General features: G+C 67.7%; 44 protein-coding genes. 10 read left to right on the forward strand and 34 right to left on the reverse strand.

Features of this window, described 5'->3' with window-relative positions; translation table 11 throughout:
• The first annotated feature begins 126 nt into the window (after window positions 1-126).
• Window positions 127-2,547, forward strand: coding sequence for a TonB-dependent receptor (locus E6J58_20380; protein ID TMB33512.1), 2,421 nt, complete (start codon window positions 127-129; stop codon window positions 2,545-2,547).
• Window positions 2,547-4,943, forward strand: coding sequence for a HAMP domain-containing protein (locus E6J58_20385; GenBank protein TMB33513.1), 2,397 nt, complete (start codon window positions 2,547-2,549; stop codon window positions 4,941-4,943). Before E6J58_20380 ends, E6J58_20385 begins: the two co-directional genes overlap by 1 nt.
• Window positions 4,944-4,949: 6 nt before the next feature.
• Here the strand turns inward: E6J58_20385 and mltG are convergent, their stop codons facing one another.
• From mltG to E6J58_20410, 5 genes are all read right to left on the reverse strand, one after another.
• Entirely contained in the window at window positions 4,950-5,984 is a 1,035-nt protein-coding gene (mltG, locus tag E6J58_20390) for an endolytic transglycosylase MltG (GenBank protein TMB33514.1), read from the reverse strand.
• A 109-nt stretch (window positions 5,985-6,093) separates the two neighbouring features.
• A complete protein-coding gene (locus E6J58_20395; protein TMB33515.1) occupies window positions 6,094-8,037 on the reverse strand; it encodes an ABC-F family ATP-binding cassette domain-containing protein in 1,944 nt (647 codons plus the stop codon).
• A gap of 31 nt (window positions 8,038-8,068) precedes the next feature.
• A complete protein-coding gene (locus E6J58_20400) occupies window positions 8,069-8,476 on the reverse strand; it encodes a YjbQ family protein (GenBank protein TMB33516.1) in 408 nt (135 codons plus the stop codon).
• Entirely contained in the window at window positions 8,473-9,600 is a 1,128-nt protein-coding gene (locus E6J58_20405) for an ArsA family ATPase (protein TMB33517.1), read from the reverse strand. Before E6J58_20405 ends, E6J58_20400 begins: the two co-directional genes overlap by 4 nt.
• Window positions 9,597-10,508: an ArsA family ATPase gene (locus E6J58_20410; protein ID TMB33518.1), complete on the reverse strand. Its 912-nt coding sequence runs from the start codon at window positions 10,506-10,508 to the stop codon at window positions 9,597-9,599. The genes E6J58_20405 and E6J58_20410 overlap by 4 nt, the downstream gene beginning before the upstream one ends.
• Before the next feature lie 95 nt (window positions 10,509-10,603).
• On the opposite strand from E6J58_20410, the gene E6J58_20415 reads away from it, so the two are divergent.
• Entirely contained in the window at window positions 10,604-10,924 is a 321-nt protein-coding gene (locus E6J58_20415; GenBank protein TMB33519.1) for a hypothetical protein, read from the forward strand.
• 398 nt (window positions 10,925-11,322) lie between these two features.
• Here E6J58_20415 and E6J58_20420 read toward each other — a convergent pair whose 3' ends face one another.
• From E6J58_20420 to E6J58_20435, 4 genes are all read right to left on the reverse strand, one after another.
• Window positions 11,323-11,961, reverse strand: coding sequence for a hypothetical protein (locus E6J58_20420; protein TMB33520.1), 639 nt, complete (start codon window positions 11,959-11,961; stop codon window positions 11,323-11,325).
• 201 nt (window positions 11,962-12,162) lie between these two features.
• Entirely contained in the window at window positions 12,163-16,161 is a 3,999-nt protein-coding gene (locus E6J58_20425) for a DEAD/DEAH box helicase (protein ID TMB33521.1), read from the reverse strand.
• A gap of 34 nt (window positions 16,162-16,195) precedes the next feature.
• A complete protein-coding gene (locus E6J58_20430) occupies window positions 16,196-16,816 on the reverse strand; it encodes a hypothetical protein (protein ID TMB33522.1) in 621 nt (206 codons plus the stop codon).
• Window positions 16,813-17,439 carry a transcriptional regulator gene (locus tag E6J58_20435; GenBank protein ID TMB33523.1) on the reverse strand — a complete coding sequence of 209 codons (627 nt, stop codon included), beginning with the start codon at window positions 17,437-17,439 and terminating at the stop codon, window positions 16,813-16,815. The genes E6J58_20430 and E6J58_20435 overlap by 4 nt, the downstream gene beginning before the upstream one ends.
• A 163-nt stretch (window positions 17,440-17,602) precedes the next feature.
• Here E6J58_20435 and E6J58_20440 point away from each other — a divergent pair, with 163 nt between their 5' ends.
• Entirely contained in the window at window positions 17,603-19,066 is a 1,464-nt protein-coding gene (locus E6J58_20440; GenBank protein ID TMB33524.1) for a hypothetical protein, read from the forward strand.
• The gene (locus tag E6J58_20445) at window positions 19,066-19,794 is read left to right on the forward strand and encodes a hypothetical protein (protein TMB33525.1); all 729 of its coding nucleotides are present in this window, start codon (window positions 19,066-19,068) and stop codon (window positions 19,792-19,794) included. Before E6J58_20440 ends, E6J58_20445 begins: the two co-directional genes overlap by 1 nt.
• 2 nt (window positions 19,795-19,796) lie before the next feature.
• Here the strand turns inward: E6J58_20445 and tatA are convergent, their stop codons facing one another.
• Window positions 19,797-20,027, reverse strand: coding sequence for a twin-arginine translocase TatA/TatE family subunit (gene tatA, locus E6J58_20450; protein TMB33526.1), 231 nt, complete (start codon window positions 20,025-20,027; stop codon window positions 19,797-19,799).
• Between the two features lie 38 nt (window positions 20,028-20,065).
• Here tatA and E6J58_20455 point away from each other — a divergent pair, with 38 nt between their 5' ends.
• A complete protein-coding gene (locus E6J58_20455) occupies window positions 20,066-20,824 on the forward strand; it encodes a glycerophosphodiester phosphodiesterase (protein ID TMB33527.1) in 759 nt (252 codons plus the stop codon).
• A gap of 3 nt (window positions 20,825-20,827) precedes the next feature.
• Here E6J58_20455 and E6J58_20460 read toward each other — a convergent pair whose 3' ends face one another.
• The 13 genes from E6J58_20460 to E6J58_20520 all read right to left on the reverse strand — a co-directional run bounded on the left by E6J58_20460 (window position 20,828) and on the right by E6J58_20520 (window position 37,659).
• Entirely contained in the window at window positions 20,828-21,745 is a 918-nt protein-coding gene (locus E6J58_20460; GenBank protein ID TMB33528.1) for a hypothetical protein, read from the reverse strand.
• A 95-nt stretch (window positions 21,746-21,840) separates the two neighbouring features.
• The gene (locus E6J58_20465; GenBank protein ID TMB33529.1) at window positions 21,841-22,521 is read right to left on the reverse strand and encodes a phage tail protein; all 681 of its coding nucleotides are present in this window, start codon (window positions 22,519-22,521) and stop codon (window positions 21,841-21,843) included.
• Window positions 22,522-22,534: 13 nt separating this feature from the next.
• Complete coding sequence (locus E6J58_20470) at window positions 22,535-23,161, reverse strand: LysM peptidoglycan-binding domain-containing protein (GenBank protein ID TMB33530.1); 627 nt, start codon at window positions 23,159-23,161, stop codon at window positions 22,535-22,537.
• Between the two features lie 14 nt (window positions 23,162-23,175).
• The gene (locus E6J58_20475; protein TMB33531.1) at window positions 23,176-26,799 is read right to left on the reverse strand and encodes a hypothetical protein; all 3,624 of its coding nucleotides are present in this window, start codon (window positions 26,797-26,799) and stop codon (window positions 23,176-23,178) included.
• A 28-nt stretch (window positions 26,800-26,827) separates the two neighbouring features.
• A complete protein-coding gene (locus E6J58_20480) occupies window positions 26,828-27,271 on the reverse strand; it encodes a phage tail protein (GenBank protein TMB33532.1) in 444 nt (147 codons plus the stop codon).
• Between the two features lie 112 nt (window positions 27,272-27,383).
• Entirely contained in the window at window positions 27,384-28,589 is a 1,206-nt protein-coding gene (locus E6J58_20485) for a phage tail sheath family protein (protein ID TMB33533.1), read from the reverse strand.
• A gap of 44 nt (window positions 28,590-28,633) precedes the next feature.
• Window positions 28,634-28,828, reverse strand: coding sequence for a hypothetical protein (locus E6J58_20490; GenBank protein ID TMB33555.1), 195 nt, complete (start codon window positions 28,826-28,828; stop codon window positions 28,634-28,636).
• Window positions 28,822-29,208, reverse strand: coding sequence for a phage tail assembly protein (locus tag E6J58_20495; GenBank protein ID TMB33534.1), 387 nt, complete (start codon window positions 29,206-29,208; stop codon window positions 28,822-28,824). The genes E6J58_20490 and E6J58_20495 overlap by 7 nt, the downstream gene beginning before the upstream one ends.
• Before the next feature lie 118 nt (window positions 29,209-29,326).
• Window positions 29,327-29,791, reverse strand: a complete 465-nt coding sequence (locus tag E6J58_20500) for a hypothetical protein (protein ID TMB33535.1) — start codon at window positions 29,789-29,791, stop codon at window positions 29,327-29,329.
• A gap of 36 nt (window positions 29,792-29,827) precedes the next feature.
• Window positions 29,828-30,295, reverse strand: a complete 468-nt coding sequence (locus E6J58_20505) for a phage tail protein (protein ID TMB33536.1) — start codon at window positions 30,293-30,295, stop codon at window positions 29,828-29,830.
• A gap of 181 nt (window positions 30,296-30,476) precedes the next feature.
• Complete coding sequence (locus tag E6J58_20510) at window positions 30,477-31,724, reverse strand: phage tail sheath family protein (protein ID TMB33537.1); 1,248 nt, start codon at window positions 31,722-31,724, stop codon at window positions 30,477-30,479.
• Window positions 31,725-31,846: 122 nt separating this feature from the next.
• Window positions 31,847-32,527, reverse strand: coding sequence for a DUF4255 domain-containing protein (locus E6J58_20515; protein TMB33538.1), 681 nt, complete (start codon window positions 32,525-32,527; stop codon window positions 31,847-31,849).
• Between the two features lie 185 nt (window positions 32,528-32,712).
• Window positions 32,713-37,659, reverse strand: coding sequence for a hypothetical protein (locus E6J58_20520; GenBank protein ID TMB33539.1), 4,947 nt, complete (start codon window positions 37,657-37,659; stop codon window positions 32,713-32,715).
• 129 nt (window positions 37,660-37,788) lie between these two features.
• Here E6J58_20520 and E6J58_20525 point away from each other — a divergent pair, with 129 nt between their 5' ends.
• Both E6J58_20525 and E6J58_20530 read left to right on the forward strand, forming a co-directional pair.
• Window positions 37,789-38,016, forward strand: a complete 228-nt coding sequence (locus tag E6J58_20525) for a hypothetical protein (GenBank protein ID TMB33540.1) — start codon at window positions 37,789-37,791, stop codon at window positions 38,014-38,016.
• On the forward strand, window positions 38,017-38,919 hold the full coding sequence (locus E6J58_20530; protein TMB33541.1) for a hypothetical protein: 903 nt from the start codon (window positions 38,017-38,019) through the stop codon (window positions 38,917-38,919).
• Window positions 38,920-38,928: 9 nt separating this feature from the next.
• On the opposite strand, the gene E6J58_20535 is transcribed toward E6J58_20530, so the two are convergent.
• The 11 genes from E6J58_20535 to E6J58_20585 all read right to left on the reverse strand — a co-directional run bounded on the left by E6J58_20535 (window position 38,929) and on the right by E6J58_20585 (window position 52,685).
• A complete protein-coding gene (locus E6J58_20535; GenBank protein TMB33542.1) occupies window positions 38,929-39,390 on the reverse strand; it encodes a carboxymuconolactone decarboxylase family protein in 462 nt (153 codons plus the stop codon).
• 60 nt (window positions 39,391-39,450) lie between these two features.
• Window positions 39,451-40,731 (reverse strand): hypothetical protein, encoded by a 1,281-nt coding sequence (locus E6J58_20540; GenBank protein TMB33543.1) that lies wholly within the window; start codon window positions 40,729-40,731, stop codon window positions 39,451-39,453.
• Window positions 40,732-40,734: 3 nt separating this feature from the next.
• Window positions 40,735-42,480: a hypothetical protein gene (locus E6J58_20545; protein ID TMB33544.1), complete on the reverse strand. Its 1,746-nt coding sequence runs from the start codon at window positions 42,478-42,480 to the stop codon at window positions 40,735-40,737.
• An 85-nt stretch (window positions 42,481-42,565) separates the two neighbouring features.
• Window positions 42,566-44,005 carry a VWA domain-containing protein gene (locus E6J58_20550; GenBank protein ID TMB33545.1) on the reverse strand — a complete coding sequence of 480 codons (1,440 nt, stop codon included), beginning with the start codon at window positions 44,003-44,005 and terminating at the stop codon, window positions 42,566-42,568.
• A gap of 8 nt (window positions 44,006-44,013) precedes the next feature.
• Window positions 44,014-44,589 carry an FHA domain-containing protein gene (locus E6J58_20555; GenBank protein TMB33546.1) on the reverse strand — a complete coding sequence of 192 codons (576 nt, stop codon included), beginning with the start codon at window positions 44,587-44,589 and terminating at the stop codon, window positions 44,014-44,016.
• A 12-nt stretch (window positions 44,590-44,601) separates the two neighbouring features.
• Window positions 44,602-46,119 carry a hypothetical protein gene (locus E6J58_20560; protein ID TMB33547.1) on the reverse strand — a complete coding sequence of 506 codons (1,518 nt, stop codon included), beginning with the start codon at window positions 46,117-46,119 and terminating at the stop codon, window positions 44,602-44,604.
• 124 nt (window positions 46,120-46,243) lie between these two features.
• Complete coding sequence (locus tag E6J58_20565; GenBank protein ID TMB33548.1) at window positions 46,244-47,158, reverse strand: hypothetical protein; 915 nt, start codon at window positions 47,156-47,158, stop codon at window positions 46,244-46,246.
• Complete coding sequence (locus E6J58_20570; GenBank protein ID TMB33549.1) at window positions 47,159-50,137, reverse strand: putative baseplate assembly protein; 2,979 nt, start codon at window positions 50,135-50,137, stop codon at window positions 47,159-47,161.
• Between the two features lie 25 nt (window positions 50,138-50,162).
• Window positions 50,163-50,552, reverse strand: coding sequence for a GPW/gp25 family protein (locus E6J58_20575; protein ID TMB33550.1), 390 nt, complete (start codon window positions 50,550-50,552; stop codon window positions 50,163-50,165).
• A gap of 23 nt (window positions 50,553-50,575) precedes the next feature.
• Window positions 50,576-50,785, reverse strand: coding sequence for a hypothetical protein (locus tag E6J58_20580; protein ID TMB33551.1), 210 nt, complete (start codon window positions 50,783-50,785; stop codon window positions 50,576-50,578).
• A gap of 172 nt (window positions 50,786-50,957) precedes the next feature.
• A complete protein-coding gene (locus E6J58_20585) occupies window positions 50,958-52,685 on the reverse strand; it encodes a hypothetical protein (GenBank protein ID TMB33552.1) in 1,728 nt (575 codons plus the stop codon).
• Here E6J58_20585 and E6J58_20590 point away from each other — a divergent pair.
• Both E6J58_20590 and E6J58_20595 read left to right on the forward strand, forming a co-directional pair.
• Window positions 52,684-55,248 (forward strand): FHA domain-containing protein, encoded by a 2,565-nt coding sequence (locus tag E6J58_20590; GenBank protein ID TMB33553.1) that lies wholly within the window; start codon window positions 52,684-52,686, stop codon window positions 55,246-55,248. The genes E6J58_20585 and E6J58_20590 overlap by 2 nt on opposite strands.
• Before the next feature lie 2 nt (window positions 55,249-55,250).
• On the forward strand, window positions 55,251-55,624 hold a 374-nt coding region (locus E6J58_20595), incomplete at its 3' end, for a hypothetical protein (GenBank protein ID TMB33554.1).

A 55,624-nucleotide genomic window follows, 5' to 3' on the forward strand; every position in this document is an offset into this window, starting at 1 on the left:
CGTCTTCGCTCACGAGGCGCTGGCGCGGCTGCGCCGTCCCGCGCGTGCCCTCGCCGTGGCGGCTGCGGCGGCCACTCCCCTCGCCCTCGCTTTGATGTGCTGGAACCGGACGGGCGCGATCGCGGAATGGGCGCGTCCCATTGCGCCCATCGGGTCGCTGCCCCCCGGCATCGTCGAGGCGGCGCGGTGGGTAAAGGCGAACGCGCGCAGCGACGACGCGATTCTGCTCGACGGCAGCACCTACTACCTCGACATCCCGCTCGCCTTCGTCTCCGGCATTCCCGAAGAGCAATGGATCCGTTCCGCCTGGAAGGGCGACTTCGAGCAGCGTCTCGCGCGGAAGACGCCGACGCTTGCCGTCCTGGTCATGCGCGGATCCCTCGGCGACTTCACCCGCGAGCGCTTCGATTTCCGTGGGCTCCTCTTCTGCGCCGCGCAGCGTTTCACCTATGCGACGGTCTACCGAAGCTGCGCACCCGGCCACACTACGCGCTGAGGCCAAATAGTTGCCGGTGGCGAGCTTCCGCTGCTCTGCTGAAATCGCTCGCGGAGAAGGGGGACCGCATGCATCGCGATCTGTTTGCGCGGCTCGGCGCGGCTGCGCTCTTGCTGCTTGGCGTGGCCGCACGGGGACAGTCCGAGCTGGACCTCTTCGAAGCCGACGCCCGCTTGAAACAGGAGACCAGCGTCGCGTCGGTGCGGCCGGCCACCGTTCGCGACAGCCCCGGCGTGCTCACCCTGCTGTCCCGCGACGAGATCCTCGCCTCCGGCGCGCGCGACCTGCTCGACGTGCTCCAGCTCGTGCCCGGCTTCTCTCCGGGTGTAGACGTCGAAGGCGTCACCGACGTCGGCTTCCGCGGCGTCTGGGGACACGAAGGGAAGATCCTGCTGCTTCTCGACGGGCAGGAGATGAACGAGACCCTCTACTCCACTCTCCAGCTCGGTCACGAGCTCCCCGCGGATCAGATCCAGAGCATCGAGATCGTTCGTGGTCCGGGCTCTGCGCGGTATGGCGGCAACGCCGAGCTGGCAGTCATCAACGTGAAGACCCGCAATGCGCAGGACCTCAACGGAGTCTCTGCCAGTGTCGTCTACGGGCAGACCGCGCACGGGTACGGTCACCGCGGCATCTCCCTCACCGCGGGAAAGTCGTTCGACTCCGGGGTGTCGGCGAGCGTCTCCGGGTACTTCGGACAGGGAAACCGCAGCGACCGCAGCTACGACGACCTGTACGGCAACCAGGCCGCGACGACCGGCGGCAACTCGCGCGTGGTGCCGGCCTACCTGAATGTCGCCGGGGAATACAAAGGGCTGCGCGCGCGCCTCATCTACCACCATCTGGGGGTCAACAACGTCGACGGCTTCGGCGACGCTTCCGCGCCGCAGAGCCTCGAATTCATTTCCCTCCTCGGAGAGCTGGCTTACGACTGGAAGCTCTCGGATTCGCTGCGCGTCACCCCCGAGGTCCACTACAAGCGCCAGCTTCCCTGGCGCGACTCGGACAAGTCCTCGTGGCTCTACTACGACAAGACGGCGGAACGGATCACCGGGCGGATCACCGCGGCATGGGACGCAACCCAGGACCTCAACCTGGCGACCGGAGTCGACGCATACGTCGATCGCGCCTGGCTCAACGACATGGATCTGGTGGGTGCCCAGACGCTCTTCGGAACGAGCGACCACGTTGCGTACGAGAACGTCGCCGCGTTTTCCGAAGCGACCTGGCGCACGCCGATCGGCAACATCCTCGCCGGCGCGCGATTCGAGCACCACAGCCTGGTCGGGAACTCCTTCGTTCCCCGCCTCGCTCTCACCAAGCTCCTCGACCCCGTCCATTTCAAGCTGCTCTACAGCCAGGCCTTTCGCGCGCCCGGCATCGAGAACATCTCGCTCGCGAGCGGGACGCTGACGCCCGAGAGGACCACGGTGCTCGAGGCAGAGGTCGGCATGCGCTTCGCCGATGGCATCTTCGCGACCGTCAACGCCTACGATCTCACCATTCGCGATCCCATCGTCTACACGGTAGACCCTTCGACCGGCGACGAGGCGTACCTGAACGCCGGACGGACAGGCTCTCGCGGCGTCGAGGCCGAGGTGCGCGTCGACGGGCGGCATGGATTCGCCGCCGCCAGCTACGCGATGTACACGACGGCGGGCAAGAACCAGGTCGACCTGTTGCGCGGTCCCAGCCCGTCGCGCGTGCTCGGTCTGCCCACCCACAAGGTATCGGCTCGGGCTACCCTGCAGCTGAACCCGCGTTTGAGCCTCAATGGCGCCGTGGCGTGGTTCAGCCGGCGCGACGCGGCGCTCACGGTGGATACCGACGGGAACCCGGTGATCGGCGCGCTTGCGGCCGCCGCCTTGGTCGACGTGTTGGTGCGCGTACACGATCTCGGCGTGAAGGGACTCGATCTCTCGGCGGGAGTGCGGAACCTGCTCGATACGGACTTCCGTTACCCCCAGCCGTACAACGCCGGACATGCGCCCCTGCCGGGCCCCTCCCGGGAGTTCGTCGTGCGGCTGGCGTACGACGCCGCCGTCCCCTGATGAGGCAGTGGTGGACATCGCTGGTCGCGCGAGCGATTGCCCTGCTCGTCGTCGGACTGGCGGTGACCTCCGTGCTCGTCGGCAGCCTGTTCGCGCGCCTGCAGGCGAACCGGTTCCGCTCGGAGGTGGAGCGTCGGGGAACATCGATGCTGCAGATCCTCGATCGGCACCAGGATCTCCGCCTGGCGCTGTCGCTCCATGACGCGGAGGCGGCGCGCGGCGTCCTCGGGCAGGTGCTGGCGTCGAACAGCGACATCGCCTACCTCGGCGCCGTCGACGGCGACGGCAGGCTCGCAGCCTTCATCTCCCGGGGCGCGACGGAACGGGAGCTGTCCAACCACGATCTGCAGCAGGAGTCCTCGCGGTCCGACGATGGGACCAGCCGCTTCACGCGGCGCGTGAGCTCTGGCCAGGACAACGGCATGGGCTTGCCGGGAGAAAAGGCGGCGGCGCTGGGCACGCTGCTGATGGGCATCCGCACCGACCAGGTCTCAGCGGCAGTGGCGCGGCAGACGTTCGCGATGGTCGCCTCGAGCGGCGTCGTCCTGGTGGCGACGTTCGCTGCCTTCTTCGTGATTCTCTCGCGGAGGCTGCGGCGAATGGTCCGCTTCGCCGAGGAGCTCGCTGCGGGAGATCTCGCTGCCGTCCTCCGCGATGATGGCGAGGACGAAGTGGGCCGGCTGGCCCGCGCCCTCCTGGAGCTTCGCAACAATACGCGCGCCGTCGTCGCCGAGATGCGCGATGCCGCGGTCGCCCTGGAGACGACCTCCGAGGAGGTGTTCGACGGAGCGACGCGCCAGCTCGAGCACTCCCGTGCGCAGGCGGCCAGCGCAGCGGACACGGAGCGGACGGTCGACGCCTTGCGCGAGCGGTTTGCCAGGGCGCAGAGCAACGCGCAGGCAGTGCTCGATGTCGCCGCTTCCAGCGCGACCAGCTCTCGCGAGGGCGAGGAATCGATCGCGCAGGCGGTTCGCGCGGTCAGCGACCTGGGCGAACAGATCGACGCCAACACGCGGACGCTGCAGGACCTGGTGGAACGGACCCGGCACGTCGGGCGGATCATCGATGCCGTCCGCGATCTCTCCGCCGAGTCGAAGATGCTGGCGCTCAACGCGGCCATCGTGTCGAGCAAGTCGGGCACCGCCGGGACAGGCTTCACCGTCATCGCGCACGAGGTGCGGGCGCTCGCCGATCGCTCCCAGCACTCCACCGCCCAGGTGCAGGAAATCCTCGCGGAGATCGTCCGGGGCATCGAGCGGGCCACCTCCGTCGTCGAGGAGGGCCGCCGCAGGGCAGAATCCGGTCGCGCAGTCGCGGGGCACGCGGGCGAGGCCATTCGCCGGCTCGCGGACGCCATCACGCGCTCATCGCGTGCCGCCACGGAGATCGCGAGCGGAACGCGCGAACAGGCGGACGGCGTGAACAGGATCAGCGGCGCGGTGCAGCGGATCGCCCGCAGCGCCGAGGAAGGGGCGGCCGGGATTGGCCGCCTGGAGGGCGCCTCCCGCTCGATCCGCGAGCACAGCGCGCGGATGCGGGCGCTGGTGCAGCGGTACCGCATCGCGGTGCTGGGTGCCGTCGCGCTGGCGTTCCTGCCGGCAACGGCGCGCGCCGACCTGATTCTGCTCACGCAGCGGGACGTACCGCAGTACGCGCAGGTGGCGAGCGCGTTCCAGCGGGCGCACCCCAACGTGCGCACCATGGAAGTCGAGTCCGGAGCGCCCGCGGCACGCGATGGCGACGTCGTGGTGGCGATCGGATCGAAGGCGTTCGATCTCGCGCGCACCGCTCCGGGAACGTTCACCGTGGTTCTCGCCGCCGTTCTCAATCCGGAGGTCTCCGGGCATCATGCGATCGGCGGCGTGCCGATGGAGGCGCGGCCGGCGGATGCGCTCGCCGCGTTGAAGGCGCTCGCCCCCTCGGCGCGGCGGGTGCTGGTCCTCCATCCACCGGGAACCCCGCCGGTTCTGGCGGAAGCGCAGGCCGCTGCCGCGCGCCATGGCCTGACGCTGGAAGCGCGAGCGATGGCGGACCTGACGGGCCTCGACAGGACGTTTCCGGAGCTGGCGGCGTCTGTCGACGCAGTCTGGCTGCTGGCGGACGCCCGCTTCGCTCGTCCCGACGTAGCGAAGTATCTGATCGGCGCCTGCCTGGAGCGGAAGATCCCGCTGATCGGGTTTCTCGAGGGAATGGCGAAGGTGGGGGCCGCTCTCGCGGTAGCGGCGGATTTCGACGCCATCGGCCGGGAGGCGGCGAAGGTGGCCGGGGAGGCGCTGGCGAGGCATGGAGCGGTGCCGCTGCGGTTCGCGCCGGGGAAGCTCTACGTCAACGCACGCACCGTCGAAGAGCTCAACCTGACGGGAAAGATTCCAGCGGGTGCCGAAGTCATCCGCTGAGGGCGCTTATCCTCGCCGCCTTCGGAAGTACTCGACCTGGAACTTCCGCACGTTCGCCTCGTGGCATTTGAGATCCGGGCAGAACACGTGCGAGTGGTCGTTCCGCGAGACGAAGAAGAGGTCGTCGCAGGCCATCGGGTGCAGCGCCGCTTCCAGCGACGCCTGTCCGGGATTGGCGATGGGACCCGGAGGAAGGCCCTTGATGACGTACGTATTGTACGGATGCGCCACCGTGAGATCGGTCTTGTGGATGTTGTGGTCCCACTTGTAGTCGTGCGAGAGCAGCAGCGCGTAGACCACCGTCGGGTCGGTCTGCAGCCGCATCCCCTTCTTCAGGCGGTTGTGGAAGACGCAGGAGATCCGCGGGCGCTCGTCGGGCCTGCCGGTCTCCTTCTCGATGATGCTGGCGAGCGTTACCGACTGAAGCTCGTCGAGGCGGACGGTGGGCAGGCGCTGCGTCTCCGCGTGCTGCAACGCCTTGTAGAACCGTGAAACCATCGCCTGCACGATACCGGCGCACCCCGTGGTCCGCGGCAGCGAATAGGTATCCGGGAAGAGGTAGCCCTCGAGCGAAGGGCCGGGCACGCCATACCTCTTCGGCGAAGCGGGATCGCGCGCGATCTTCAGGAAGTCGGCGGCCGCGCAGAGGCCCGTCCCGCCCACGATGGTGGCGATCTCGTCGGCCCTGAGCCCTTCCGCGGCGGTGAAGCGATACATCTTCACCTCGCCGCGAATGAGCTTGCCGATGACCTCGTCCGGGAGCAGCGCGCCGTCGAACTGGTACTCGCCAGCCTTGGCGTGCGCGTCGCGCCGGAACCAGCGCAGATGGGTGAAAAAGCGGTTCCCGTCGGAGACCACCTTCGCCTCCGCGAGCAGCTTCGCCAGCGCTCTCGGCCCTGTCCCCCCTGGGATGTTGACCGTGCGCGAACCTTCGCCGAATCGGGTCGCCACGAAGCGGCGCTCCTCGAGCAGCCGCCAGCCGGCGAAGCCCGCCGCCGCCAGGAACGCGAGCGCAAACAGCCAGAGGATGGCCCGCTTCATCGGCACGACAGTATAGGGTGCCGCAGGGGGCCGCGGAATTTCCCGCTGCGGCTCGAGTCCGATCCCGGTAAGGGTTGGTGCGCCGCGGTGCGCAGGCGAGCCGCGGATGTCATCCGAACTGTGATTCCGCGGTGACAAGCTCCTCGCTGCGGTGTTCCCAGCGGGCGTAGAGCTCGTCGAGCTTGCGGGAGGCGTCGCGATAGGCGGTGACCAGGGGCGTGCTCCGCGCCGGGTCGGCGAAGAGCGCCGGGTCCGCGAGCTGCGCTTCCACCTGCTTCTTCTCCTGCTCCAGCTGGGCGATCCGCTGCTCGAGCTCGGCGATGGCGCGCTTGATCGGGCCCAGCACCTTCTCGCGCTGCTCCCGTTGCCAGGCACGCTCCCGCCGCGCCTGCACTCCCTGCCCACCGCCGGAAGCGCGTGAGGACGGCGGCACAGCCTCGGCCATGGCAGCGGCGCGCCGGCGCGACCAGTCGTCGAGGTCGCCGGGCTGGGCATCGATCCGTCCGTCGCGGACCTCCCAGACCTGCGTGGCGAGCCCGTTCACGAAGCTGCGGTTGTGGGAGACGAACAGGAGCGTCCCCTCGTATCGTGTGAGAGCGTCGATCAGCGCCTCGGAGGAGTCGAGATCGAGATGGTTGGTGGGCTCGTCCATCAACAGGAAGTTCGAGGGAACGACCAGGAGCCGCGCCAGCGCGACGCGCGCACGTTCTCCGCCGGACAGCACCCCGATGCGTTTGTCGACGTCGTCGCCGGAGAAGAGGAAGGCGCCGAGCACGCCGCGCACCCAGCTCTGCGGCTCGGAAGGCACAAGCCCGTGGACCTCCTGAAGCACCGTGCGCGTGGGGTCGAGCCGCTCGGCGTGGTGCTGGGCGAAGTATCCCGGGACCACGTTGTGTCCGAGAACGAGCGTCCCGGCGTCCGGAGCAATCTCCCGCGCGAGCAGCTTGAGGAGCGTGGTCTTTCCCGCGCCGTTGAGGCCGATGACCGCGATGCGATCGCCCCGCAGCACCTGTGCGGACAGATCGCGATAGACCGATTTCTCGCCGTACGACTTGGACAGGTTCTCGAGCCGGGCGACCTCGCGCCCGCTGCGCGGCGCCTCGGGAAAGCGGAAGCGGACGGTGGCGCGCTCCTCGCGGATCTGCACGATCTCTTCCTTCTCCAGCAACTTGATGCGGCTCTGCACCTGACGCGCCTTCGTCGCCTTGGCGCGGAAGCGCTCGATGAAGGCCTGCATCTGCGCCCGCCTGCGCGTTTGCTTCTCCGCCTGCGCCGCGAGGCGCTCCTCCTCCGCCGCGCGCAGCTCGAGGTAGCGTTCGTAGTTGCCGGCATAACCGCGCAGGCCCTCGGCCTCGAAGGAGACGACGCGGTCGATCTGGCGGTCGAGGAATTCGCGGTCGTGCGAAACGAGGAGCAGCGCCTTGCGCGACCGGCGCAGGAAGGCGTCGAACCACTCCAGGGTGGGAACGTCGAGGTGGTTGGTGGGCTCGTCGAGAAGGAGCAATTCCGGATCCTGCAGGAGGAGCCCCGCAAGCGCGGCCCTCATCTTCCAGCCGCCGGAGAGCGCGGACGCGGGGCTGTTGAGCGCGGACTCCGCAAAGCCGAGACCACAGAGGATCTCCTCGGCGTGGTGGCGCCCGTAGAGCTCCTCGTGGTGGGCCAGCTCCTCGTGCAACTCGGCGAGCTCGCCACCGAGCTCGATCTGATCTTCCTCGGTCGCCGCCTGCGCGAGCGCGGCCTCGGTGGCAGACAGCCGCGACTGCAGCCATGCGCGTCCGGGAACGCTGGCGAGCACTCCCTCGACGATGGAACCCGGCGGCAATTCCGACAGCTCCTGCGGCAGGTATCCCGCGCGCGCCTTGCGGACGAGCTGCACGGCGCCGGAATCCGGTTCCACGCTTCCGGCGACGATCTTCATCAGCGTGCTCTTGCCGCTGCCGTTGGGGCCGATGAGGCCGACGCGATCGCGGTGGCCGAGCGTAAAGCTGGCGCCGTCCAGCAGCACCTTGGCGCCATACCGCAGCGAGAGCCCGCGGGCGTGCAGCAGGGACATGCTCAGGTCCGCCCGCCGCGCACCCGCGCGTTCACCCCATCACCGTCACGACCAGCTTCCGGTTCCGCGGCCCGTCGAATTCGCAGAAATAGATGGCCTGCCACGTCCCGAGCGCGAGCTTGCCGCCCTGGACCGGAATGGTTTCCGAGAAGCCGAGCACCGCCGCCTTGGCGTGCGCGTGCGCGTTCCCTTCCTCGTGCTTGTAGTACTTCTCGTTGCGCGGCACCGCGCGCTCGAGCGCGTTGAGGATGTCCGTCTGCACGTCGGGATCGGTGTTCTCGTTCAGGGTGATGGCTCCGGTGGTATGGCCGCAATAGATGGAGCACAGCCCGGACTGGACGTTGCTCGCCGCCACCACCGCGCGGACGCGCTTGGTGACGTCGATCATCTCCTGCTTCTTCGTGGTGGGCAGCTCGATGGTCGCGGTGTGGAACATCATTCGCCTCCCAGATACTCGTCGATCTGCCACAGCCCGGCGAGATCGTGCACGTCCTTGCGCAAGCGGGGCACGGTGTAGAGCGGAACGCCACGGAGCGTGTCGCGCAGGCGATCGATCTCCCGTCGATCGAGGTCGGCGAGGATCGCCTGCTCGGTCAGCGTCTCGCAGAGGCGTTCCGCCAGCCCTTTCTCGTCCTTGATCTGCGCGAGCTGCAGCGCTTCCTTCAGCGCGGCCACGTTGTCGGGACCGCCGTGGCGCCGCGGATCGCGCTGCACGCGGTTCACCACCACGGCGGCGGTGCGGATGCCGTCCTTCTCCAGGGCGCGGTGGAAGAAGAGCGCCTCCTGGGTGGTCAGCGGGTTCGGACTGGTGACGAGCACGAACCCCGTGCGCGAGGACGAGAGCAGCGCCTTCACCTTGCCGGCGCGGTCCTTGAAGCCCTCGTACATTCCCTCGAAGGCCATCATGAAGGCGGCGAGATCGCGCAGGAAGCCGCTGCCGGTGAACCGCGCCAACGTCCGGAGCACGAGGCTGGACGGAGCGGCGAGGAGGCGGAATCCGACCCTTCCCGCCTTGAGCATCGGACCGAGGACGACGCGCATCGCGTTGTTGTCGAGCACGCCGAGAATGCGGTCGGGAGCGTGGAGGAAGTCGAGCGCGTTGCTGGTCGGTGGCGTGTCCAGCACAATCACGTCGAAGCGGCTGCTGGTGTAGAGCTCGTATACCTTCTCCATCGCCATGTACTCGAGGCTGCCGGCCATGGCCGTGGAGAGCGTCTGGTAGATCTTGTTGCCGAGGATGTCCTCCGCCTGCCGGGGATTGCGGGCATCGCGGCGGACGAGCTCGTCCCAGGTCCGCTTCAGGTCGAGCATCATCGCCCACATCTCGCCGCGCGGAGAGAGCTTCGCCTCGGCGAAATGGCCGGGCTCGATCCGCGTCGCCTCGTTGCCGAGGTTCTTGAGCCCCAGGCTGTTGGCCAGACGGCGCGCCGGATCGATGGTGAGCACCAGCGCACGGCGGCCTTCCATCGCCGCGCCCAGCGCGAGTGCCGCGGCGGTGGTGGTCTTTCCCACCCCACCGGATCCGACGCAACAGATGATCTTGCGTCCTTCGACCGCGATCACAGCGCTTCCCCGATGGAGCGCGCCACCTTCTCGATCGCCTGCGCACCGAAGCTGCGCTCGAAGAGAAAAGGCACCTTCACCAGCTCGCGCGGAACCGTGTCGCGCAGGAAAGCCTCGTACTGACGGCAGAGCGCGGCCCTCGATTCATGGTTGTCCGCTGCTTCGCCTGCGGCGGTGAGCAGGGGACCGCCGCGCGTCACCGAGGCTACCTCTTGTGCCGAGAAGCGGGAGGCGAACGCGGCGTTGAGGAAGAGGGGGCCGGCGGGGAACTCGTGTTGCCGCAAGGCACGATCGAGCTCCACGGCCTCGTTCGCCGGCATCTCCTCGGGCAGGGTGACGACACAGATGCTGCACTTCGCGGGGTCGGCGAGCAGGGACTGCATCGAGCGCATGTCGCGCGCGAGAGGACCTTCCGAGACCAGGCGGAGGAACACCTCCGGAACGGTGAGGAAGGTCAGCCCGTGACCCGTCGCGGGGGCGTCGAGGACCACCATGTCCCAGCGCAGGCGGCCGCGCTCCATTTCCTGCGATGCATGCCACCAGACCTTGCCCAGCATCACGATCTCGGCCAGCGATGGCGCCGCGGCGAGGAAATAGCGCGCGGCGGCATTTTCGAAGGCGATGCGGTACAGCGTCTCGTACTTGAGGATCATCAAAGCGTACTCGCGCATCGCCTCGCGAGGGCGCACGTGGATGCTGTACAGGTTGGGCACCAGTTCACGGATCTGCGTTCCGGAAGATGGCCGTCCGAAGAAGTCGGCGACCCGCTCCTTCGCCACCACTTCGCAGACCAGGACCTTCTTGCCCCGCCGCGCCGCAGCCAGCGCCACCGCCGCCGAGATCGTGCTCTTACCGGTGCCGCCCTTGCCTGTCACCACGACGAGGCGGCGATCGAGGAGGGCCGGCATGGGGCGCGCGACTGTAGTGTCGGCCCCCGAGTGCGTCAACCTTGCTTGACATGGTGCGGCACGCCGATAGATTCCGCGTACAGGCCGGGGGCCGCATGCTGCGCGACAACGAAGTGCTGAAGAAGATGATCGCCACGGGCGAGGAGCGGATGAGCAAGATCGCTTCCCAGCTCCTGCAGAACGAGACGTTCATGGGCGCGCTGCAGAAGACCATGAGCGCGGCGCTGGACGTGAAGGCCACGGCGGAGCGGGCAGCGCAGTCGGCGCTGTCGGCGATGAACATTCCCACCTCCGGCGACGTGAAGAAGCTGGAGGGGAAGATCGACGAGCTGGAACGCGTGTTCGAGGGGTTGTCGGCGAAGATTGCGGAGCTGCAGAAGAAGGAAGCGGCGGCGCAGGCACCGCAGACGCACTGAGGCCGAAGCCGCCGCGGTTCGTTCCACACCCCGGCGCAGTCCCGAAACCGATGTCCGCCCTTTCAAGTTGAGGCTCTTGCTTCGCGCGCTCCGCGCAGGAGTACACTCATTGATTCCGATCGGAGGGCTCCGTGGACCTCGGCGTCTGGTTCCAGGAGCTGCGGTCGCCGGCGATCCCGAAGAGGCGGAGCGACTTCTTCGCGAACATCCGATCGACCCGCTGGGCTTGTGGGGGGTCCACGGCCGCGCGGCAGCCCAGGCGGTCGTCTCGGCGCTGCATGCCCGAAAGCGCGGAAATGCTGCGGCGGCGCGCCGGATCCTCGAGTCCGCCAAGCCGAACGTGTTGTTCAGGGACGTGCGTGTCCTCGACTATTTCATCGGCGAGACGTGTGCCGTAGTCACTGCGACGCGGTCGAGGCTCGCACCTCGCGTTCGCGCGGTGGGCCGCGCCAGACCCCCACGCACAGCATCCAGAACCGCGGTGAGCAGGTTGCGGCCGGGTCGCATCCAGCGGAGGAGAACGGATCGTTTCCGCGCGGAAGAGGGCGCCCGTCGCGTTGCGCGTGGACGCGCCAGTTCGAGAGCACGTAGTTGCGCGCGTGGCGCGCCTCGGTCGGTGTGCGCAGCAGGTGCGCGTGGTAGCGGTCGGCGAACACCGGCCCGCGCCGGTGCATCACGCGGTTCAGCGCGCGCGCCATCCGCACCTCGAGGCCCTTCATTGCCCGGGTCAGCGCAAGCTGGTCGGGCGCCTCCACGATGAAGTGGATGTGGTTCCCCTGGACGGAGAAGTCGATGAGCCGGAAGCCGAAGCGGGCGCAGCCGCGCTCGAACGAGTATCGCAGCGCGCGGAAGCAGCGATGCGTCCGCAGGTTCCACACTTCGCGCCGCAACCGAACGGTGACGTGAAGCGCCGCACGGCTGAAGCCGGCACGCGTGCGGTGCGGAACGTTGCGGCGCGCGCCTTTCCGTTTGCGCCCTGCGCCCGCCCGTGCACCACCCCACTGCGGAAGAGGCAACTCCTGCTGCTTCGCAACCATGAGCGCAGCGTACAAGGGGGGTCTGACATGCCGCCGACCGCCGCCGCCGCAACGCTCCCTGCGATGTCCGCGCTTTCAAGTCCGACAAGGAGCTGCGGGACGCGACGTCGGCCGCAGCGCCGATGAGTCAGCGCAGCGCGACGACAGTCACGTCCACCACGAACTTGAAAGGGCGGACATCCGTAGAGCGCGAATGCCGGGTCAGGCGGTGCGCAGCGCTGCCCCCTCCTCCGGCACGCCGTCCACGAAGGTCACGCGGTTCTGAGGGAATGCCGGCACGCGCGCGCCGGGCGTCAGCACCCCGACCAGATTCAGTGGATCGCACGCGCTTACGGTCACGCGCTCGTCGCCCGCTTTGGGCACCTTCCGCACCGCGCGCACCGCGTCCACCGCTTCGGGAAGGGCAAATTGCTCGCCCGAGAAGGCCTGCGCGAACCGGCCGCCGCGCAGCTCTCCCCGCGCTTCCATCCTCCGATAGATCTGCAGAAGATCGCGCCACGGCGGGCAGCGCGGCTCGCGGGTCAGCAGATCGCGGAAGACGATCCCGTACCGCCGCAGGTACTGCCGCGCGAGCTTGTCCTCCCACCCGGGCTCTCGCTGCGCGCTCTCGTACGGGCGGAGCAGCGACCAGCGCCCTGCGGCGGCGTGCGCCTTTCCTTCCAGAAGGCCACGAAGGGCGCCGAAGCCGTCGCAAGTCACGCGGCCCCCGGAGACCAGCTCCCAAAGGGCCTCGTTCAGCTCGCGCGCGGAGAGACCCGTCTGCGCCCGCAGCTCGTGGGGGAACAGCGCGCCTCGCTGCTCGAGCAGCGCCAGGAGTATGCGGGCGCGTTCGCCGAGCGGTTCGCATCCGCCCCGGGTGGCATCGAGAAGCCACGGCAGGTCCTCGCGCCGCACCACCGCGATGGGCGTGGCCCTTCCGGGCGGAGCGCGGCGCGGTGACTCGTCCGCGCAGGCGAGACGGCCCCAAGCGATCTCGCCGGAGAAGCAGAGCTGATCAAGCAAGGCCCGGTCGTAGCGGGCGACACGCGACGGCAGCACGTCGCTTTCCCAGGAAGCGGCCGCCGACTGGAATCCCTGCAGCTGCCCGACGATCTCCGCGAGGCCCTGCGTTCCGTGCAGCTGCGTCCCCGGCTGCGCGTGCTGCCAGCGGAAAAGGAACCGCAGGAAATCCTGCGTGGTGACCGGCTCGATCTCGCGCCGCAGCCGTCCGAGGGTGAGGCGGTGGATGCGCGCGAGCAGCGTCCGCTCGCACCATTCGGTTTCCACGGCGCCGGCCCGGTATCGCCCCCGCAGCACGAGGCCGTCGTTCTCCAGTAGCGCCAGCTCGGCCTCGACGTTCGCCACCCCGAGCTTGTGCGCCAGCTCGGGGGCGGTAATGGGTCCGGTCAATCCCACCCAGCCGCGGACGGCGTCGAGGAGCTCCGCGCCGGAGCGCTCGCTCGCGCGCCAGAATCCGTCGCACAGGACCGCGCGACCGGCTGCGCGCAGCTCCTCCAGCCAGGTCTGCCACGCCACGGCTTCCGTCGCGGGCAGCAGCACCAGGGTGAGCAGCAGATCGTGCAGCTCGTCGGCAGACCGCAGATCCGGGGCGGCCTGAGAGACCACCTCCGCGATGGCCGCGGCATCGAGCGCTCCCAGGGACGCGGCATCGCCGGGATCGAGCGTGCGGCGGAGCTGCACCGCCCGCGATCGCCGCTCCTCCAGCGGAGCATCGTCGAGATACGCGTACGGCGCCGAGTTCAGGATCTCGTGCGAGAGCGGCGAAGGCTCCGCCGTGTCGCGCGCGAGCAATCGCAGCTCGCCGCGCTCCATCCGCTGCAACAACCCGCGCAGACCTTCGATGTCCATCGCCTCGTTGAGGCAGTCGCGCAACGTCTCCCGGATCAGGGGGTGATCGGGGGGCTCGATCACGCCGGTATCGTGCTCCTGGCACTGCGCCTGCGGGGGGAAGACCTGCGCGAGCAGGTCGTCGGTGCGCATGCGGAGGATGTTGAAGGGGATCTTCTTGCCGGCGCGAGACCGCAGCACCGCGAGCGAACGCGTCGCGTTCCAGCGCCAGCGAACTCCCCACATCGGCGCGCGGAGCGCCGCCTGCGTGAGGATCTCGTCGATGGTGCCGGGAGCGAGGAACTCGAAGATGGACTCCAGCGGGAAACTGTTCTGCGGTCCCATCGAGAGCAGGATCCCCTCGTCGGTCGCCGCGGCCTGGAGCTCGAAGTCGAAGGTCCTGCAGAAGCGCTTGCGCAGCGCCAGCCCGAAGGCGCGGTTCTGCTTCGCCCCGAACGGCGCGTGCACGACCAGCTGCATGCCGCCGGACTCGTCGAAGAACCGCTCCGCGATCAGCGTGCGCTGGGTAGGAAGCGCTCCCAGGGCTGCGCGGGCCGCGCGCAGATACCGGACGATCTGTTCCGCGCCTGCCTGCGCAACGGCGCAGTCGCGAACGAGGAATTCTTCGGCGCGGGACGGCTCGTCGAGGAGCGGCTCGATCTCCTCGCGCAGCCGCGACACTTCCTCCGACAGCTCGGGAGTGCGCCCCGGCGCCTCGCCGTTCCAGAACGGCAGCGACGGAGGCGCGCCGTGCGCGTTCTCCACCCGCACCCGCCCCGCCTCGACCCGCCGGATCTTCCAGCTCTGGTTGCCGAGCAGGAAGATGTCGCCGGCCATGCTCTCGACGGCCCAGTCCTCATCGACCTGGCCGATGGTGATTCCCTCGGGCTCCGCCACCACCGCGTATTGCGCCGTGTCCGGGATCGCTCCGCCGCTGGTGAGCGCCGCGATGCGCGAGCCGCGCCGCGCCTTGACCACGTGATGGACGCCGTCGCGATGCAGCCGGGCGCCTTGGGCGCGGCCCGCTCGCCGCGCGACACCCTCGGCGTGCATCTCGATCAGCGCATCGAATTCGGGCCGTGGAAGCGAGCGGTATGGCCAGGCTCGCCGGACCAGCGCGTACGCGTCGTCCTCCGCGAGATCCTCGCACGCCGCCATCGCCACGAGCTGCTGGGCGAGCACGTCGAGGGGCCATTGCGGAATCGAGGTTTCCTCGAGATTGCCGCGGCGGATCCCGCGCACCAGCGCGGCGCACTCGACGAGCTGGTCGCGCGTCGCCGGAAACAGGCGCCCCTTGGGGACACCCGTGCGATGGTGCGAGGCGCGGCCGATGCGCTGCACCGCGATGGAGAAGCTGCGCGGCGACTCGAGCTGCACCACCAGGTCGACGGCGCCGACGTCGATTCCGAGCTCGAGCGAGGCCGTCGCAACCGCGCAGCGGACGTGGCCGCGCTTGAGTTTTTCCTCCGCCGCCAGCCGCATCGTCCGCGACATGCTGCCGTGATGCGCAACGACCTGGTCCTCGCCCAGGCGCTCGGCAAGCTGATGCGCCACCCGCTCGACGTGCCGGCGCGTGTTGACGAAGACCAGCGTCGTCCGGTGCTCGCGAATGAGCTCCGCGACGCGATCGCAGGTCTCGTCCCGCTGCTCCTTGGAAGCGACAGCGTTCAGCTCGTCGCGCGGCACTTCGACGTTGACGTCGAGCGGCCGCCGCGAGCCGCTCTCCACGATGGCGCAGGGGGACCCGCCCGTGAGGAAGCGTCCGATCTCCTCGATGGGTTTCTGGGTCGCGGAGAGTCCGACCCGCACGCACTTGCGCCCACATAGGGCGTCGAGGCGCTCGAGGGAGATCGCCAGGTGCGCACCCCGCTTGTCGCGCGCCACCGCGTGGATCTCGTCGACGATGACCGTGCGAACGGTTCGAAGGACTTCGCGCCCACCGGCGCTGGTCAGCAAGAGATAGAAGCTCTCCGGCGTCGTGACGAGGACGTGCGGGGGCTTCCGCAACATTGCCTGCCGTTCCGGCTGCGGGGTATCTCCGGTCCGGACTGCGGTCAGGATCTCCGGGACGCCCGGCAGGCGCCGCAGCTCGGCCAGCGGCTCGAGCAGGTTCATCCGCACATCGTTGGCGAGCGCCTTGAGCGGCGAGACGTAGAGCACCTGCGTCTCTCCGGGGAGCGATTCTCCCTCGCGGATCATCGCGTCGAGGCAGGCGAGGAAAGCCGCGAGCGTCTTGCCGGATCCGGTCGGAGCGGCGATCAGCGTGTGCTCGCCACTCTGGATCCGCGGCCAGCCCAGCGCCTGCGGTTCCGTCGGTGTGCCGAAGCGCGCCTCGAACCACGTGCGCACCGAGGGGTGGAAGCCTTCGAGCATGGGACGGACTCTATTACCTGAACAAAGCTTCAGATCAACCCGCAAGCTCGGGTTTTCCGCCAATCCGAACGTACGCCAGCGGAACGCGCTCCTCGCAGTATCCCGACAGCGCCGCGCAGAGCGCCTCGACCGCCGCCGGCGCGCAGGTGCCCAGATCGAGCACGGCCCAAAGCTCGTTCTCGCGCAACTCGACGCGAACGCCATGCGCCCTTCCCGTCCAGCGATCGGCACCGGCGGCGCCCCGCGACGGCCGGGCCCCGGCAAAGCCTCCGTACCAGGCGAACACCGCGAACCCGCGCAGCAGCCCGGCGAGGTCTTCCGCGTCTTCCGGCAGCGGATTGCCGTCGAACACGCAGACCAACGGCAACTCCTCCCAGTTGCCGGGCTCGATCCGCACCTCGACGCGGCCGACACGCACCTCGCGAGCGAGGGGCTCGTCGGCGCGGGCGCCATGGACCTCCCAGGTGTGACCGTCGCGCGCGTCCGCCACGTCGAAGCGCAGCGGCAACCCGGTTTCGCCGAGCGCGATGCGTCCATCGTCCCTTCTGGTGGTGCGCTCGGTCAGGACCGCACTTTCGGGGAGGCGCCCGACCATTTCGTCGAGCCGCCGCAGATAGCTGCGGTGCAACGGCTCCAGCGCCTCCGCGAGGGTCACGGACCCTTCGTCAGCTCGGCGATCCTCTTCTCCAGCTCCTGGATGCGCTTCTGCAGCCCCTCGATCTCGGACGCGGACGCGGCGCCGCCGAACGTTTCGACCACCGACTTCACCGCGGTATCCACCTTGCCGCGCAGGTCATCGACGGCTTCCTTGACCGGGTTCGCGCTTTCGCCTTCCTTGCGGAACATGCCGGTCACGCCGCGGACGCGTTGCTCGATGTCGTCGCGGATCGTCTCCGTCTTCGTGCGGAGCTCCCCGAGCTTGCCGACGATGGTTCCCGCCTTCTCTGCGTAGAACCCCGCAACAGCCTCTCCGCCGTGTCGGATGATCTCGCGGAGGACGCCGAGCGGCATCTGCGAGCGCTTCTTCTCTTCCTCGAAGATGATCTGGGCCAGCGTCACCGAAGTGAGATCTTCCTTGGTGCGGTTGTCGATGATCTTCACTTCGGCGCCGCCCTTGATCATGTGGGCGATTTCGTCGAGCGTGACGTACCGGCTCTCCACGGTGTCGTAGAGCTTCCGATTGGTATAGCGCTTGATGACCTTGGGCTCTTTGCGTTCGGCCGTCTCAGGAGCGCCGTTGCCGACCTCCGAGACTGGGGTCTGATCCTGCTCGCTCATCTTGGAAACTCCACCGTCCCTGAGGGGGCTGAGAGCGCTTGACGCGAAGCGGTACGGCGCCATCTGTCCACAGGCGCCGGTGTGTGTCAAGGCGCGCTTGGCGCACCTTGTTGTAGAGGGCGTTTCCTTGTCACCGCGACGGAGCGCAAGAGAGAATGCGAGCGTGGTCGTCCAGTGTCCAACCTGCCAGTCAAAGTTCCGCATCGCCGACGAAAAGGTGACGGACCGCGGCGTACGCGTCCGCTGCACCTCCTGCAAGAACGTGTTCCAGGTGCGCAAATCCGGGGCTGGCGGGGCCGATCAGACTCCCGGCCCGGGCAACACGATGGACCTCTCCGCGCTCGGCGCGGCAGCCGTCTCGAAGTCCGGGTCGACCGGACCGGTCAAGACGGGTTCCACCGGACCGGTCAAGACGGGCTCGACCGGACCGGTCAAGACGGGCTCGACCGGACCCGTCAAGACGGGCTCCACGGGTCCCATCAAGGGAAGCGCCGCAGCGCGTCCTTCGACGGGCCCCGTAAAGCCCTCTACGGGCCCCGTACGTCCCTCTACCGACAAGGTGCGCGGCGCTGCGCGGCAAGAAGCTGGCACAGCGCGGCGGCTGGACGCCGAGGACCTCTTCGGCATGGCGGAGCTGACCGGCGACGCGCCGCTCTCGACGGGCTTGGACGCTCCCGCGGCACCACCGCCTTCCACTCCGGAGCCCGCGCCCGCCGCCGCGAAGCCGGCGTCGAGCCTGCCTGGCCTGGACGATCTGGACTTCGAGATCGACGAACGCCCCGCGCAGAAGGCGGCTCGCCCACCGCCTCTGCCCGACCTCGATGAGCCTCAACCGCCTCCGTCGCCGCTCGATCCCCCGATGCCGCCGGCCGACAGCGTCGCCGAGCCCGTGTCCGACGCCGCAGAACCAATGGTCCTCGACGATCCATTCGCGGCCATCGCCCCGGGCGGCTCCGCGGCGGCGGCGAACGACGCTCCCGTGGAAGTGAAACCCGTCCGCGCCGCCGAGCCGCGCCCGAGGACCGATCCGGTTGTGCGCCGGGATCCGGCTCCGGCGCCGACTCCTGCGGAACCGGAGATCGCGCCTGCGCGCGCGCTGATCTCGAGCGCGATCACGGGGCTGCTCGGCGCGGCGCTCGCCATCGCTGTGGTGATCACCTCCGCGCTCTCCGACGACTCGGCGGCGGGATGGCTGGGGTTCGGGACCGCCGCCGACGTGATCCCGACGGGAGTGGTCAGCGGCCTCTACGATACCGCGGGCGGAAAGCCGGTCTTCTTCGTACGCGGACGGGTGGAGAACCGCAGCAACAAGGTGCGTGGGCCGGTGCGCGTCACTGCCGAGCTGGTCGCGGACGGGGCGTCGGAGGCGAAGGCCGACGCGATCGCCGGCGCCGAGCCGACACCGGAGGACGTCTGGTTGCTGCGCTCGCCGGCCGACGCGGAGAAGCTCACGCGGACGTTGCAGACGGCGCGCGTCGATCGCAGCATTGCCCCGGGAGCGAGCCTCCCGTTCTTCGCGCTCATCCCCGATCCGCCCGCGGATCTGGTGAAGCACCGCCTCCAGGTCCGGGTGGAGACGGCGGAAGCCTGGAAACAGCCCGGCGCCAAGTCGGCGCGGAACCGCTGATGAAGCCGGCGAAGCTGGCCCGCGCCCTCGCCTCCCTGGAGGCGGGGGAGCTGCGGGCGCACAAGGCGGCCGCGGTGCTCTCGGCGCTGCCGCCGCGCGAAGCGGTGCTGGTCCTCGGGCAGCTGATCCGCCGTGCCGACCGCCGCAACGATCCGGAGGCGGCGGCCGTCGAAGGGCTCCTTCAGGCCGTCCGCGATCTCCTGGATGCGGCGACCGTGGACGCTCTGTTCGCCGCGGCGGAGGACGACTTCGAGGTAAAGGCGCTGTTTGCGCGCACGCAGCCGGCGCGGAACTTCGATCACGACCGCGAGGAATGGATCGATCGCGAGATGCGCGCGCGAACCCTCGGCGAGCGGCGCACCCTGGCGCGAACGCGCGACCGGGACCTCCTCTCGCGGCTCGCCACCGACCAGGATCCCACGGTCGTGAAGCACGTCCTGCAGAACCCGCGCTGCACCGAGCGCGAGGTGCTGACGGCGGCCTCCCGCCGCCCGCAGCGTCCGGAAGTGCTGGAGGAGATCTTCCGATCGCGCCGCTGGTCGTCGAACCGCCGGGTCCGCCGCGCGCTCGCACTGAATCCCTACAGCGCCCCGGCGCTGGCCTCCGCCGCGCTCGCGATCCTGACCGCGCCGGACTTGCGAGAGGTGGCCGGCGATCTGACGATCTCCAGCGACGTGCGGGTGCAGGCGCGACGGCTGCTCGAGGTGCGCGATGGCGAGAAGGAGTGAAGCTACTTCTTCTCGCTCGTGGAGCGCGCTTCGGTCTTCGTCGCGGGTGCCTTCTCCTGCGGCAACGATTCCTTCTTCGGCGTGACGTCGATCTCGTCGTTCCCGGTCACCGACCGCTTGAAATTCTTGATGCCCTTCCCCAGCGCGTCGCCGAGCTGAGGCAGCTTGCTGGCTCCGAAGATGAGGAGGATGACGATGAAGATGAGCAGGAGCTCGCCGAACCCGAGATTCATCGCAACGCCTCCTCTCGACGTGGCAAGCTAGCACGGAGATGCTGCCGGCGCACTTCAACCCGACCGGACGGCCTTTGGTCTGGGCCCATCGCGGCGCATCGGCCGAGGCTCCCGAGAACACCGTCGCCGCCTTCTCGCTGGCGCTCGCCCAGGGTGCGGACGGCATCGAGCTCGACGCGCAGCGCTGCGCGTCCGGGCAAGTGATCGTCCTGCACGACGAGTCGCTCCTGCGCACGACCGGCTTCGGCGCGCTGGTCACTGACGCGTCGTACTCCGTCGTGCGCACGCTCGACGCGGGTTCGTGGAAGTCCGAACGGTTCCGCGGCGAGCGGATTCCGCTGCTCGCGGAAGCGCTCGAGGCGTTTCCCGGGCTGGTGAACGTCGAGTTGAAGTGCGATCGGCGCGACGACGGCGGCCTCACGGCGGAGGTCGTCCATGTGGTGCGCGCGGCGCGGGCCGAGGAGCGCGTGCTGCTCAGCTCGTTCAATCCGATGTGCCTGTGGCGCGCCCGCTTTCTCGCTCCGGAGATCGTCCGCGCCCTGCTCTTCGAGTCGGAGCAGCGATGGGCCTTCCGCTCGGCGATCGTGGCGCCGCTCCTGGACGCGTCGGCAATGCATCCCGAGCACGTTCTCGCCACCCCGGAGCGCGTGCGGAGATGGCGCCGGCGGGGTTATTCGGTCGCCTGCTGGACGGTGGACGACCCGGAGATCGCAGCGAGGCTTCACGACAGCGGGGTGGGCGCGATCTTCACCAATCGGCCGGCGTTGATGCGGACGCGCTGGCCGGGAAGTGCGTAGTGCTCAGAATGCCGCGCCGACGCGGCCCGCGAAGCTCCAGAGGCGCACGAAGTTTTCCTGCCCCGCCCCGCCGCTATCCTGGATGGCATTGCGGCCCCAGGCGATTGCACCTTCGATGCCCGCCACGACCCTGCCGGCGACGAGGCGCACACCTGCGCCGGCGCGCCAGTAGCGGTTGTTGTACAGGGTGACTCCGTGGAAGACCTGGTCGTCCGCGCCGGGCCGCGACGGATCTTCCGCCCCGGGCTTGAAGTCCACCACGGCGGAGAGCGCGTTGACCATCGCCACGCCGAACGAGCCATACGGCTGCAGCTTCATCATCCCCGCGACGCCAAAGCTCTTCGAGACGAGCGCGTCCGCTCCGGCGGAGGCGAGGTCGAGATCCTGCGTGCCGATCACGCGCGTGCCCCAGACGCGCAGCGCCACGTCCGGAACCGACTCGAGCCCCTCCACCGCTGCCCAGCGGAGCTCGCCAGACAGCGCCATCATCTGCGAGTTCGCCAGCCACTGGACCGAAGCGCCGAGCTCGAACGATCCGCCCAATCCTTTGCGCAGCGTCACTGCCGGCAGGATCAACACGTCGGGTGGCGCGGCGACGGCCTGCGTTCCCGCCGTCGCCCAGGCATCGGCGCCGATGCGCAAAAGCGCCTGCGACGAGGTCAACCCGATCTCGAATCCCGCCTGCCCGGTGGTCGCGGCCGTCTCCTGGAACGGGGGAATGAAGGCGAGACCGAGGGTGCTCGCCAGCCGGTGGAAGCGCGCCTGCGCGCCGGGCGTTCCGGGCTCCGGAATGTCCGACGGGCCCCCGTCGCACAGGGTGCAGGCCAGCGAATCCGGATGGCCGAGCCGCCAGAGTTGCAGGTCGTTGGCGGCGGCATTCGCCGTCCCGGCGAGCAGCAGGATGGTGAGACCGATCCGCACGCAAAGGTCGTACCAGCGAATCCGGACCGCTTCAAAAAAACAACCGCAAACTCTGCGCCCTCCGCGTGCTCTGCGGTTTGATCCGAAGACCTGCCTTAATTGATGTTTACACGGCTGGCCTTGATGTTGAGCTGCGGCCCAGCCTTGATGTTCGCCTTGTCGGAGACGTTGAGATCGAACGTCGTCCCGATGTCGATCTTCCCCGTCTTCTTCGTCTTGATCTCCAGATCCTCGCAGTCGAGCACGATCTTCTTCTCCGCGTGGATCTCCACGTCGCCTTCCTTCGCCTCGATCAGGAACTTCTTGTTCGTCACGTCGAAGGTGATCGTCCGGTTCCCGCTCTTGTCGGCGATGACGATCTTCTCCTGGCCGCTCTTGTCGTCGAGCATGATCTGATGACCCGCCTTCGTCTGGATCATCACGGTCGTGTTCTCGTCGGCGTAGGCCGTCTTCATCGGCTTGTCCTTGCCGTTCCAGAGCGAGCCGACCACGTACGGCCGGTGCGCCTCGCCGCGCTCGAACGCGATCAGCACTTCGTCGTTCACGTGCGGCAGCCAGTAGAAGCCGCGCCCCGCGCCGGCCGCCGGCTGCACCACGCGGCACCAGTCCGACTCGGGCTTTCCCGGCAGCCGGGGAAAGCACACCTTGACCCTCCCGAGCTGGTCGGGGTCCTTGACGTTCGTGACGATTCCGATCTCGACGCCGAACTGCTTCGCGTCGGCAGTGGATGCCGTCTCGTGCGCCTTCTCGATCAGCTTGTACAGGTTGTCGGCCAAGGGCTTCTTCCGGTCAGAGGATGGGAGGCAACGTCAGGACGGTGCCCGGCTTCACCTCGCGCGGGTCGAGAATGCCGTTCGCGTCCGCGATCCGGCGCCATTCTGCCGGGTCGTCGTATTCCTCGTGGGCGATCAGCGCCAGCGTCTCGCCGGTCTTCAGCGTGCGCCGCTTGGTGTGATCCGGAGAGTTGCGCGGCTTCTTCTGCAGCTGCTCCGCCGCCGTCTGCAGTTCCTTCATCGAGACGTTGGCGGTGGCGCGGCACGGCTTTCCGTCGGGAAGGAACATCGTGTAGCGCACGGTCAGGCTCTCGATGAATCCGGTGAACTTGAAGCCGCCCCAGGCGAACATGACTTTTGGCGGCCGGTGCTTGTCGGCGTTGACCGCCGCCAGGTCGAGGATCTTCTCGGTGTGCTCGGTGCGGACGTCCTTCTTTTCCTCGTAGGTGTCGAAGAACAGCTCGACGTTGAGGACGGCCGGGTTCCCGCTGGTGAACTCGTGCTCCGGCGTGTCCAGGCCCGGCGCCTTATGCGGTTCCCACTGGACGCTCTTCTGCACCGAGTATTCCTTGGGGTTGAAGAGAACGTCCCACGTGTCGTTCGTGTCGACGTTCATCAGCTTGGCTTTCTCCAGCGTCGCCATGACCGCTCCTTGAGCTACCCCCCGAACCGCTCGCGATCGCTTTCGATGCGGCGGCGGATGCGATGGTAGATGCGCTGCGCGATGGCGTCGACCGAGCCCTCGATCTTCGAGTGGCTGACGGCGTCATCGGCCTCCTTGTGATGTCCGTGGGCCGCATCGTGGGCATGTCCGCGCCCGCGGGCGTGCGGCGCGTCGGCTCCTCGCGATGCCGTGCTCATGGACTCGAGGGGCGGCGGCGCCGGCGGAATGGCGGCGACGATCGACATCTCCACGGCCTGCGCCCGCGCGCGAGCGGCTGTAGCCGACGAGACCGTCCCGGCCGCTCCAGCACTGCTCATCGCGATGTACGCGGGAGCAGTCGCACCGGCTGCCGGAGGCGGCGTGGCGGACACGAACGGCGTCGAGAGCGCTTCGAACGAGCGCGCCAGGCTGCTCATCTTCTCCGCGGAATCCTCGCGCCCGGCATCCATCCCACCCGTAGCGTCGTCGGCCGGCGCGGCGGCGACGAGGATCGACCGCCAGATGGCGGCCGCCGAGTTGGCGGCGTGAAGCCCGGCCTGCATCGCCCGCGTGGCCTGGACAGAAGCGTCGTCGGGCGCGGCCGCAACGGCGCCGTGCGACCACCAGAGCGGGGCGCCGACATAGCGGAAGCGGAGCGCGACGGGGAGCTGCGGATGGCTGCGGCGCGACACTCCCGAGAGAGGTATGCCGCCGACGTCCTGCGGCTCATCCTTGTTCCAGGACGCATACGTCCAACGCCGATAGCGATCGGTCGAGGCGGGCCGATGGCCGCTCCACATTCCGGGCTCGAGACCGCTGACCGGCGCGGCAAAGATAGCGGGCAGCGCCGATGACGAAGCCGTCGCACGCGGATGGACGGGCGCACGCATCGAAGCTCCGGACGCTGTCTGCGCGCGGACGATGGCGGGCTGGCGGCGGGCAGTTTCGAACACCCGAGGACCCGCGCCCGATGGCTGCGGCGTCGGCGAGCCGCGTGAGACGACGAGATCGGCTGCGGTGCGCAGCAAACCTGGCGGGGAAAGCAGCGGCTCGCTGCGCGGCCGGATCACGTCCTCGGCCCGTGGAGGATGCGACGCAAGAGACGGACGAGGCGGCACCGCTGTATCCGAGACCGCAGCGTCGGGCGTCGAGGGAGCCGCGGCGAGGTCCGCGGCGATGCGCGGCGCTCCGACCCGGTAGCGACGGCGTTCGGCGGGCCCCGCCTCGTCGATGGGCACGCGGCCGAGGAAATGGCGGCCTCCAGCGGTCGTCGCCACGACCCCGCCGACCGGGGCGTGTTCGAGCGTCAGCCCTGTCGGGCCGGAGATCTCGACGACCCGCGGAGCGACGGCGGCAGCGCCCCCGGTGAGATCGATCGCGCCGCCTCCAGGCACGACCAGCCGATATGCGCCAAGCGGCGCAGCATGGCTGCGCGGAGCGAACGGCGAGGCCATGATCCGGCCCGTCTCGGCGATCGTCCCGCGTCCCATCTGAGCCCAGAGCGGCAGCGGGATGACGATCTCTTCCTCTCCGGGCGAGGGGTGCCGTGGCGGCGGCCGCACCGTCACCGGCGAAGTCGCCTCCACGCCTGTCACGAACGGCGCGCGAAAGGCGAAATCCCGGACCGTGAGGGGCGCCGGCGTGCCTGGACCTGGCGTCCAGTCGCCGCTCTTCGCGACAGCGTGCCGCAGCAGAAAAGGCAGATCGGAGATGGCCGGGTCGCCCTGCGCCAGGGATCGCGCTGCCGGCAGCTCGAGCGCGATCGCGCCCTGCTTCGCGGGCTGGGCCGCCGCCTCGTGCGGCGCCCGCCAGTCGAGCTGCGCTGCGCGCCAGGGCGCGGGCGCGGCGAACGTGCCGACCTCTCGCGCCACGGGTGTGGCGGTCTCGCGGAAGCGCGGCTCCACCGCAGGAGGCGCCACCGGCAGCACGGGCGCGGCGACCCAGGCGTCCAGAGCCTCGGAGAGATCGTTTCCCACGTGCAGCTCGCCGCGATTCGGGAACGGCATCGAAACGAGGACCTGCGTGGTGCGCTCCGCCGTCGTCGGCGGTCCTGCCATGCGCACGCTGCGCCGGCGATCATCGGCGGGGCCCAGCTGCAGGGGATTGCGCGCGTCAAGCACATCGAGGCGTGAATCGATGCGCACCGCGGGAAGGCGATAGCCCCCAGCGGCGGCGCTGCGCTCGAGCGCCAGCTGCAGCGCCTGGAGCGCGGGGAGCGGAAGGGCCCCGGCGCGCGGCGCGATCCCGGGAACATCGCGGATCATGACCGGCGCATCCGGCAATTCATCGGCTTTCGGCCGATCGACGGAACCGAGCCGGACGGGGCCCGTGTCGCGGTTCAAGATGATGGTGCCGTCGGGCGCGCGGAAACCGACGACTGGCGCACCGGCGATCTGCAGCGGGACCGCGCGAGCGTTCCGGACGCGTTGCGCCAGGACAGGCGCGAGCGGCAATTCCTCCGCCGTGCCCCCGCCGACGCCGCGGCGGCGCATGTGCGCTCCGCCCATCATCAACGCCCAGTCCGACCACGGGTCGCCGGTCACCTCGCCGAGCTGCAACGGCTGGACGACCACCGTTTTCTCCGGCAGCGCAAGCTCGGGCCGGAACTCCTGCTCCGGCTGGATCCAGAACCGGTCGGCTGCGGTGACAGCAGGCACCACACGGGCGCCATCGGAAAGCGCGCGCGCGAGGTCGTTGCCGGCAAGAGCGCGCAGGGGCGCCGCGCTGGCGCGAACGGCGGCGAGCGCCTCGCCACGAGCCTCCGCGCGCGCACCTGTGGTTCCCTGCCGCACTCCGCCGACGATGGTCAGGACGTTGCCGGCCTGGATTGCGACCTGCTGCGCCGCAGTCCGGGCATACTGGCCGAGCATCTGCTCCCAGCGCGTGGCCGAGCCGATCTCTGCGCGCGCAAGCGATCCGTCCGGCATGACCAGGAACAGCGCCGTCTGCCGGGACGGAGCGGTCGCGCCGTCGCGCAGGGGAGCGCCGGAGAGAGCTGCGGGGACCGGACGGGACAAGCGCGGGTCCTGGCGCAATGCCCGCTCCTCGCGGCTCTCGCTCAACGCCTTGCGCACGGGGTTGAAGCGCGCGAGCCGCGCGGCGGGCGCGCCGACCGCCGGCATGGAGGCCTGCTCGAGCATCGCCCGCTCGAGAGTTCGGGCGACTTTCTTCACGTCGATGCCCACCACCTCGCCGCTGGCTCGGACGAAGTAGCCGCGCGGCTCCTGGCCGCGGCGCTCCGGCGCTCGGACCACCGCCGCTTCCAGCGCGCGCCCCAGGGCGTCGTCGCTGTGGACCTGGAACTGCCCGAAGTCGGAAACGACGACCAACCTGTCCTTGTCCTCGACGATCACGTACTCCAGCCGGTTCAAGTCGAACTCGTAGACGTGAAGCCTCTGCGTCGCCGATCGGGCCACCGCCTCGGCGAGGGTGTGGCTCTTCTGGTGGAGCTCGTCGGCGCCGGCGAAGAAGTGCTCGGAGAACCTCTCCTCCGACACCTGGGCGTCGAAGGCATGCGCGATATGGTCCGCGAACTCCTCGGCGTCGAGAAGGGCCGGCTCCTCGCGGAAGCGATCCATCGCCCGCCAGAGGATCTGCTCCAGCGACGGTCCGGCTGTTTGACTCGAGGTTTCCGGCAAGTTCCGAATCTCCGCGACCGACTCCGGCTCAGCCCTTCGTCACCTTCTCGACCGCGAGCTCGAGCATCTCGCACATCGCCTGCCCGGTGCTGGCGTCGAGCTCGGACATCTCCCAGCGCACGGGCCACGCCTTCTGGAAGTTCCAGCGCCCGACCTCCGTCTTGCCGTCAGGTCCGAGCGCGACGATGGAGCCGTTGCGCCGCGCGATCTTCTTCGTCCCCGAGGAAGCGATCTCGTCGCGCCACTGGAAGAGCGCCGGATCGCAGACGTAACCCTTGGTGAGGAGGATGTTCGAGGCCTTGGTCGGTCCGATCAGCTTGCGGACGGTCTCGTTGTCGCCGCCTTCCTGGTACTCGAACACCTCGCTCTCGCTCTTCAGGCCACCACACTTGCGGAAGGAGGCGCTCTCGATCGAGTCGATCTCCACCCGGAAGAAGGAAATCGCCTGGTGGTCCTTGCGCGATGCCGCCATCTGAACTCCCCGGCGAGCGAATAGAGTTCCAGCGTCAATTAGTTTACCATTTTTATGGACGCCTGCCTAGATGGCATGCGTAAGTGCGCTACAGGCAAGTAGTTCCGCCTGCCTACCCGCCTGCGACTGCCTCGGCCGGCTCTTCCTTGTCCGCATCCGTCCGTTCGCGCGTCCACTGGTGGATGCGGACGACGATGAACTCGGCTGGCTTCACCGGCGAGATGCCGATCTCGCAGACGAGCTCGCCGACGTCGCGCGATTCCGGCGGGTTGGTCTCCTCGTCGCACTTGACGTAGTACGCCTCGTCCTGGGCTGCGCCGACCAAAGCGCCCTGCTTCCAGAGATCGGCGAGGAAGACGTCGACCGTGCGCACGATCTTCTTCCACAGCGTCGCCTCGTTGGGCTCGAACACTACCCATTGCGCGTACTTCTCCACGCTCTTGCGCACGAGGATGAACAGGCGCCGCACGTTGATCTGCACGAAGGAGGGATCGGAGCTCAGCGTGCGCGCGCCCCAGATGCGGATGCCGCGACCGATGAAGGGGACGAGCGTGTTGACCCGCTGGTCGAACGCGGCATCGCGCTCGCGCTTGCGCACCCTCTGCGCCACGTCGACGAGTCCCTCCAGCGGCTGGTTGGCCGGAGCCCGATGCACGCCTTCCACCTTGTCGTTGCGGGCGATCATCCCGGCGATGTGGCCCGAGGGCGGAAGGGGAGCGAGCACCTCTTCACCCTTCCGCACCTTGATGTACGGGAAGTAGAAGCTGGCGTGCGAAGAGTCGAAGTGGCGCCGCCACTCCAACGCTTCTTTCAGCCCGTGACCGGGCAACGGATCGAGCAGGCAGAAGCGGTCATGCAGCTTCTCGCAGTGATCGATCATTGCCCGCTGCACCGCGAGCACGTCCTCGGCCTCCATGAACGCCACCGAGCGGCGGTATTGGAACATCAGATCGGGCGCCACCAGAAGGTCGACGTCATCGATCCGCTCCAGCGCCTGCAGCCCGCGCGGTCTCGTCCCCTGCTGCCCGATGAAGTCGTCCGGTGCGGGGTCGAGTCCGCTCTCCGGCGCGACGTTGACGATGTAGGCGGTGCGACCGCCGTTGTCGAAGAAGCCGCGCACCGCATGGGTCATGTAGCTGTCGCCGGCGCCGAATACCTTTTCGTACTGCTCGAAGGAGCCCACCCGCGTCGGCTCATGGCGCGGACCTGTATCGGTGGCGCCGAGGAACGCGGTGACGCCGGTCTCCACCCGCTCCAGAGGGATGTAGCGGTCGCCGGCGGACTCGATGTGAACGCCGGGCGATTTGTAGAGGCTCATGTTTGACCCCGCTGTTCATCCCAAAAACGGTAGCCGCAAAGCGGCTAAAAGGACGTTTCTCCGCTGCCGCCGGAACCTTTGGATGCCTCGTTGATGCGCTTGTTGATCTCGGAGATCTCCTTGATCCACATGTGGCGCTCCTTGTGCTCCATCCCGAGGATGTCGTCCATGGCCCAGTGGAAGTGGTACGCGATGTAGGCTACCTCGCCGGAGAGCTTGTCCAACGGGTAGCTTACGATTCCCCCAGCGCCGTCGCTCCCGTCCCGATGTCGACCTGGAACTCCTGGCCGCAGCTCGGACACTTCGCGCCGACGTTCGCCGTCCCGCTCTCGTTGATCTGCCGGTAGAACTCCTGCAGGTAGGAGAGGTCGGCGGAGAAGAGGCCCTCCACGACGCCCGGATTGACCTCTCCTTCCTTGAGGTCGCCGAGCCTTACGATCACGCGGGAAAGCAGGATGATGACGAGATAGGCCCGGTTGTTCTTCACCCGGAAATCCTGAAGCGGGATGATCTCGTCCTTGGCCGTGGCCAGGCGCATCACGCCCTTGCGGTGCAGGTTGCCCTGCTCGTCGACGAATCCCTTGGGCAGCGTGAACTCGAACTCGGTCTTGAACGCCATCGCGGTGGAGCTCCCTCCGTGTCACATCCGCCCTGGCGATGGAAACGACCGCCAGGGCGGATCGAATGTACAGCCTACTGCGTAGCCGCCAAACCGCCCTTCGGCGGTTTTTTGGCGGCTAGCCGAACTTGCACTCCTCGAACACGATCTCGAGGCGCTCGGTCGCGTGCCCCGAGCTCTTCGAGTTCAGCGCCGGGCCATGCCACTTGGCGGGGAAGCAGTGGAAGAGGTTCAGCCGCTTCGCCTCGTCGCCCTTGTCGTTGTGGAAGATGACCGAGATGCTCTTGCGATTGGCCTTCCCGTCGATGACTTCCTTGCGCCAGTTGTAGAACTCCTTGGTCGAAGAGAAGTCCCGCTCGACGAGGATGCGGCCGGGCTTCAGAACTCCCGGGCGGCAATGCGTCCAGGAGTCCTCGCCGTCGTTGTATTCCACCACCTCGGCTTCGAACTCGATGCCTTCGATCTTGTGGATGCCGCCGATGGTGATGCCGTCGATCTCCATCCCGAACTTGTGGCTCAGGTGGAAGTCGCCGTTGGTCTTCGTCAGTCCCTTCAGGGTGTCGCGTGAAAACTTGACTGGCATGATCGTTTCTCCGGTTTCTCGAGAGGGTTGAAGGGGCTACGCGAAGTCGACTTTCTCGTACATGATCTCGAGCGTCTCGCTGACGTGCCCAGAGGTGCGCGAGTTCAGCCCGGAGAGCTTCCACTTCTTCGGCCAGCACTCGTGCAGGTTGACGCGCGTGGACTCGCCGCCGTCGTCGGTCATGTACACGATGCTGATGCTCTTGCGCTGGACGTTGCCCTCGTAGACCGTCTTGAACCAGTCGTAGAACTCGGTGCTCGACGACCAGTCGCGCTCCAGCACCAGCGTGCCCACCTTCTGGCGGCCGGGGCGGATGCGCTGGAAGTGATCGTCGGCATCCTGATAGGCGACCATCTCGTGCTCGTGGTCGAGGCCGTCCACCTTGTGGACGCCGCCGATGGTGACGCCCTCGATCTCGACCGAGAACCGGCTCTGCTGGTTGAAGTCGCCGGCGGTGTTCTTGGTGCTCCCTTTGAGGACCTCACGGCTGAACTTCACTGGCATTCAACTGCTCCTGTCATTGCCCCGCGCGGGGGCCGTGCACTGCGATCCGGCGGCGGTAGATTCCGCTCCCGGGCTTCCACTTCACACTTTCCGGGCCCCTCCCGGATCGCCGTCCCCCACCGCTTTTCGATCGCGTCCCGGGAGCGGCAATCGAGCCCGCCCCCGGGACGCTACCCCTCCGCTACTTCGACTGTCCTGCCATCTGGCCGATGCGGAAGATGACGAATTCCGCCGGCTTCACCGGAGCGATGCCGATCTCGCAGACCATCTGGCCCGCGTCGACGACCTCCGGCGGGTTGGTCTCGGAGTCGCACTTCACGTAGAACGCCTCTTCCGGCGTCTTGCCCATCAGCGCGCCCGAGTTGTAGATGCGCAGGAGGAACGCGGTGATGTTGCGCGTCACCCGCTTCCACAGCGTCTCGTCGTTCGGCTCGAACACCACCCACTGGGTCCCGATCTCGATCGACTGCTCGATCATCAGGAAGAGGCGGCGGACGTTGATGTAGCGCCACGACGGATCGCTGGAGACGGTGCGCGCTCCCCAGACGCGGATGCCGCGGTCGCCCATGTTCCGGATGCAGTTGATCCCGCGCGGGTTGAGGAAGTCCTGCTCAGGGCGCGAGATGGTGTACTTGAGACCGAGGGCGCCGCGGACGATTTCGTTCGCGGGAGCCTTGTGCACGCCGCGCTCGGAGTCGCTGCGGGCGTAGATGCCGGCCACGTGGCCCGATGGCGGAACGAAGATGTTCCCCTTCTCGGGGTCGTACACCTGGATCCAGGGGAAGTAATACGCCGCGTACTGCGAGTCGCGCGGCTTGGGCATCTTTGCGATGCCATCCTTGCCCAGCTCCTCCGCCGAGTCGAGGATCGCGAAGCGGTACTTGTTGTTCTCGCAGTGCGAGATCACTGCGTCCTGGATCGCCGCATCGCTCTGCCCCGGTGCGCAGACCAGCGAGATCTCCGGGATGTCGTTGAAGACGTTGAGTCCCGAGCGGCGGCCGGGGCCCTCGTCCTTGCCGATGTACAGCGCCGGGTTCACGCCGGCTGGAGCGGCAGGAGCCGCAGGAGCAGCAGCCGGAGCCGGCTTGCCCGACTCGGCAGCCTTCTTCGTCTCCGCTTCCTTCTTCTCCGCTTCCTTCGCTGCCTGCTCCGCGCTCACCGTCTTCGGAGAGACGTTGCAGACGAAGGCCTTGCTGCCGCCGTTGTTGAAGAACCCGTACACGGCGTGCGCGAGGTGGGTCGAGTGCGTGAAGTCGCCGAAGGTCCGGGTGTACTGCGCCCAGTTGGTGATCAGCACGGCCTCGTTGGTGGGGCCGACGGACGACTCGCCGATGAACGCGCAGGTCGAAGTCCCGACTGCTTCGATGGGCTTCGATCCGCGGTCGACCTCCTCGATGTAGACGCCTGGAGACAGATACGACGTTGCCATTGACTACTCCTTACGTTCGGTGGTTGGAGACCGCACAAGGGAGGCGGCCTCGCGTGGGAGATTGCGTTGGTTCCTCTTCTCGATGACCACAGGTCGAACGAACTTCCCCTCCATCCAGGGAGTCACTTCCGCGGCGGAGACACGATCTTCGGCGGCTTCGCCTCCACCCCCAGCTCCCTGGCGCTGATGCTTCCCGGGGGTGGTCTGAGCTGATCGAACACGTCGATGTGGCGCTCGCGGACGCGCTTGCTGCGTCCGAGCTCGCGGCCGGAGAACAGGCGCGCCTCGGTCCGGTAGCCGATGGCGACGCGCGCCGTCTGGCCCAGTCCGGTGAAGACGGCGGCCGCGGTGTCGAGCGTGAACTCGGTGTCGTGGTGCAGCGGCAGGCTGTCCTGCTTGAAGAAGGAATCGCCGGCGAGCTGCTCGCCGTGGAGCTTGGGATGATCGAGGAATGCCTTCATGCCGAGGGCGAGGATCTCGTGCTCGTCGGCGAGGTCGTCGGCGGCGGCGGTGATGAGGTAATGCAGCCCCATCTCCAGCGGGCGCGCGTAGCGGACGACGTGGGTCTCGCCCTTCTCGTCGGTGATCTCTTCCTCGAGGTGCCAGTTCTCGTTGGTGCGCACGTCGACGGAAGGGCGGATGTCGTAGAGGTACAGCACCAGGCAGGGAGCGTTCTTGCGGAGGAAGTCCGTGGTCGGCGCGGCGAGATATGCCTTCGCCTTGCTCCTCTGCGACGAAAGCTCGGCGCGAAGCACGCCGAGGAGGGTCTGGCCGACGTCGCGGATCACCTGATGCTTGGCCATGAAGACGTTCCACTACCCTGGGAGTTGATCTCCCGAAGTGAGTGCAGAGGTGAGGGGGACTCGCCCATTTTGGAAGAATTCCCGGACGAGTTCAAGACGGGCCGGCGCGATTTCCCGCGCCGCGACGCGTCTCTTTTAGAATTTCGGTAATGAATTCGCGTCGCAAGCTTCCCCCGGAAACGAAGCTATTCCTCGATGTCGGCGCTGTCGTCACCCTTGCCGGCTTCTTCCGCCACCTCTTTCGCTGCGTCCTTTGCCGAATCTTTCGCGCGCGCGGCGTCGGCGGCCTTGCGCAAAGCGTCCTCCTCGATTCCTTTCGCCTGCGCGTATTCCTTGCCGGGGTCGGTGCCGAGCGCCGCGACTTCGACCTTCTCCTTCGCGATGCCTTCCGCGGCTACCGCAATACCCGGCTTGGCTTGCGCGCTCTCCGTGGCGGACGCGACGGCCGCCGCGCCGCCAGCTGCGTTGGCGCCGGCCACGACGCCGGTGACGATCCCGGAAGCGATCTCCGGACCGGCGGACGGAACCGCCTGCTGCGTCTGACCCGCGGCGCCTGGAACGGACGGTGTTTCCGGAATCGTCGGCACGGCCGGCATGGTTCCCGCTGGCTGGCCTTGCGTCTCGGCCGCGGGCTTCTGCGCCTCGGCCGCAGGTTTCTGTACTTCGGCAGCGGACTTCTGCGCCTCGGCGGCGGGCTTCTGCGCTTCGGCGACGGGCTTCCGTGCTTCCGCGGCAGGCTTCTCCGCTTCCGCTGCAGGCTTCTGCGCTCCCGCCGCTGGCTTCTTCGCTTCCGCGGCAGGCTTCTGCTCTGCTTCGGCCGCGGGCTTCTCCTCCTTGGGCGGCTCCTTCTTTCCCGCCGCCTGTGCGGCGGTCTGCTGGCTCTGCTTCGCCGACGCGCTCGCGTTGCCCGCCGCGCTTGCCGTCGCTTGCTCCGAGGACTGCGCCGCTCCGGCGTTCTTCTGCGCGCCGGCGGTGTCGCCCTGGGCGGCGCTGTCCACGGCCTTCTGCGCCTTCTCCGCGGTCGCCGCCGCTTTCTTCGCTGCTTTCTCCAACTCCGCAATGGCGCCGAGCACCGCTTCCTTCACCTTCTCGTCACCCGGCACCTTGCAGGCGGACTTGGCACTGCCCTTCGCGTCGGCGCCGCTGTTCTTCGCAGACTCGGCGGCGCCCGTGGCGCTCTGCGCCGCGGCGGACGCCGCCTGGATCGCTTCCGCCGATCCCTTCCGCATCGGCATCCCGCGGAAGAGCGCCTTGTTCTGCTCGATGCGCTTCTTTGCTTCCGCGAGCGCGGCCTCCGCCCGCCGGAGCGCCTTGCCTGCCTCCTCCGTCGCCTTTTCCGCCTCGATTTCGATCTGTTTCTCGTGCTCCGCCAGGGTCTTCTTCGCCTCGTCGGAAGCCTTGGTCCCCTGGCCGTGCGCGCCGTCGAGCTGCGCAAAGGCTCCGTCGACGTGCTCGCGGATCTCCGGGATCCGCGCCACCAGGTCCTCGAGCGTACCGCGCTGCTTGCCCGCCTCGTCGTGCGCCGACGTTGCCTGCGCGTACGCTGCCGCGACTTGGTCGATGGCGCCGCGCGCCTGCGACATCAGCACGCCCGCGCTCTTGTCGATGGAGACGCCGCTCTTCTGGATGGTCTCCCCGAGGGGACCCTGCATCTTCTGCCCCAGCTCGTGGACCTTCGCGTACTGGTCCTTGAGCTGCGCGACGAACTTCTTCGTCTGCTCCTCGTATTTGCCCTGCTCTTCCTCGTGCCTGCGGGAGAGGGCGTCGTGCTGCGCCTCGGCGGCCTTGCTGTGCTCGTCGGCTTTGCGCACCGGGTTGTTCTGCACCTCGTCGGAGGCCGAGACGCTCTGGTCGGCGCTGGCGGAGGCGGCGTCGGCACCCTGCGAGAGGTGGCCGATCAGATCGGCGCCCGCCTTCTCCCGGGCGGCCTTGAAGTCTTCGCCGAGCTTCTTCAGCTCTGCTTTCACGTCTTCGACGGCCTGCTGCATGGCCGCCTTGAGCTGCTTGGTCGCCTCCGCTTCCGTGGCGCTTTCCGCCTCCTTCAAGTCCCAGGAAGCGACGGCGGTCTTCAGGGCCTTCTCCAGCACCTTCTCCGCCGCCTGCAGCACTTCCTCCTCGATCTTCTTCAGCAGCCGGTCGATCGCCTCGGAGATCCTCTCCTTCATTTCCGCAGCGATGTTCTCGAGCTGCTTCTTTGCTTCGTCCCACCCCTTCGCGAAGAGCTCCTCGGAGTCCTTCTGGGAAGCCTGCGCATCCTGCAGGCCGCCGCCCTTCACCTCCGAGAGCGCCTGCTTCGCGTGCTCCGCCAGCTCTCCGAGCTTCTGCTCGAGAGCAGCCAGCGTCTTGCCCAGCGTCGACTCGCCGTTGCCCATCAGGCCCTTGAGCTTCTCGACCAGCTGCTCGAGGCCGTCCTTCACCTGCTCGGGCAACATCTCGTAAGCGGCCTCGGCTTTCTCGACGCACTCCCCGGTGTCCTGCTTTGCCTGCTCGAAGAGCGCCTTGGCCGCCTCGCCTTCCGTCTTCGCGCCGTCCCAGTCGCGCTTGCCGGCGAGGTCCAGCGCCTGCTTGCACTTCGCGATCGCTTCCTTGCCCTCGTTCCATGCCTTCTCGCCGGTCTCGACGGCGTCCTTCGCGGCTTCGTAGAACTCCTTCAGCTGCTCGAACTGTTGCTTGTACGTGTCGTACTCGGCCTTCACCTGGTCGTAGATCTTCTTCGCCTTCTCGCAGGCTTCCTTCGCCTTGGCGGCGAGCTCTCCGACCCTGGCCTTCACCGCCTCGATGAACTTCCCCAGCGACGACTCCCCCTGCGGAAGCATCTTCTGGACGTTGTCGATGACGGTCTGCAGCGCCTGCTTGACGCTGTCGGGGACGTCTTTCTCGATCTCTTCGAGCTTGTCGATGCAGAGCTCGACCTCGCTCTTCGCCGTCTCGAATTCCTGCTGCGCGGGACCGACTTCCTTGCCGGCCTCGTCCCACTTCTTGTCCTTGAGCAGCGAGAGGCCGGTCTTGACGTGGTCGAAGCAGGATTTGCCGGCTTTGAACGCCTTGTCGCCGTGCTCGCCGATGTAGAGGCCGGCCTTGATCCACTTGCCGCCGTACTGATCGACGGCGTCCTCGATCTTCTTCTTGTACTCCTCGAACTTCTGCTTGTACTCGTCGACCGTGCTCTTCACCTGGTCGACGACGCCCTTGGCCTGATCGACCAGGTCCTTCAGCTTGTCGGTGACGTTCTGCTTGATCGTGTCGGCGGCGTTCTGCACCGCCTCCTTCGCCTTGGCGATGGCGTCCTGCGCCTGCCCGATGGCGTCCTTCGCCGCGTCGAGCACGTTCTGCGCGCCGGCGGCAATGGCGCTGCCGATGCTCTTTCCCGCCGCGTCGCCCGACGACTTCACGGACTCCATCACGTTGCCCAGGTCGCCGGCGAGACCGTCGATCAACGACTTCGCCGCCGCCGTCGCCGAGGCGGCGCACATCTCGATGGCATTCTTGCCCTTGAGGATGGCCGCCTGCGCCAGCGTCATGCCCGCCTTGCCGACACTGACGGCCGCTTCCGCGGAGGCGAGCAGGCTCGACTTCAATCCCTGCACCGCTGCGGAGAGCTGATCGCCCGCGGTATGCACCGCATCGAGCGCCGCGGCCTTCACCGCGTCGTAGGCGTCCTTCGCGTGCTGAATGACCTCGGTGGCGATGTCGGTGACCTGCGCCGCCGCTTCGTGCGCCTTGGCCAGCGCTTCCCGCGCCACCTCTTGCGTGGCGCTGGCCGCCTCCTGCGCCGCCTCGCCCACTTTCGCCGCCGCCTGCGAGACGTAGTCCTTGAGACCCGCGAGCCTGCTCTCGACGCTCTTCAGCGCGGTTTGCGCGACGTCGCCCGCGCCCTGCTTGACCTGATCGAGGGCGTCCTTGACGTCCTGCCAGACCTGCTTCGCGGCATCGAGCGCCTGCGAGGCGCGCTTGGCTGCTTCGCGCGCCGCCTTCAGCGCCCAGGCCGCGGCGTTCTGGATGTTCTGCGCGATCTGCTGCGCTTTCTGCGCCGCCTGCTGGACGGCCTGGGCGAACCTGGCGAGGTTCTTGACCGGCGATGAGCCCTTCTTGATGGTGTACCGCTTGCCGCGGAACTCCGTCGCATAGCCGGTGTCGACGAAGAAGAGGTGGTCGGTGGAGACGACGTAGTACTGGCCGTCGACGCGCTTGCCGGCCTTCTCCACCTCGACGACCGAGCCGGCGCGGATGGCAGGATCGCCGGTGACCCGCGCCTCCGCGTGAACGAAGGTGCCGGCGCGCCGGTTGTACTCGGCCTTCGCCACCGCCTCGAGCAGGCTCTTCTCGCCGGTGGCGACGGTCAGCACCTCTTCGATGTCGCCGTACATCTGCTTGACGAGCTGCGCGCCGGTGACGGTGCCGCCCTGCTTGCCGTACTCGTCGCCGCTCTTTCCGGCGTCGGTCATCTCCTTGGCCTGCTTGGGATCCCACCCGGAGGTGGTGATCTTCGAGACCTGGTCGAAGGTGTTCACCTCCTGCACGAGGCGGCCGATGTTCTCCCGCCACACCAGCTTCGCCGCGGGCGGATCGCCGAGCTTGGGCTTCTTGAAGAGCAGCTTCCGGTCGTCGACGTAGACACGGAAGCCGGCCAGCGCCGCCCGCTGCATGAGGAAGTCGTAGTCCGAGAGGTTGTTCTGGATGACGAAGTCGTGGACCACCACGCTGTCGTCCACGTCGGCGGACAGGCCGTAACGCTGCGCGATCTGCGTGGCGAGATCGCTGTCCTTCACGTTCTTGTAGGTCTTGGTGACGGTGCCTCGATCGAAGGCGTGTCCCTTGTCGATCCCGGCGACCACGAGGCGGCTCGGGCCGTCGGGCGTGACCACCATCTCCAGATTCGAGACCTCGCCCTTGCACACGCTCTTGAGCTGGCCGAGATAGCCGAGCTTGATCTCGACGGCGGTGCCTGGCTTGAACTTTTGCTGCTTCGTCCACTTGCGGCCGACGTCCGAGAGATGGACCCAGAACCGGCTCGACTTGTCCATGTCGTCGGTGACGCGGATGCCGAGGACCGACCCCTTCAGCTCCGGATCCGCTGCCTGGCCGTCGATGACGAGCTGGAAATCCGGGACGAAGCGCTTGTCGTCGGCCAAGGGCGGAAGCTCCGCGCGCGCTCGTCAACCGGGCAGACGAGGGACTGCCGTAGTTTCCAGCAAGCGAGCCCAGGTAGTCAAGAGGAGCAGTTTTCCATCCAGGGTTCGCCGAGGTAGGATGACGCCCGCATGGCCGAGGACTTCAAGAGCGCCCTTCCGGACGCCCCCAGGCTTCCTGAGCGGGCGGCGATCTACATCGCGCCGGATGGCAACGTGACGTTCGGGGCGCTGTTCGAGGGACTCGTGCCGGTCGCACAGGCGATCGCGGCGAATTCACTCACTATAAAGGAAGGGAACCGCCGCCCCTGCCTTGCTCCGAGCGCATCGCCCGACGCCGACGCGGACCGGGAACGCTAGATGCTCCGCGCGCTGCTCGCGGCAGTGCGCCGGTTTTTCTCGCGCCGCCGCGCGCGCCGCCTCCTCGCGCAGCAACTGCCGCGTGGCGTCTCCGAGGCGCGGCTGGCGCTGCCGGCGCCCGCGCGCGAGCCGCCGCCGGGCGAGTACTGGACGCTGCCGCTCGTCGGACATCGCCCATCGCGCCTGCTGCGCCTCTCCGCCCTGCCGCCGCCGCCGGCGCATCTGGACGTAGTGCAGCCCCGGAAGCTGCGCCTCGACGACGATCTGCGGCTGCCGCCGGAAATCGATCCGCCAGCCGTCCCGAGTGCACCGGAGCGGCCGCTGCCCGTCCGCCCGCGGACGCCGCTTGCGCGCGCTCCGTTGCACCGGCTCAAGCCGCGCAATTTCCGCCTCGACCTGCAAGCGACCGCCCACGGTGGGATCGTTCCGGAGACCGGGGATCCGAGCTATCGCTGGATCTCGCCGGAATTCCGCCGCCGCTATCTCGAGCTGCCGTGGATGGCGCGGGATCGCATCCGCTTCCTCGGGCCCATGCACGCCGAGTGGTTCCTGATGTGGTGGGACCAGACTATGGTGGAAAGCCTCGGGCCAGGCGAGCCGGAGCCCTGGGAACGGCCCGAGGAGGTGGACTGGGCGATGGACGTCTGCAAGGAGCAGATGCTCATCCGCCGCGACGTGGTGAAGGACGAGGAAGCGCCAGCCGCGCAGCAGCTGGCAGCCGAAGAGATGGAGCACCCGCTCGTCGCCTGGGATCCGGTGCCGCTGCCGGAGCTCGTGCCGCAAAAGGAATGGGCCGAGATCGCCGATCCGCAGGCACTCGCGCCGGCGCCGCCTCTGCAGCGGAGATCGCGCGAGGCCTATCTGCAGTGGCGCACGCTGATGGATGCCTTGGACGAGGCGTGAGGGGTAGTCTCAGCGGCGCTGCTGCGGCTGGTATGTCCCCGCCTCGGAGCGGAAGGCGATCGCCAAGCGGTTCCAGCCGTTGATCGCCACGGCGATCAACGCCAGCTCGACCAGCTCCTTCTCGCTGAACTGGCGCTTCGCGCGCTCGTACACGTCGTCGGAAACGTGGCCGTCCGTAATCTGCGTCAGCGCTTCCGTCCACTCGAGCGCCGCCCGCTCGCGGTCCGAGTAATAGGGCGCCTCGCGCCAGGCATCCAGGCCATACAGCCGTTGCTCGGTCTCACCTTCCGCCCGGGCGTCCTTGGAGTGCATGTCCAGGCAGTATGCACAGCCGTTGATCTGCGATGCGCGCATCTTCAGGAGATGGACGAGCTTCGGCTCGATGCCGCTCTCGTGGATGAACTTCTCCAGGCCGAGCATGGAGCGATACGCAGCGGGTGAGACTGCACCGATGTCGAGACGTGGCTTCATGGGGTTCCTCTCGCGGCTGAATGCAGAGGAGATTCCTGCCCGACGGCATCGATTCGCGACTCACTGCAGCTTTCCCTCGCGCTCCAGCCGCCAGATGTCTTCCTGGCTGACCGTCTGCTGATTCAGGATCGTCATCGCGCGGCGGATCTTCTGCACCATGGCCGGATCCTGGATGGGGATGCTGTTCTCGCGCGTCGGTGCCGGCGGCGGCCGGAGCAGCGTCAGCTCCCCCCGGGCCTGCGTGCCGTCGGCGACGCCCTGAACGGCGAAGGTGACCGCGTACACCGCCGCATTGGAGCCGAAGTCGTATTCCAGCGACTCGTCCACGAAAGCGGCTGGGCGGATCTCAGTGTGCCGCAGAAGCCGGGTGTGATCGAGGGCGACGGTAGTGGGCGGGGAGGGAGCGCTGCCGTCGGTCGCCGGAAGGAAGAACGTCGAGAGAGTCATGCCCGTGATCTGCACGGGAACATCCTCCGCGTGCCAGAGGTGGAACTTCTGCCGCACGACGCCGTCAGGACCGATCTCGGGGAAGCGCGGAACAGGGACGGCGAAGAGCGTCGCCACTCCGCGCAGGCGCGTGGCAAAGGCGATGTTGCGGATGTGGAGCGGGAATCTCCCTTCGACAGTCTCGCCGGAACCAGTGGCCGCCTTCACCTTCACGAGGAGATCGCTGAACGCGGTCCGCTGCGGCAATGCGGAGTAGTCGTGGATCGCGACCGGTCCGGGCGTCACGTCCGCCTCGCCGTCGCCGAACGACCACTCGTACCAGGCCGGCGAAAACGGTGCGCCCTCCAGCGTCTGCACGGTCGCGGTGAATTCGCGCTCGCTGACGGAGTTGGGCAGCATCCGCATGGTAACGACCAAGATCCGCGCCGGCCGGCAGCTCTTCACCCTGTAGCGCGGCAGCTCGATGCGGCTGGCGACGTTGTCCTTGCTGAATGCGACGGCGTACTGGGCGGGCGCGCTCCCGTCGCGGCCCAGGTAGGCCCGGACGGGCACCTGCGACCCCGCTTCGCCGGCGACGGTGTAGTGCAGGAAAGAGTCGTTGCCGTCGGTGGTGTGCGCGCGGACCGTCGCCAGGTTTTCTTCGCCTTCGCAGACTTCGTCCTTCTCGAGGCGCACCAGGTCGAACACCGGCGGCGCCACGGCAAGAGTGGCGGCAGGGGCTGTTGGTGGCGCCGGCCGACGGGCGGACTGCGGCGGTTCCGGCGGTTGCGCCGGTGTCAGCGCGGCGATGGCTACGCCCTGCACGGATTCTTCGCGGCGCCGCGACAGGAGCAGCAGTGCCACGAGCGCGATCGCGGCTGCAAAGGCGAGCAGCGCCTTGTGCTTCCTCCGCATCCCTCAGTACCAGCAGCCGTACTGCGCGCCCGGCGCGTTCCAGGCGATCGGATGATAGCCCTGGTCGTACGACCACACCGACGTGCCGACGCCGTGGGGAGGGAGGCCGGCGAGCCGATCGGGGCTGATGGACGTTGCTGTCGCGTTCGGATCGTCCCGGACGCCGTGCCAGATGTTGTTGTCGTTGGTGGCGCAGGCGTTCGCCGCCATGCAGTTCGTCACCTGGTCGCCGGCGTTTTCGCAGACGTTGTAGAAGGGGCAGGACACGGACCGCAGCAGGCCTGCCCAGAATCCGACTCCCGAATTGCACGCGTTCTGGACGGCGTTGAAGAGCGCGTTCGCGGCGTTGGCGATCCGCACGTGATCGTAGGTATAGGCGGACACGTGGACTGAAGCGCCCTGCAGATGCGCCCAGGAGAGGAAGGTCGAACAGACCATTCCGTTGTTCGCCGAATTGCTCGAGAGCTCGTTCGTCTGCTCGATGTTCCGGTACTGGTAGAGCGAGTAGCTGATCGGGGACCCGTTCCGCAGCTTGCGCGGCAGCCAGACCACTCCGTCGGACTGGGATTGCGCCGCGATCTCCGGCGCCGTGGAGATCCAGTTCGCGACCGCGGCAGTCGTCCCGGCATCGCCCCACTGGTACACGGGAGTGATCTCCTCACCCTGCAGATCCGCATACGCGCCGCCGAGGTTGATCTGCTCCACGCCCGGGTATCCGTACTGGAGCTGGTTTGCATCGAGCGGCCGCGAGCAGACCGTCGGCCAGCTGCTCTGCGCCGGCGTCTTCATCTCCGCGTGGACGATGCCGCTGGTCCCGAGCGAGAGCATGCTGTGCGTGTAGTACTCGCCGATGGCGACGATCACCGGCCGGATCGGCCCGCCGTTGCTGCGGCTCAGCACCACCGAGCCGTAGGGCGCATTCCAGACGGCGGGCACGTAGCCGCAACCTCCGCTGAACGAGGCTCGCTGGCCGGGGAAGGCGAACGCTCCCGAGTTGGCGAGCAGCGGGTTTGTTCCCCCTACCGGGGAGAGCCCGTGCACGTAGATCTTCTGGCCTCCGAGCCACATCATCTCGGCCGGCCCGAAAGGCACTGGAATGGAGTAGCGATATGCTCCGGAGGTGACTCCGCAGGCGTTCAGCACGGCTTGCTCGCTCTCGAGATTCGCATTGGAGGCGATGAGGAACGAGCCGATCCCCGCGGATCCGCCGACGTAGACGTGCACGCCCACCGATTGGGCGATGCCCCGCGCGCACGACCAGCCGGTGAGCACCACCTGGTTGCCGTCCCACCGCGCGCCGTCGATGAAACCGCGGATCACGTTGTCGGGATAGCTGAACATCCCGGGGTTGCCGATCACGACGGTCAGCCACGGCCAGAAGTTCGACGTCGCCTTGACCTGGATCACCTGACCGACGACGGATTCTTCCTTGATCGCGGGGACCGGGATGTTGAACCGGAGGTTCGTCGCGCCCGGCGCGCGGCAGGCGTTGGCCACCGCAGGCTCGCTCCACGCATTTGCCATCGTCGATGCCAGCACCTGCCCCGAGCGGGGGTCCGTCGCCGCGACCCAGACGGATCGCGCAGAGCCGGGATCGCACGCCCAGCCGACGACGACGAATTGCCCGTTCGACCAATATCCGCCGTCGACCCAGCCCATCGGCACCGCGTGTCCGGCGCGTGCGTAGAGCATGGCAGCGGCGAGACTTCCGAGGGCAATTCCTCGCGCCAGCACCGAGCGGACTCGCATGACCCCTCCGCCCCCCCGTGGTCGTCAGGCGAATCGAGGCTGATCTTCGGGCGGATCGGAGTCAACGGCGCGCGGCGCGCGAGGTTCAATCCTCGGCTTCGTCGTCGGACGCCGCGATGGCCGACTCGAACTTGAACTCCGTCAATCCCAGCGTGATCACGTCGCCGTTGCGGAGGAAACGGCGGGGCGTCTTCTTGCCGTTCACCAGGACGCCGTTCTTCGAATTCAGATCGACGATCTCGAACTTGTTCCCGTCGATGGAGACGCCGGCGTGCTTGGCCGAGACGGCGCCGTCGAGGATGCGGATGCTGTTCTCCGGGCCGCTGCCGAGGGAGACGATCTTCCCGACCAGCGGCCAGGTCTTCCCCTTGGGTCCCGCTCCCTTCTGCATGATCAGGCGCGCCTTGGCGGACTTGAGGCAGAAGAGGCAGACCTCCCACTCCGGCATCTGCGCGCGCTTGCAGACCGGGCAGAACCGCGTCGGCGGCGGCTTCGGCCGCGTGAAGAGGTAGATCGCGAGCCCGCCGATCACGACGAGCAGGATCACCGCGGTGATGATCCCGATCTTCAGCCAGTCGACGAAGTCCGGGGTCCGCACCAGGATGGAGGACTTGAGGGAGGTGCTGCTCCCCTCGTTCTCCATCGCGATCTCGATCTTGTGGTCCTTGCCATCGTGATCGAGGCGCGTCTTCCACTGGATGACGTACATCTTGTTGATGTAGTCCTTGATCACCGTCAGGGACTTGTTGACGTCATCGACGTTGGGCGCCGGCCGGTAGGTCCCTCCCGTGCGGCGGGCAATCATGTCCAGATTGGCCAGCGATTCCTGATCCAGCTCGGAATGGGCAACGGCATGGACGGGGATCCGCCGCTTGCCGGCGTCGCTGATCACTTTCTCCACGTCGGTGGCGCTGCCGTTGTCGCGGCCGTCCGAGATGACGATGATCGCCTTCGCCGCCGGCAGCAGCGTCTGGGCGCCGCCCTTGCCGGGCGAGGCGGCCGCCGCGTAGAGCTGGATGGCCTGCGCCAGGCCGTCGTAGAGGAGGAAGGAGCGGCCGGTGAAGGTGATCTTCGCCGCTTTGCCCGCCACCTCTCCCTTCTCTTCGGAGAACGGCGCGACGATCTCGGCGGCCTCCCCGTAGTCGACCACCGCGACCTGATCCTTTTCGCCCAGGCCGTTGACGAACGCGGCCACCGCCTTCTTGATGTCGTCCTGGATGCCCAGCATCGCCCCGGAGGCCTGGATGACGATGACGATGGAAGCGCCGGTCTGCGCCGCTTCCAGCGACTCGACGCGCTCCACCTTCGAGCTGTCGCTGTTGCCGCTCTCGTAGACGCGGAAGAGGTCCTGCGAGAGACCCTGGATGGGCGAACCCGACGCGCCGATCACGTTTACGTAGGCCCGGACATGCGGCCACCGGTTCTGGGTCGCCTGGACCTGTTGAATGGAGAGCTGCGCGCCGGCGCCCAGCGCGGCCACGGGCGCAAGGAGCGCCGCGAAGCTTGTCCACAGATGCGTCTTCACGTCGATCCTTACTCGCGCTTCTCGCGCAGTGCGCGACACTTGAACTCGAACTCGATGTCTCCGAGCTTGATGATGTCGTTGTCGATCAGGTCGTGCTTCTGCACCTTCTCGTCGTTGACGAAGGTGCCGTTCGAGCTGTCGAGATCGGCGATCTGGAATTCTCCGCCCTCGTACCGGATGGTGGCGTGCTTGCGGGAGATCTTCTTGTCGGTGAGCACGATGTCGCAGTCGGCCGCCGTCCCCAGCACGTTCTTTCCCACCCGCAGGCGGAAGTCCTCGCCCTTGTGCTGGCCGTTGAGCGCGACGATCCAGCCGCACACCTCGCGGCTCTTGTCCTGGGATCCCCGGCCCTTCTCGCCGCCGATCTCCTGGATGTTGAGCATGGCCGTGCCCTGGCCGGCGGACGGCATCGGGATGGCGGAGACGCCGCCGCCAGCCGCCATCATCGCCTGTTGCATCTCCAGGCAATACGGGCAGGTGTCCCAGCTCGGGTGCATCACGTGGCCGTTCGGGCAGATCTTGCCCTGCTGCTTGTCCTTCTTCAGGAACGGCAGGATGCGATCGACGATGGCGAGAAACGACACGAAGGGTCTCCCTTACGCGGGTTGGTAGAACCAGAGCTGGAACATGTTGATGTCGCGCTCGGCGGAGACCGCCTTCGCGGACATCTCCAGCGAGTCGTTGGTGACGAACGTCCCCGGCACCAGGAAGTAGTGGTTGCGCCAGCGGTGCTTGCGGTCGGCCTCGGTCACCTTCCACTGGCCCACCTTCTTGCCGTCGATGCTGATGTCGCAGATCTGCTCGCCGAGGATGGCGTCGAAACGCTTGATGACGATCAGGTCCTTGCCGGGCTTGAGGTTCTGCACCTGCCACTTCGCCTCGCCGCCGATGTAGGCGACGCCGGAATCGGAGACCGTCTCCTTGTCCGGATAGGTGAAGGTCTGGCGGCTCTTCCACATGTCCTTCTGCCCTTCGATGCGGAACTTGTGCGCCTTCTCCGACTCGTCGTTGACGAGCTGGAGGTGATCGACGCGCACGAAGTTGGAGCCGTCGATGTTGAGCTCCTCGGGAAAGTCCTTCGAGCGGATGACCACGTCCTTCCAGGTGATCTGCTCCCCCTTTGCTTCCTTCCTGGCCGAAGGCTGCAGCTTCTCCTTCACCACCGGCGTCAGCGTCTGGTTGGACGCGCTGAGGAAACGCGCGATCCCCATGCAGCCGTCGGCGTCCCGCGGACGGTCGCGCACGACCTTGGTCAGAGCCTCCAGCGACTTCTTGTATTCGGCGAATCCCTTGCGGGCGGCGATCTGCGGGAAGTCCTTTTCGATCGCATCGACCATCTCCCGCTCCAGCTCCACTACGCCGGTGAGCACGTCGGCGAGATTGAACGGCCCGACCGCGTTGGCGCTGTTCAGCATCTCGGCGGCGAGGACGGCGTTGCGCACGTGGTTCGCGGCGGGAACACCCATTCTGCAGAGAAGCTGGCTGAGCGCCGCCTTCTCCGACAGTCCATTCGCAACCTCGACGCGAAGCTGGGGGGAGGCGTGGCTGCCGGCCGTTCCCGCCACGGGCACGAAGCGAAGGTCGATTTCGCCCGGACCCGGCACCCGCGGGTCGAGGGCGTCGCGGATCTCGCGGACGCCTTCCTCGAGGCGGACGCGGCCGAGCTCGATCGACTCGACGCCGTCGGGCTCGCGGGCCATCACCTCGATCTTCACCTTCTCCTCGATCCGGCGGTGACCCTTGAAGCGCGGATTTTCCTTGTAGGCGATGAAGTCGGTGGGCTCCTCGAAGTACTTCATCGCCACGTAGACGGTCTGCGGCAGCTTCAGCTTGTCGGCCTCGATGACCTTCACGGCCGGATCGCGCAGCACGAGCTCGTTGCCCCGGCCGTCGATGCCGTAGCCGGGAGCGACCTCGAACGACAGGTCGCCGCGGCCGCGCGCCTGGACCCTCAGGCCGCCGCTTTCCACTGGAACGACGCCTGGTGTGTGCAGCACGCGGTTGTGCAGGCGCCTTTTTTCCACATGATAGGCTTCCGCCGCGTTCCAGTCTTCGTCGGTGGTGAAGAAGCCCTCGAAGAAGTTGATCCGCTTGAAGTTGGCCTGCTCCGCCATTGCATCCTCCGAACGTGCCGCCCTTCCAGAAAACGTCCGAAGGGCAGGTGATGTCAAACCGCCGCGATCTCAAGACCTGCACAGCCTCAAACAATAGTCGCCAAGCCGCCTTCGGCGCCCGCGACTAGCGGCCCAGCCCGAGCCGTTGAATCTCCTCGTCCTGCGTCGCCGGAACGTCCTCGAGCCCGCCGATCCGCGCATCGACGCCGATGCGTCCCGTCTTGCCGACGTGGAGGAACGGGACGCGCTCGTAGACCGGCTCCGTGCGCTCGAACACGAGAGCGTAATGGGCGTGGGCGGGTTTCTCCGTCTCCACCAGCGCCTGGACGGTGCGCAGCCGTTCGCGGGAGATCTCTTCCTTGCGGTCGGGCAGCTCCACCGTGAAGCATTGGCTGACGAAGACCGGCGGGGAAAGAACGGTGTCCTTGCCGATGGTGCTCGACCGACCGATGACCAGACCCGGATAAGGCCATTCGCCCTCGTGGACCTCCGCGTTCACGTCGGCGAACAGCCGGAGGGCCAGCCTGAGGCCCTCGGCGGTGCCGCGCTTGCGGTACAGCTCCGGGGTCCGCTGGATGATCTCGCGGCGCTTCTCCTCGCTCCATCCTTCGAGGAGCGGCATCGCCAGCCAGGACGCGAGCCAGGGCAGCCATCTGGCGTTGGTGATGCGCGGATCGAACAGCTCGTGGACGAACTCCAGGCTCTCCTCGACGCCGCAAGTCAGGTGCGCGGAGATGAGCAGGAAGCGCTGGAGGAAGTCGGCGTTCTCCTCGTCGGCATCCTGGTAGATGCCCGGGAGGTAATTGATCCATGGACGGGTGGCGATCTCCACCTTGATCACCCGCGACTCCGCCAGGGCGTCTCCCGCCTCCGGGTACTGACGGACGACGCTGAACATCCGCTCCTCGGAGTCGACGAGCTTGAACTCCACGCTGGCCTGCGCGTGCCGGCGGGCCACGCGGCGCGCCTGACCGAGGGGCAGCCCGAGGAGCTCCGGGGCGATGGCGGGCGTATCGACGGTTTGGTCGGCCATGGCCATCTACCCGCGGTCGTAGATCTCGACGCCGATCAACTGCGGCAGCTCGTCGTCGGAGAGCTTGAGCATCTCGACGCGGAGCCGGCGGCTCTCGTCGATGATCACGAGATCGGTGATGCGGTCCACTCCGTCGACGCCCTCGACCACCGGATACAGGTCTGCCTTTCCCACGGCGCGGCCGAAGGGCCATCCCTCGGCCTTCGAGCCGCCGTGGAGCGGATTGAGCAGCCGCTTCACCTTGTCCTTCACGTCGGCCTTCACCCGGTCTGCAGTGGCCCCTGCTTTGAGCGAGATGGTCAGCTCCAGCGAGACCGGCACCAGCTTGGGCTTGCCGACGTTGACGCGCGCGGTGATCAACCGGCGCTTGTCGATGTAGCTCGCCACCCGGTCGATCAGATCGCGCGAAGGCACCGCGCGGGCGTCGCCGTTCTCCCGCTCCGCCTTGGGAACCAGCAAGAGCGAGATGCTGCCGTCGGAGCCCTGAACGCACTTCGCCCGCGCGACGCGGCGGGAAGCCGCCAGCGCGAGCGACTCGTAGTCCTCGGAGGTGATGGCGCGGTCGCGATTCTTGATCGCGTAGGTGCCGCGGCGCTTCGCCTCATCGAGCGTCTCGGCGTCAGCGCCGCCCTGCGCCGGGAAAGGATTGTTGACCCCCTGCACGAAGGCGACGCTCTGCTTCAGCACCGTCAGCGTGTTGGCGCCGACGTTGCCGGCGACGCCGCCGCCGACCCGGTATTCGCACTTGATCGAATCGCGGGCGGTCGGCGGCACCCAGCCCTTTCTGCCGTCGCCGAAGGTGACCTCGCCCTTGATCGGGTCGCAGAGGTAGTGACGCGAGGTCGGCTGGCTGTCGAAGAAGTTCTCGACCTCGTGCCAGCGGACCCAGGTGCCGCCGCCGTCGTCGTCCGCCTGGAGGGCGTCGGGGCCTTCCTCCTGCAGGATCGCCTTGCGGTCGGCAGGCGTCGGCGCATCCGGCTCCAGGACCCAGAGCCGCGGGCCGGCCAGGATCGGGGCGTTGGCCGTCTTCAAGCTCTGATCGATGGACCCGTCGGAGGAGCCGAGGACCTCGACGACGGTGACGCCGTTGAGCGCATCCACGGCGTTGACGAGCACGGCGCGCAAGAGCGGCGGCAGATCGTAGCTGCCGCTCTCCAGCCGGGCGCGGAGCCAATGCGCCTCGGTATCGAAGACGCTGCGCTTCTCGAAGTTCCGCGCAGCGGCGAACGTCAGATAGCCCGAGCGCGTGAATCCGTATGTACGGTCCTCCGGCAAGAGGTCCGCCCAGCGGCCGCCGTCCCAGTACTCCCAGACGACGCGCGGCCCCTTCTGCGCGAGGTCCTCTTCCGCTGCTCCCGGAGCGGGACCGCCGAGCTGCTGGCCGCCGCCGCCCGTGGCCGTGTCGTCGAGCTCGAAATAGAGGTGGATCGTCCGCTGGGGGAGCTGGGCGTCGAATCCCAGGTAGAAGGCCGGCGACTCGTCCTGATCGGGCAGGAACGGCTGGAAGAACACGTAGGCGGTGTTCAGATCGTCGGTATGATCGCGATACTGGAAGTCGTTGTAGCTCATGCAGCGCGCGATCGGCTTCGGCTCGCGAACGTACTTGAACACCAGCGACTTGAGACACGGCGGCCGCAGCGGGCGATCCTCCTTGAACACCCAGTTCTGGCCGACCAGCTCGTACGATCCGGGAGCGCCATAGTTGCCGGCGTTGATGCGGGCGCGGATCCAGAAGTTCTTCTGCCCGCCCACCTCGATCTCCACCATGTCGAAGGGACGATCGAAGCTGATCGCGCCGTTGCGGGTGAAAGCGCCGCTCGAGTCGAGGAAATTGAACTGACCCTGCACCCCCGACACACCCATGGGGGAGGTGCGGCCCAGCTCGGCCCACTTGCGGCCGTTCCAGTACTCGAAGTTGACCACCAGGTCGGGGCTGCCTTCCGGCGTGGGTACGACGGAGGGCTCGACGAGCTGCGCCTCCATGCGGATGCGCGCCTCGGGCGCGGAGAACAGCTCCTTGTGGCCGAGGTAGAGCGCGCAGTCGAACTTCGGTTCCTCGCCGAACGGGTGGAAGCTCTTTCCCTGATCGACGGGCAGGAAGATGTAGTTGCCGATGTTGACGAAGGCGTTTTCGGGCGCCATCCCCTCGCCGAGGATCTCCACCCGCAGCGACACGCTGTCGAGCTGGACCGCGGCGGCGTCCTTGAGAGGTTCGGCGAGCTTGCCGCGCACCCAGTAGGTCTCGACGTCGTTGACGATCTGCTTCTCGATCCCGGGATGGCTGCCGAAGCTCAGACGGCGGGAGTCGCTCTCGGCGCGGTTGACGGTCATGTCGCGCCAGCGCTTGCCGTCGAAGTACTGCCATTCGGTGATGGTGGGGATTCGAGGCCCGGACGAACCCGGCATCGCCTCGAAGAACAGGTCGACGGCGGCCTCTTCGTTGAACGCGCTCAGGCGGTCGTCGCCCAGATAGAGGAAGCGCTCCACCTCCAGCACGCCGGCGAAGAGCGGCTCGCGCGCCTCCCCCGAGGCGAGCGCTTCCGTATGATCCGCCACCGTTGCCCGATGGCTGCTCGCCGCGCGCACCACGTGCACCGGCAGCAAAGTGATGTCCCGCAACGTCTCGAACGTGACCGGTTCAGCTCCCGCGGCCTGCAGCGTCGCGACCTGGGTCCCCTTCTTCACCACCAGCTCGCCGTCCGCGCCCTCGCTGGGCGTGAGCTCGAGCACCACCCGGGCGGGCTCGGGCGGCTTGAGGCGGACGCCGATCAGATCGAGGAAGGTGAGGAAGTTCTTCTCCGGCACCTTGTTGAGCCGGTAGAGGACCATCTCCGTCATCCAGGCATACAACTCCAGCAGGGTGACGCCGGGATCCGACGAGTTGTGGTTCGTCCACTCCGGGCAGTAGCGCGGGATCAGGCGCACCGCCTCGTCCACGATCTGCTTCCACGAGCGGTCGTCGAGGTTCGGAACCGGCAGGGACATGGATGAAGCTCCGAAGAAGCGTGACTCAGCTGCCCGTCAGGTAGAACGGGAAGACCAGGTTGTGGATGCTGTTGGTGGCGCGGATCTCGTAGCGCACGTCGACGAGGATCCGTTCCGCGCTGTCGGGGTCGGGGAGCGCCTCGACCTGGATGTTGCGGATGCGGAACTCGTGCTTGGCGAGCGCCTCCTCCACGTGATGGCCGACCAGCGTCTGCGTCGCGGTGTTGTTGGGCGCGAAGACGAAGTCGTGGATGCGGCAGCCCCATTCGGGCCGCATCTGCCGTTCGCCGAGGGCGGTGCCGATGATGATCCGCACCGACTCCTCGATGTTGGCCTCATACCGGCTGAGCTGGATGGCGCCGCTCGGGCCCACCGAGACGGGGAACTTGAAGCCGACGCCGAGGAAGTTGCTCATAGGTTCCCGATGCCAGAGCCCGGCTATGCGGTGGCGATTCCGACCTCCACTACGCGTTTGCAGTTGGGGCAGGCCACGACGGTGCGGCCTTGCCGTTCCTCGACCTGGAGGCCGTCGCGGCTGTTGCACTCGGGGCACAGAAGCCCGGTGGTCCGGCCGGCATTGACCGCCTCGATGATCTCGTACCAGACCGATTCGAGTGCGGCCAGGCGATCTTCGGCCTGCTCGTCCATGTCCCTGAAAGCCCCCTCTTCGACGCACCGGAGCATCTCAGCTTGACGCTGAAGGGTGAGGAAACATGCTCTCGGGAGGCCGACCCATACCTCGCCCGGAGGGGTCCGATCAACCCCCTGCCCGGCCGCTGCTGGACGCAGGAAAGGCTTTGCGGCTGCGCTTTGGCCCGTACTATCGCGGCGAAGGCGCCGACTGCGACTCGGGAATTTCCACCCGGCGCGCCCGGCGGGCAGCCGGCGTCGCAGAGTCGTCGGCGAAGAAAAGGAACAAGAGGCCGACGATGAGCGCGACTGCCGCCAAGGTGCCGACGCCGAGCGCGATCCACATTCCCCGGCTGCTGCGCGCCTGAAGAAGCTCGGCGTGCTTGTCATTGCGGGTGCGCGTGCGGACGATGGCCTTCTTCGCCTCATCGAGCTTGGCCTGGGCTCGTCGCTGCGCCTCCTCCGACTCCTCCGCCGTCATGATGTTCGTCGACGCCTGCTTTCCGGAAGCCGGCGCGCGTCTGGCGGGCGCCCGCGCGGGAGCGCCGCCGGGAAGCTGCGTCCGGCCACCGGCGTCGACCGGGGTCAGCTCTTCGGTCCTCTCCGCGTCGGGATCTACCGCCCGGGAAGCCAGCCGGCGTGGCGGAGGCGGCAGAGCCTGACCGGGCTTCAGCACCGCGGTGCCGCCGGGAAGGTCGTCTGCCGCCGGAGGTCTGGCGCCACCCGTGTCGACGAGCGTATCGCCGGCTCCATCGGGACGCACCGGTGGGCGGCCAGTCTTCGCCGCCGCCCCCGGTTTGGAAGGCGGCGTCTTGGCGCGGGCTCCCGCCCCGGGCAGGAGCTGCGTGCCACCGCCTTCGGCGGACAGGTCGGGCACCGTTACCACCGAGGCGGAAGGCGGCGTCGCCCGCGGAGGCGTCCGCCTCGGGCCGCCGGCCCCGAGCCGCGCCCGGTCGCTGTCGAAGAGGAGCTTCTGCTCCTCCTCGAGTTGGGCGCGAAAGAGGCGGCTGATGAAGGGTCCCAGCCGTTCCGCGGGCCGCGGCAGCACGATTCGGCGCAGATCATCCTGCATCTCACCCGCGTCGGAATAGCGGCGGTCCCGATCCTTGGCGAGCGCCTTGGCGATGATCGGGTCGAAGGGGGCGTAGCTCGGGTCGTACTCGCTGGGAGGCGGCGGCTCGTAGCGCTGGATGGCCTCCAGCGTGAGGACGATGTTGTTCTTGTGGAAGGGATTGATGCCCGTCAGCATCTCGTAGAGCGAGATCCCGATGGCGAAGAGATCGGAGCGCTTGTCGAGCTTCTTCGCCAGCGACTGCTCCGGGCTCATGTAGACGAACTTGCCCTTGATCATTCCCGCTTCGGTTTTCACCGTGCTGAGCTCCGACTTGGCGATGCCGAAGTCGATGATCTTCAGGTCTCCGCCGTAGGAGATGAGGACGTTCTGCGGGTTCAGGTCGCGGTGGACCAGGTTCAGCGAGCGCCCCGCCATGTCGGTCAGGTTGTGCGCGTAGGAAGCGCCGTCACAGATCTGCTCGGCGAGGGTGCGGCACAGCTCGGCGGGAATCTTCTCCCTCCGCCGCACCGTGGTGTCGATCAGGTCGCGCAGCGATTTCCCCTGCACGTATTCCATGGCGATGAAATACGAGCTGTCCTGCTCGCCCAGCTCGAAGACCTGGACGATGTTGCGGTGGTTCATCTGCGCAGCCAGCCGCGCCTCGCCCAGGAATGCCTCGACGAATTCCTTGCTCTCGGTGAGATGGGAGAGAATCTTCTTCACCACCAGCATCTTCTGGAAACCGGCAGGACCCTGCTGCTTGGCGAGATACACCTCGCCCATTCCGCCGGCGGCGAGCTTTTTCAGCAGGAAATACTTGCCGAAGTAGGTTCCGACGTCGCTCGATGCGGCTGCTTCGGGCATGAAGGAAATCCGGGTTCCTGGAAGAGCGAAGAGGGAAAACGTAGCGTGCGCTCTGAGGACGGGTCAAGGACGCCGCGTTGACGCGACCCGCGAGCGTTGGCTAACGTCGGCGGGTCCTGCGTCTACATTCCGCGCGAAGGAAGCCGTTCCCATGGCATTGCTGCGCATCCTGAACGGGTCCCTGGAAAGCCAGGAGATCGAGCTGAGTCCCGACCCGATGACCATCGGACGGGCCTCGGCTTGCAACATCCGGATTGCCGACGCCGGGGTGTCGTCGAAACACGCGAAGATCTGGTGCGAGGACGGCCAGTATTTCCTGATGGATCTCGGATCGACCAACGGCACCTTCGTCAACGACCGCGACGTCGACCGCGAGCGCCTCAAGGACGGCGACCTCATCACCTTCGGCATGACGCGGGCCTCTTTCGTGGGCGACGTTCCCAAGGTGCGGATCAACCCGGCCCGCCCGCAGCGAGCGGCGGCGGCGCCCGAAGGCATCGTCACCGACGAGCCGCGGCAGGGCGCCTCGCCATTCCGGCCCGAAGTGAAGACTTCGGACGAGGTGGAGATCGCCACCCTTCGCGGCAAGGTCGCGTTCTTCGAGGAGGAGAACCGCAAGCTCAAGGCGCTGGTGAAGCAGGTGCAGGAGCAGGTGGCGCACGAGGCCGCGGCGTCTGCCCGCGCCGACGCGGAAAAGATTCGCAGCCTGCTCAAGCAGCGCGACGAGGAGCTGAAGGGCCTGCGCAAGCAGCTCGACGAGAAGGAGACGTACTACTCGCCGGCCGAGCTGGAGCGGGAGCGCAAGCGGATGGAGGCGGCCATCGAGGCCGACCGGCGCCGGGAGACCGAGACGCTTCTGCGGCAGATCAAGGAGCTGGAACACCGGGTGGCGATCCGCGGGGCCGAGAGCGACACCGTCGCGCGGCAGTTGAAGGAAAAGGACGATCTGATCGGGATGCTCTCCGAGCGCGAGGACGAGCTGCAGAAGGAGATCAAGTCGCGCGAGGAGAAGGCCGCCAAGGCGCACGAGGAAGTGAACGCCGCGAAGGAGCAGCTGAATGCGGCGGCCGGCAAGGAAAAGGAGCTGAACGACAAGCTCAAGCAGAAGAACGTCCAGCTCGCGCAGCTGGGAAAGGAGCGTGGCGAGCTGGTCCAGGAGCTCGCCAAGGCGCGCCAGATCATCGCCAAGGTGGGAGGCGCGGAAGAGGCCGCCGCGGCGGTCGAGGAGCAGCATCGAGCGACCCAGGAGATGCAGGAGAGGATTGCCCAGCTCGAGACCGAGGTGGCCAAGGCGCGCGACGCGGCCAGCGTGATCGGGGGCAAGCTCGACACCAGCGAGGCCATCGCCGCGGACCTGCGCAAGCAGATCGCGGAGGCGGAAACGCAGGTCACCGAGGCGCTCGACGCGCGCATGAAGGTCGAAGGCCAGCTTTCGGAGCTGTTGCGCAAGTCCGGCGACCGCGACCAGCACGAGAAGCAGCTGGCGATGCTCAAGGCGGACCGCGACGCCCGGGCCTCCGAGGCCAGGTCGGCGGCGGAAGCGCGAGACGCCGCCGAGCAGCAGCTGACGAAGATCCGTGGCACCTACGACGACATCGTGCACGAGCGTGACGAGCTGAAGGCAAAGGTGGAATCGCTCGAGTCCGACATGCGGGTGGCGGCGACCGGGAGCCAGGTGCGCGGCGACTGGGAGGCGCGCTACAAGAGCGCCGCCGACGAGCTGGACGACCTGAAGAAGCTGGTCTCGCGGATGCGCGTCGAGCTGCAGCAGGCCAGGGAGTCGGCCGCGCGCGGCGGAGAGGGAGCGGCTACCGTCGACGAGGGCCTGCTCAGGCTCGCGGGCGCCCGCGCCGAGCTGCACGAGACGATGGTCGGTCAGATGCTCGAGGGCGTGAACAACGCGGTCTCGCTGCTGCGGCGCAACTCGGAGCTTCTCAAGGGCTACGTCGAGGACTGCGGTCTGCTCGCGAACGCCGTGCGCAAGATCGACTACACCCGGCTGGAGCGGGAGCAGCAGCAGATGCTGGTCGAGCTCGTGGACCAGACGCAGCCCGACGTGATCGTCAAGAACATGCAGGGCATCTGCGAGGAGAACGCCGAGAGCATCGGCAAGGCGAAGAAGCTGATCCTCGACTACTCGGACGCGTTCAGGAAGGAGGACGCGGCCGTCGAGGTGGAAGCGGCGCTGGCCAAGGCGCAGGGCCTCCTGCATGCGACGGATCCGAATGCGGACGTGCCGGTGAAGATCGAGGCGGTGCTGCCGGCGGTCGATGCGAGCAAGGAGGAGTCGGTCCTGTTCTGCTTCGCGCTGTTGCGGGAAGCGAAGTTCCTGGCGCCGGAGGAAGGCGGCCCCGCCGCCGTCAACGTGAACACGGACGGCCTGACGGTGACGTTCACCGTCAGTCCCGTCGACGCAAAGGCCAAGGAGCGTTACCGCGACCCTCCGGACGCACAGTCGCGCCTGGTCCAGGAATTTGCGCGCAAGCGCTGCGGCGGGAAAATCGAGCTGAAGGAGGAGGAGGGCCGACGCGCCCTGCTCGTCACCCTGAAGGCGAAGATCTGAGCATGAAGCTGAGAGCGGTTGCGCTGGGCTGCCTGATGGCGGCATGCGGAGGCGCGCGCGGGCCGCTGCCTGCGTACTTCACCGCGGTCCAGGCGGGACATCCTTCGTATCCGGACGCGCGCTTCATCACCGGGGTGGGGCTGTCGTCGGCGAGCGCGGCCGACGCCGACACGCGGGCGCGGGAGAACGTTGCGCTGCAGATCAGCACCCGGCTGGAGAGCGAGACCAGCTCGTTCCAGCGATTCACCACCCAGACGGGGACCAGCGAGACGGTGACGAGCCGGGTCTCGGTGCGCACCAGCTTCGACCGAGCCGAGCTGATCCGGGTCGTCGAGCGCGCCGAGCAGGAGGGTGTCTTCTACGCGTATGCGGTGCT

This window comes from Deltaproteobacteria bacterium (assembly GCA_005879535.1).
Taxonomy (GTDB): Bacteria; Myxococcota; Myxococcia; order Myxococcales; family 40CM-4-68-19; genus 40CM-4-68-19.

Excerpts from the sequence above, each read along its gene's own strand:
- E6J58_20380 (TMB33512.1), top strand. The coding sequence starts at position 127 with ATGGGCGCGTCCCATTGCGCCCATCGGGTCGCTGCCCCCCGGCATCGT.
- E6J58_20385 (TMB33513.1), top strand. The coding sequence starts at position 2,547 with ATGAGGCAGTGGTGGACATCGCTGGTCGCGCGAGCGATTGCCCTGCTC.
- mltG (TMB33514.1), bottom strand. The coding sequence starts at position 5,984 with ATGAAGCGGGCCATCCTCTGGCTGTTTGCGCTCGCGTTCCTGGCGGCG.
- E6J58_20395 (TMB33515.1), bottom strand. The coding sequence starts at position 8,037 with ATGTCCCTGCTGCACGCCCGCGGGCTCTCGCTGCGGTATGGCGCCAAG.
- E6J58_20400 (TMB33516.1), bottom strand. The coding sequence starts at position 8,476 with ATGATGTTCCACACCGCGACCATCGAGCTGCCCACCACGAAGAAGCAG.
- E6J58_20410 (TMB33518.1), bottom strand. The coding sequence starts at position 10,508 with ATGCCGGCCCTCCTCGATCGCCGCCTCGTCGTGGTGACAGGCAAGGGC.
- E6J58_20415 (TMB33519.1), top strand. The coding sequence starts at position 10,604 with ATGCTGCGCGACAACGAAGTGCTGAAGAAGATGATCGCCACGGGCGAG.
- E6J58_20420 (TMB33520.1), bottom strand. The coding sequence starts at position 11,961 with ATGGTTGCGAAGCAGCAGGAGTTGCCTCTTCCGCAGTGGGGTGGTGCA.
- E6J58_20425 (TMB33521.1), bottom strand. The coding sequence starts at position 16,161 with ATGCTCGAAGGCTTCCACCCCTCGGTGCGCACGTGGTTCGAGGCGCGC.
- E6J58_20435 (TMB33523.1), bottom strand. The coding sequence starts at position 17,439 with ATGAGCGAGCAGGATCAGACCCCAGTCTCGGAGGTCGGCAACGGCGCT.
- E6J58_20445 (TMB33525.1), top strand. The coding sequence starts at position 19,066 with ATGAAGCCGGCGAAGCTGGCCCGCGCCCTCGCCTCCCTGGAGGCGGGG.
- tatA (TMB33526.1), bottom strand. The coding sequence starts at position 20,027 with ATGAATCTCGGGTTCGGCGAGCTCCTGCTCATCTTCATCGTCATCCTC.
- E6J58_20455 (TMB33527.1), top strand. The coding sequence starts at position 20,066 with ATGCTGCCGGCGCACTTCAACCCGACCGGACGGCCTTTGGTCTGGGCC.
- E6J58_20470 (TMB33530.1), bottom strand. The coding sequence starts at position 23,161 with ATGGCGACGCTGGAGAAAGCCAAGCTGATGAACGTCGACACGAACGAC.
- E6J58_20480 (TMB33532.1), bottom strand. The coding sequence starts at position 27,271 with ATGGCGGCATCGCGCAAGGACCACCAGGCGATTTCCTTCTTCCGGGTG.
- E6J58_20485 (TMB33533.1), bottom strand. The coding sequence starts at position 28,589 with ATGAGCCTCTACAAATCGCCCGGCGTTCACATCGAGTCCGCCGGCGAC.
- E6J58_20495 (TMB33534.1), bottom strand. The coding sequence starts at position 29,208 with ATGGCGTTCAAGACCGAGTTCGAGTTCACGCTGCCCAAGGGATTCGTC.
- E6J58_20500 (TMB33535.1), bottom strand. The coding sequence starts at position 29,791 with ATGCCAGTCAAGTTTTCACGCGACACCCTGAAGGGACTGACGAAGACC.
- E6J58_20505 (TMB33536.1), bottom strand. The coding sequence starts at position 30,295 with ATGCCAGTGAAGTTCAGCCGTGAGGTCCTCAAAGGGAGCACCAAGAAC.
- E6J58_20510 (TMB33537.1), bottom strand. The coding sequence starts at position 31,724 with ATGGCAACGTCGTATCTGTCTCCAGGCGTCTACATCGAGGAGGTCGAC.
- E6J58_20515 (TMB33538.1), bottom strand. The coding sequence starts at position 32,527 with ATGGCCAAGCATCAGGTGATCCGCGACGTCGGCCAGACCCTCCTCGGC.
- E6J58_20525 (TMB33540.1), top strand. The coding sequence starts at position 37,789 with ATGGCCGAGGACTTCAAGAGCGCCCTTCCGGACGCCCCCAGGCTTCCT.
- E6J58_20530 (TMB33541.1), top strand. The coding sequence starts at position 38,017 with ATGCTCCGCGCGCTGCTCGCGGCAGTGCGCCGGTTTTTCTCGCGCCGC.
- E6J58_20535 (TMB33542.1), bottom strand. The coding sequence starts at position 39,390 with ATGAAGCCACGTCTCGACATCGGTGCAGTCTCACCCGCTGCGTATCGC.
- E6J58_20540 (TMB33543.1), bottom strand. The coding sequence starts at position 40,731 with ATGCGGAGGAAGCACAAGGCGCTGCTCGCCTTTGCAGCCGCGATCGCG.
- E6J58_20545 (TMB33544.1), bottom strand. The coding sequence starts at position 42,480 with ATGCGAGTCCGCTCGGTGCTGGCGCGAGGAATTGCCCTCGGAAGTCTC.
- E6J58_20560 (TMB33547.1), bottom strand. The coding sequence starts at position 46,119 with ATGGCGGAGCAGGCCAACTTCAAGCGGATCAACTTCTTCGAGGGCTTC.
- E6J58_20565 (TMB33548.1), bottom strand. The coding sequence starts at position 47,158 with ATGGCCATGGCCGACCAAACCGTCGATACGCCCGCCATCGCCCCGGAG.
- E6J58_20570 (TMB33549.1), bottom strand. The coding sequence starts at position 50,137 with ATGTCCCTGCCGGTTCCGAACCTCGACGACCGCTCGTGGAAGCAGATC.
- E6J58_20575 (TMB33550.1), bottom strand. The coding sequence starts at position 50,552 with ATGAGCAACTTCCTCGGCGTCGGCTTCAAGTTCCCCGTCTCGGTGGGC.
- E6J58_20580 (TMB33551.1), bottom strand. The coding sequence starts at position 50,785 with ATGGACGAGCAGGCCGAAGATCGCCTGGCCGCACTCGAATCGGTCTGG.
- E6J58_20590 (TMB33553.1), top strand. The coding sequence starts at position 52,684 with ATGAAGGAAATCCGGGTTCCTGGAAGAGCGAAGAGGGAAAACGTAGCG.
- E6J58_20585 (TMB33552.1), bottom strand. The coding sequence starts at position 52,685 with ATGCCCGAAGCAGCCGCATCGAGCGACGTCGGAACCTACTTCGGCAAG.